At 57.7% G+C, this 57,671-nt stretch carries 47 protein-coding genes (2 of these 47 running past the window's edge); 20 read left to right on the top strand and 27 right to left on the bottom strand.

Annotation, left to right across the window (positions count from 1 at the left end; genetic code table 11):
• From AC0V6Q_RS00500 to AC0V6Q_RS00480, 5 genes are all read right to left on the bottom strand, one after another.
• Nucleotides 1–166, bottom strand: the start of a protein-coding gene (locus AC0V6Q_RS00500; RefSeq protein WP_486166490.1) for a crotonase/enoyl-CoA hydratase family protein. The gene continues 707 nt to the left of window position 1, outside the view; only the first 166 of its 873 coding nucleotides appear in the window; it begins with the start codon at nt 164–166; its stop codon lies beyond the left edge, outside the window.
• 211 nt (nt 167–377) lie between these two features.
• Entirely contained in the window at nt 378–2,567 is a 2,190-nt protein-coding gene (locus AC0V6Q_RS00495; protein ID WP_486166489.1) for a M3 family metallopeptidase, read from the bottom strand.
• Between the two features lie 254 nt (nt 2,568–2,821).
• Nucleotides 2,822–3,610, bottom strand: a complete 789-nt coding sequence (locus AC0V6Q_RS00490; RefSeq protein ID WP_486166488.1) for an energy transducer TonB — start codon at nt 3,608–3,610, stop codon at nt 2,822–2,824.
• Nucleotides 3,611–3,845: 235 nt separating this feature from the next.
• Complete coding sequence (locus tag AC0V6Q_RS00485; RefSeq protein WP_486166487.1) at nt 3,846–4,646, bottom strand: SDR family NAD(P)-dependent oxidoreductase; 801 nt, start codon at nt 4,644–4,646, stop codon at nt 3,846–3,848.
• 84 nt (nt 4,647–4,730) lie between these two features.
• Complete coding sequence (locus tag AC0V6Q_RS00480) at nt 4,731–5,903, bottom strand: acetyl-CoA C-acetyltransferase (protein ID WP_486166486.1); 1,173 nt, start codon at nt 5,901–5,903, stop codon at nt 4,731–4,733.
• Nucleotides 5,904–6,461: 558 nt separating this feature from the next.
• Here AC0V6Q_RS00480 and AC0V6Q_RS00475 point away from each other — a divergent pair.
• Nucleotides 6,462–9,488: a TonB-dependent receptor domain-containing protein gene (locus AC0V6Q_RS00475; RefSeq protein ID WP_486166485.1), complete on the top strand. Its 3,027-nt coding sequence runs from the start codon at nt 6,462–6,464 to the stop codon at nt 9,486–9,488.
• Nucleotides 9,489–9,903: 415 nt separating this feature from the next.
• Nucleotides 9,904–12,960, top strand: a complete 3,057-nt coding sequence (locus AC0V6Q_RS00470; RefSeq protein WP_486166484.1) for a TonB-dependent receptor domain-containing protein — start codon at nt 9,904–9,906, stop codon at nt 12,958–12,960.
• Between the two features lie 159 nt (nt 12,961–13,119).
• On the opposite strand, the gene clpB is transcribed toward AC0V6Q_RS00470, so the two are convergent.
• On the bottom strand, nt 13,120–15,699 hold the full coding sequence (gene clpB, locus AC0V6Q_RS00465; protein ID WP_486166483.1) for an ATP-dependent chaperone ClpB: 2,580 nt from the start codon (nt 15,697–15,699) through the stop codon (nt 13,120–13,122).
• Nucleotides 15,700–15,916: 217 nt separating this feature from the next.
• Between clpB and AC0V6Q_RS00460 the strand changes: the two genes are divergently transcribed.
• The 5 genes from AC0V6Q_RS00460 to AC0V6Q_RS00440 all read left to right on the top strand — a co-directional run bounded on the left by AC0V6Q_RS00460 (nt 15,917) and on the right by AC0V6Q_RS00440 (nt 23,695).
• A complete protein-coding gene (locus AC0V6Q_RS00460) occupies nt 15,917–18,130 on the top strand; it encodes a penicillin acylase family protein (protein WP_486166482.1) in 2,214 nt (737 codons plus the stop codon).
• 121 nt (nt 18,131–18,251) lie between these two features.
• Nucleotides 18,252–21,116 (top strand): M16 family metallopeptidase, encoded by a 2,865-nt coding sequence (locus AC0V6Q_RS00455; protein ID WP_486166481.1) that lies wholly within the window; start codon nt 18,252–18,254, stop codon nt 21,114–21,116.
• Between the two features lie 295 nt (nt 21,117–21,411).
• Nucleotides 21,412–21,711, top strand: coding sequence for a hypothetical protein (locus AC0V6Q_RS00450; RefSeq protein ID WP_486166480.1), 300 nt, complete (start codon nt 21,412–21,414; stop codon nt 21,709–21,711).
• Between the two features lie 137 nt (nt 21,712–21,848).
• Nucleotides 21,849–22,169, top strand: coding sequence for a hypothetical protein (locus AC0V6Q_RS00445; RefSeq protein ID WP_486166479.1), 321 nt, complete (start codon nt 21,849–21,851; stop codon nt 22,167–22,169).
• Nucleotides 22,166–23,695, top strand: a complete 1,530-nt coding sequence (locus tag AC0V6Q_RS00440) for a methyl-accepting chemotaxis protein (RefSeq protein ID WP_486166478.1) — start codon at nt 22,166–22,168, stop codon at nt 23,693–23,695. The genes AC0V6Q_RS00445 and AC0V6Q_RS00440 overlap by 4 nt, the downstream gene beginning before the upstream one ends.
• 24 nt (nt 23,696–23,719) lie before the next feature.
• On the opposite strand, the gene AC0V6Q_RS00435 is transcribed toward AC0V6Q_RS00440, so the two are convergent.
• From AC0V6Q_RS00435 to rpsU, 10 genes are all read right to left on the bottom strand, one after another.
• Nucleotides 23,720–24,634: an esterase-like activity of phytase family protein gene (locus tag AC0V6Q_RS00435; RefSeq protein WP_486166477.1), complete on the bottom strand. Its 915-nt coding sequence runs from the start codon at nt 24,632–24,634 to the stop codon at nt 23,720–23,722.
• Nucleotides 24,635–24,706: 72 nt separating this feature from the next.
• Nucleotides 24,707–26,206 (bottom strand): Asp-tRNA(Asn)/Glu-tRNA(Gln) amidotransferase subunit GatB, encoded by a 1,500-nt coding sequence (gatB, locus tag AC0V6Q_RS00430; RefSeq protein WP_486166476.1) that lies wholly within the window; start codon nt 26,204–26,206, stop codon nt 24,707–24,709.
• A complete protein-coding gene (locus tag AC0V6Q_RS00425) occupies nt 26,199–26,423 on the bottom strand; it encodes a hypothetical protein (protein WP_486166475.1) in 225 nt (74 codons plus the stop codon). The genes gatB and AC0V6Q_RS00425 overlap by 8 nt, the downstream gene beginning before the upstream one ends.
• On the bottom strand, nt 26,420–27,592 hold the full coding sequence (locus AC0V6Q_RS00420) for an acyltransferase family protein (protein ID WP_486166474.1): 1,173 nt from the start codon (nt 27,590–27,592) through the stop codon (nt 26,420–26,422). Before AC0V6Q_RS00420 ends, AC0V6Q_RS00425 begins: the two co-directional genes overlap by 4 nt.
• Nucleotides 27,589–27,963, bottom strand: a complete 375-nt coding sequence (locus tag AC0V6Q_RS00415) for a hypothetical protein (protein WP_486166473.1) — start codon at nt 27,961–27,963, stop codon at nt 27,589–27,591. The genes AC0V6Q_RS00420 and AC0V6Q_RS00415 overlap by 4 nt, the downstream gene beginning before the upstream one ends.
• On the bottom strand, nt 27,960–29,444 hold the full coding sequence (gene gatA / locus AC0V6Q_RS00410; RefSeq protein WP_486166472.1) for an Asp-tRNA(Asn)/Glu-tRNA(Gln) amidotransferase subunit GatA: 1,485 nt from the start codon (nt 29,442–29,444) through the stop codon (nt 27,960–27,962). The genes AC0V6Q_RS00415 and gatA overlap by 4 nt, the downstream gene beginning before the upstream one ends.
• Before the next feature lie 81 nt (nt 29,445–29,525).
• Entirely contained in the window at nt 29,526–29,828 is a 303-nt protein-coding gene (gene gatC / locus AC0V6Q_RS00405) for an Asp-tRNA(Asn)/Glu-tRNA(Gln) amidotransferase subunit GatC (RefSeq protein WP_486166471.1), read from the bottom strand.
• Nucleotides 29,829–29,910: 82 nt separating this feature from the next.
• A complete protein-coding gene (locus tag AC0V6Q_RS00400; RefSeq protein WP_486166470.1) occupies nt 29,911–31,644 on the bottom strand; it encodes a DUF4153 domain-containing protein in 1,734 nt (577 codons plus the stop codon).
• Between the two features lie 89 nt (nt 31,645–31,733).
• On the bottom strand, nt 31,734–32,318 hold the full coding sequence (locus tag AC0V6Q_RS00395) for an FKBP-type peptidyl-prolyl cis-trans isomerase (protein WP_486166469.1): 585 nt from the start codon (nt 32,316–32,318) through the stop codon (nt 31,734–31,736).
• 183 nt (nt 32,319–32,501) lie between these two features.
• The gene (gene rpsU, locus AC0V6Q_RS00390; RefSeq protein ID WP_006834591.1) at nt 32,502–32,708 is read right to left on the bottom strand and encodes a 30S ribosomal protein S21; all 207 of its coding nucleotides are present in this window, start codon (nt 32,706–32,708) and stop codon (nt 32,502–32,504) included.
• A gap of 226 nt (nt 32,709–32,934) precedes the next feature.
• Here rpsU and crcB point away from each other — a divergent pair, with 226 nt between their 5' ends.
• From crcB to AC0V6Q_RS00360, 6 genes are read left to right on the top strand one after another with little or no spacing between them, the layout of a single operon-like run.
• Nucleotides 32,935–33,351: a fluoride efflux transporter CrcB gene (gene crcB, locus AC0V6Q_RS00385; RefSeq protein WP_486166468.1), complete on the top strand. Its 417-nt coding sequence runs from the start codon at nt 32,935–32,937 to the stop codon at nt 33,349–33,351.
• Nucleotides 33,348–34,604, top strand: coding sequence for an RluA family pseudouridine synthase (locus tag AC0V6Q_RS00380; RefSeq protein ID WP_486166467.1), 1,257 nt, complete (start codon nt 33,348–33,350; stop codon nt 34,602–34,604). The genes crcB and AC0V6Q_RS00380 overlap by 4 nt, the downstream gene beginning before the upstream one ends.
• The gene (locus tag AC0V6Q_RS00375) at nt 34,604–35,191 is read left to right on the top strand and encodes an FMN-binding negative transcriptional regulator (protein WP_486166466.1); all 588 of its coding nucleotides are present in this window, start codon (nt 34,604–34,606) and stop codon (nt 35,189–35,191) included. Before AC0V6Q_RS00380 ends, AC0V6Q_RS00375 begins: the two co-directional genes overlap by 1 nt.
• Nucleotides 35,188–35,847 carry an HAD-IA family hydrolase gene (locus AC0V6Q_RS00370; RefSeq protein WP_486166465.1) on the top strand — a complete coding sequence of 220 codons (660 nt, stop codon included), beginning with the start codon at nt 35,188–35,190 and terminating at the stop codon, nt 35,845–35,847. The genes AC0V6Q_RS00375 and AC0V6Q_RS00370 overlap by 4 nt, the downstream gene beginning before the upstream one ends.
• The gene (locus AC0V6Q_RS00365) at nt 35,844–36,104 is read left to right on the top strand and encodes a hypothetical protein (RefSeq protein ID WP_486166464.1); all 261 of its coding nucleotides are present in this window, start codon (nt 35,844–35,846) and stop codon (nt 36,102–36,104) included. Before AC0V6Q_RS00370 ends, AC0V6Q_RS00365 begins: the two co-directional genes overlap by 4 nt.
• Nucleotides 36,101–36,796 (top strand): ATP12 family chaperone protein, encoded by a 696-nt coding sequence (locus AC0V6Q_RS00360; protein WP_486166463.1) that lies wholly within the window; start codon nt 36,101–36,103, stop codon nt 36,794–36,796. Before AC0V6Q_RS00365 ends, AC0V6Q_RS00360 begins: the two co-directional genes overlap by 4 nt.
• Before the next feature lie 6 nt (nt 36,797–36,802).
• On the opposite strand, the gene AC0V6Q_RS00355 is transcribed toward AC0V6Q_RS00360, so the two are convergent.
• Genes AC0V6Q_RS00355 through AC0V6Q_RS00340 form a run of 4 tightly spaced genes read right to left on the bottom strand, consistent with a single transcriptional unit; the run spans nt 36,803 to nt 40,367 of the window.
• Nucleotides 36,803–37,426 carry an ABC-type transport auxiliary lipoprotein family protein gene (locus AC0V6Q_RS00355; protein ID WP_486166462.1) on the bottom strand — a complete coding sequence of 208 codons (624 nt, stop codon included), beginning with the start codon at nt 37,424–37,426 and terminating at the stop codon, nt 36,803–36,805.
• Nucleotides 37,423–38,370: an MlaD family protein gene (locus tag AC0V6Q_RS00350; protein WP_486166461.1), complete on the bottom strand. Its 948-nt coding sequence runs from the start codon at nt 38,368–38,370 to the stop codon at nt 37,423–37,425. Before AC0V6Q_RS00350 ends, AC0V6Q_RS00355 begins: the two co-directional genes overlap by 4 nt.
• Nucleotides 38,371–38,405: 35 nt before the next feature.
• Nucleotides 38,406–39,251 (bottom strand): ABC transporter ATP-binding protein, encoded by an 846-nt coding sequence (locus AC0V6Q_RS00345; protein WP_486166460.1) that lies wholly within the window; start codon nt 39,249–39,251, stop codon nt 38,406–38,408.
• Nucleotides 39,252–39,254: 3 nt separating this feature from the next.
• Complete coding sequence (locus tag AC0V6Q_RS00340; RefSeq protein ID WP_486166459.1) at nt 39,255–40,367, bottom strand: MlaE family ABC transporter permease; 1,113 nt, start codon at nt 40,365–40,367, stop codon at nt 39,255–39,257.
• Between the two features lie 113 nt (nt 40,368–40,480).
• Here AC0V6Q_RS00340 and AC0V6Q_RS00335 point away from each other — a divergent pair, with 113 nt between their 5' ends.
• From AC0V6Q_RS00335 to AC0V6Q_RS00315, 5 genes are all read left to right on the top strand, one after another.
• On the top strand, nt 40,481–41,185 hold the full coding sequence (locus tag AC0V6Q_RS00335) for an enoyl-CoA hydratase/isomerase family protein (protein ID WP_486166458.1): 705 nt from the start codon (nt 40,481–40,483) through the stop codon (nt 41,183–41,185).
• A gap of 93 nt (nt 41,186–41,278) precedes the next feature.
• The gene (locus tag AC0V6Q_RS00330) at nt 41,279–44,014 is read left to right on the top strand and encodes a valine--tRNA ligase (RefSeq protein WP_486166457.1); all 2,736 of its coding nucleotides are present in this window, start codon (nt 41,279–41,281) and stop codon (nt 44,012–44,014) included.
• A 45-nt stretch (nt 44,015–44,059) separates the two neighbouring features.
• Complete coding sequence (locus tag AC0V6Q_RS00325) at nt 44,060–44,875, top strand: M90 family metallopeptidase (RefSeq protein WP_486166456.1); 816 nt, start codon at nt 44,060–44,062, stop codon at nt 44,873–44,875.
• A gap of 200 nt (nt 44,876–45,075) precedes the next feature.
• On the top strand, nt 45,076–45,825 hold the full coding sequence (locus AC0V6Q_RS00320; protein ID WP_486166455.1) for a 7-carboxy-7-deazaguanine synthase QueE: 750 nt from the start codon (nt 45,076–45,078) through the stop codon (nt 45,823–45,825).
• A gap of 26 nt (nt 45,826–45,851) precedes the next feature.
• Nucleotides 45,852–47,624 carry a toll/interleukin-1 receptor domain-containing protein gene (locus AC0V6Q_RS00315; protein WP_486166454.1) on the top strand — a complete coding sequence of 591 codons (1,773 nt, stop codon included), beginning with the start codon at nt 45,852–45,854 and terminating at the stop codon, nt 47,622–47,624.
• A gap of 38 nt (nt 47,625–47,662) precedes the next feature.
• Here AC0V6Q_RS00315 and AC0V6Q_RS00310 read toward each other — a convergent pair whose 3' ends face one another.
• The 5 genes from AC0V6Q_RS00310 to AC0V6Q_RS00290 form a co-directional block, all read right to left on the bottom strand.
• Nucleotides 47,663–49,342 (bottom strand): ATP-binding protein, encoded by a 1,680-nt coding sequence (locus tag AC0V6Q_RS00310; RefSeq protein ID WP_486166453.1) that lies wholly within the window; start codon nt 49,340–49,342, stop codon nt 47,663–47,665.
• Between the two features lie 163 nt (nt 49,343–49,505).
• Complete coding sequence (locus AC0V6Q_RS00305) at nt 49,506–50,219, bottom strand: TIGR02186 family protein (RefSeq protein ID WP_486169211.1); 714 nt, start codon at nt 50,217–50,219, stop codon at nt 49,506–49,508.
• Between the two features lie 59 nt (nt 50,220–50,278).
• Nucleotides 50,279–51,193, bottom strand: coding sequence for a sulfite exporter TauE/SafE family protein (locus AC0V6Q_RS00300; protein ID WP_486166452.1), 915 nt, complete (start codon nt 51,191–51,193; stop codon nt 50,279–50,281).
• Between the two features lie 79 nt (nt 51,194–51,272).
• Nucleotides 51,273–52,607 (bottom strand): hypothetical protein, encoded by a 1,335-nt coding sequence (locus tag AC0V6Q_RS00295; protein ID WP_486166451.1) that lies wholly within the window; start codon nt 52,605–52,607, stop codon nt 51,273–51,275.
• Nucleotides 52,604–54,106 carry a glycosyl transferase family protein gene (locus AC0V6Q_RS00290; RefSeq protein ID WP_486166450.1) on the bottom strand — a complete coding sequence of 501 codons (1,503 nt, stop codon included), beginning with the start codon at nt 54,104–54,106 and terminating at the stop codon, nt 52,604–52,606. The genes AC0V6Q_RS00295 and AC0V6Q_RS00290 overlap by 4 nt, the downstream gene beginning before the upstream one ends.
• 99 nt (nt 54,107–54,205) lie before the next feature.
• Between AC0V6Q_RS00290 and nhaA the strand changes: the two genes are divergently transcribed.
• Nucleotides 54,206–55,441, top strand: a complete 1,236-nt coding sequence (nhaA, locus tag AC0V6Q_RS00285; RefSeq protein ID WP_486166449.1) for a Na+/H+ antiporter NhaA — start codon at nt 54,206–54,208, stop codon at nt 55,439–55,441.
• 16 nt (nt 55,442–55,457) lie between these two features.
• On the opposite strand, the gene AC0V6Q_RS00280 is transcribed toward nhaA, so the two are convergent.
• Nucleotides 55,458–55,895, bottom strand: coding sequence for a VOC family protein (locus AC0V6Q_RS00280; protein WP_486166448.1), 438 nt, complete (start codon nt 55,893–55,895; stop codon nt 55,458–55,460).
• Nucleotides 55,896–56,073: 178 nt separating this feature from the next.
• Nucleotides 56,074–56,997 (bottom strand): TorF family putative porin, encoded by a 924-nt coding sequence (locus AC0V6Q_RS00275; RefSeq protein WP_486166447.1) that lies wholly within the window; start codon nt 56,995–56,997, stop codon nt 56,074–56,076.
• 372 nt (nt 56,998–57,369) lie between these two features.
• Between AC0V6Q_RS00275 and AC0V6Q_RS00270 the strand changes: the two genes are divergently transcribed.
• Nucleotides 57,370–57,671, top strand: partial view of a metallophosphoesterase family protein gene (locus AC0V6Q_RS00270; RefSeq protein WP_486166446.1) — the start only. Its footprint extends 505 nt past the window's final position; 302 of the gene's 807 nt are visible here — the first part of the coding sequence; the start codon lies at nt 57,370–57,372; its stop codon lies off the right edge, out of view.

Here is a 57,671-nt window from a genome sequence, read left to right as displayed (position 1 = left end):
TAAAGATCACCGCACGCACATCATCATCGGCATCAATGTCATCCATCGCTGCCATGATTTCTTCACCCATGGTGCGGGTGTAGGCGTTCATTTTCTCGGGCCGGTTCAGCGTAATTGTTGCGATGCCATCGGTCTTGTCGACCAGAATTTGCGTGTAATCCGTCATCAAAATCTCTCCTGTTTGGCACACTTGGCACACTGTTCAGGGGGAGAAAAGATTTGAGGCCGGGTGGAAGCGCAAAACTGGTAAAAAAGGTAAGGTAAAAGGCATCAGCATCGCGGCCGTCTTACCCCGGTCGGCACAATGTAGGACAGGCACAAAAAACCCCGCACCGTGAATGCCACGGGCGGGGTTTTTGATCGGTTGTGTAAGAGACTTAGGAGCCGCCCACCGCGCCTTCGCCGCTTGGCGCTTTGGCAGTGGCGTCACCGCCGCCTGTCAGGCCGAGCGCTTCGAGCATATATTTCACATCAGGCTTACGGCCTGCGAAATTCTGATACATTTCAAAGTAATCCATGGTCCCGCCGCGGCTGAGAACGGTCTTGCGATAGTGGTCGCCCGCCTCACGCGAGAGGCCGCCATTTTCGCGGAACCAGTTGCGGCTGTCGTGGTCGAGCATCTGCGTCCACAGATAGCTGTAATAACCAGCCGAATACCCCGCAGGTGATGAGAAGATGTGGTTGAAATAGGTGCTGCGATAACGCGGCGGCACCAGATCAATCTCTAGGCCCAGCTCTTCCAGCGATGAACGCTCAAACGCGGTCACTTTTTCTGGCGTATCGAGGGCTGCTGCCTCTTCTTTGGAAAGCGCCGCCCACTTCATGTCGAGAAGCGCGGATGTCACGACTTCGCCAAAGTCATAACCCTGGTTGAATTTGGACGCCGCTTCGATCTTCTCAACCATCTCGGTCGGGATGGTTTCGCCGGTTTCGTAATGCTTGGCGTAGTTTTGCAGCACTTCGGGCCATGTCATCCACATCTCGTGGACCTGGCTTGGATACTCCACAAAATCACGCGCGGTCGCGGTTCCTGAGAGTGTCTCGTACTTCTGATCGGCAAAGAAGCCGTGCAGCGCATGACCAAATTCGTGGAAGGTGGTGTTGACCCAGTCAAAGCTCACCAATTGAGGCTCACCCTCTGGCGCTTTGGGGATGTTGAGCACGTTGTAGATGACCGGCTTTGTGTCCCACATATAGCTTTGGTCGACAAAGTTGCTCATCCATGCACCGCCGCGTTTGGACGGGCGCTGGAACGGGTCAAAATAGAACAGGCCAAGCTCGCTGCCGTCGGCTTCGAACACGGTGTAGACCCACACGTCCTCGTGATAGACAGGCAGATCGGTGCGGCGTTCGAAGGTCAGGCCGTAAAGCTTTTCAGCCATGTAGAAGACGCCGTCTTCGAGCACTTTATCAAGGACGAAATATTCCATAACCGCGTCTTCATCGAGGTCGAACTGTTCGGCCTTGATCTGGTTGGCATAGCGGTACCAGTCCCACGGTTTCACTTCATAATCGCCGCCATCGGCTTTGATCGCTGCATTCAAGAGTTCTGCCTCGCGGCGCTGAGTTGCGGCGAGAGCAGGAACCATCTGCTCCATAAAGGAAAGCGCAGTCGCGGGCTTTTCGGCCATGCGGTCCCACATGGTGTAGGTCGCCCAGTCCGGCTTGCCGAAAATCCCTGCTTTTTCGGCGCGCAGTTCTGCGATGCGAGCGATCAGCTGTCGCGTATCGATGTCGGTGGTGCCGTTGGCGCGCAGGTAGCTTGCCTCAAACAGTTTTTGACGGCTCGCGCGGTTGTCCAGTGCCGGGATCAGCGGCTGCTGCGTCGTGTTTTGAAGGGCGATTGCATATTTGCCCTCCTGGCCAATGCTTGCCGCGAAATCGGCCGCTGAACGGATGTCACCTTCGGAAAGCCCGGCGAGTTCATCAGCGCTGTCAAAGATCACCGGTTGATCCGCCATCGCGCCGCGCGCTGCTTGCCCGAATTCGGTGGTCAGCTTGGAAAGCTGCGAGTTGATTTCCTTGACCTGCTCGACCTGCGCTTCGGTAAGAAGCGCGCCTGCCTGAACCATGCCATCATAGGTGCCTTCAAGCAGCTTGGTATCTTCGCGATCGAGGCCAAGAGACGCGCGCTTGTCGTACACGGCTTTGACGCGGGCGAACAGTTCCGGGTTCAGCGTGATGCTGTCACCGTGCGCGGTGAGCTTGGGGCTGATCTCGGTGTTGATCGCATCAAGGCGGTCATTGGTGTTGGTGCCGGTGAGCTGGAAGAACACACGCGCCACACGGCCAAGCATACGGCCCGATTTCTCAAGCGCGACGATGGTGTTTTCAAAGGTCGGCTCTGCCGGATTGTCGATGATCGCCTGCACTTCGGCAGCCTGGATCGCCATGCCCTGTTCAAACGACGGCACGTAATCGTCTTCGCTGATCTTGGTGAAATCAGGCGCCATGAATGGCAGCGTGCTGTCAGAGGCGAAATAGCCGGTGCCCTCAGGGATGGCAGCGGCAGGCGCAGAATGCGGAATGGGCTTCGCATCGGCGATTGTGGCGGTGTCAGCCGGCATCTTCTCCGGTCGTTGCACAAGCGGCAAGAGCAAGGGTGGATGCTGATAGGGCGAAAGAAGCGAGTTTGCGCGTCATTTGTGGACGACCTCTCTTGTGATTTGTCAGTAGGCACGCGGCCAAAGGTCCGCGCACTTTTTGGATGTGGGACTGTTAGAATGCTGTATTGCAGGACGCAACTTGAATGGAGGATTAGTGTTCAATCGGGGCCGATGAAACCGGATGGTGGCGCCAAAACCGTGACCGGGCCAATCTGTTAGCGGATGCGATAAGTTAACGTCGTGGTGTAGAATGACCGGATTGGTGCGCCTGTTGTATCCAATGCAGGTTCGAATTCTGCATATTCGTAGATTTCGCTACACGCTGTCGAATTCAGCTTATCTGTGGTGGTCAGACCGTTGAGGAAACACTCCTCAACCGCACCATTTTCATCAATAGTGATGCGCATCCGCAAAATCGCACTTTCCCCTGCACGTAGCGCTGCATCCGGATAGCGTTTTTGTATCCGCCCCGCGACGGAGGCGACATTCTTGAAAACGGGCCGCTTTGCGACAGTCATTTGCTTTTCAACATCAAAGCCCCATTGGCGCACCATATCACGCGTACATGTGTTGAGCGCTTCGAAGGCAGGCGCAAGCGGGCCCGTTTCAAATCGGACTTCACGCCTCCTTTGGGTCAAAGAGAGGTAATTTGCATCACTGCCAATATCGGTGTTGAGGCCGGGAATACCGGCCGCAATATCATCGCCTCCTTCGTCCTTGTCCCCTTGCTTCGGGGAACGCTCTCCTGCGACCACAATTCTGGCAGGCTCCGCCCCGAAAAAGACATTCGAGAAAATCAGCGCATGCCTCACATCGCCCAAATTGCCCTTAAGAGGTTCTCGGGTGCGCGGCTCGGCCTTGTCGGTAAAGCTAATGCTCGTCTCTTCGCTCCCCTTGAAACGTCGAAATGAAGAGCCTGCCGCAGTTATACCAGCGCCTCTGCTGGGAAAATGCTGATCCAGGATGAGGTAGTGTTTGTCGTCATCTGCCCCGAAACTGCGCACCAGGCGACATTTCGTTTCACCATAGTCGAGGTTCCAAGGCGAGCTTGGCTGTAGAGAAACGGGCGGTGTATCAGCATGCACAATCGTAGCGGGTCCGAGTGAAGCACTCGCCCACAGAACCGACCAAAAGACAACTCGCATACACGATTACCCCAAAGAGAAATGCCCGGCGACACAGTGTCACCGGGCATTCTTTATTTCAAGATACCGCGTTGCCGAAGCAACCGGACCGAGTTTAACGCGGGGCCATACGGATCGCGCCGTCGAGGCGTACGTCCTCGCCGTTGAAGTAGCCGCACTCGATCATGGTCATGGCAAGCTTGGCGTATTCTTCAGGCATGCCCAGACGCTTGGGGAATGGCACGGATGCGGCGAGCGCATCTTTCACCTTTTGCGGTGCTGCGTTCATCAGCGGGGTCTCGAAGATACCCGGAAGGATCGTGTTCACACGGATGCCTTCGCTCATCAGGTCGCGTGCGATTGGCAAGGTCATGCCAACAACGCCGCCTTTGGACGCAGAGTAAGCCGCCTGGCCCATCTGGCCATCTTCAGCGGCAACCGACGCGGTGTTCACAATCGCGCCGCGGTCGCCGTCTTCGGACAGCGGGTCGAGGGTGAGCATGCCAGCGGCCGACTTGGCTATGCAGCGGAAGGTGCCGACGAGGTTCACCTGAATGACGAAGTCGAACGCGGACAGCAGGAAGTGCTTGGTTTCGCCGGTAAGACCGCCGTTTTCGTCACGTACGCGGCTGGCGGTTTTCATGGCATTGCCGATGCCAGCGCAATTCACAAGGATACGCTCCTGACCGTGGGCTTCGCGGGCCTTGGCAAAGCCTGCATCAACTTCCTCTTCGCTGGTCACATTCACCTTGCAGAAAATGCCGCCGACTTCCGCAGCGATTGCTTCGCCTTTTTCTTCGTTCATGTCGAAGATCGCGACCTTTGCGCCTTTGGCAGCAAGCGCGCGCACGGTCGCGGCACCAAGGCCTGATGCGCCGCCGGTGACGACGGCTGGAGTGTTGGCTGAAACTTCCATTAGTTTTCCTCTCGTGGAGTTAATTTTCTGGGGGGTATTGGTTGTTCTTAAAGAGATTCGATGTGTTGAGTGTTTGAATACGCTCTAGAGCGATTCAATGATGGTGACATTGGCAACGCCGCCGCCTTCACACATCGTTTGAAGACCGTATTTCTTGCCGTGACGCTTAAGCGCATGGACGAGCGTCGCCATAAGCTTGGTGCCTGATGCGCCCAGCGGGTGGCCAAGCGCAATCGCGCCGCCGTGGACGTTCAGTTTCTCAGGGTCAGCGCCGGTGTGCTTGAGCCACGCCATTGGAACAGGGGCAAACGCCTCGTTCACTTCGTACAAGTCGATATCGTCGATCTTAAGGCCAGCTCGCTCCAGCGCCTTGTCGGTCGCGAACAGCGGCTCTTCAAGCATGATCACCGGATCGCCTGCTGTCACGGTCAGATTGTGAATGCGCGCCATTGGCGTGAGGTTGTGGGTTTTGAGAGCTTCCTCGCTCACCACCAGAACCGCAGAGGAACCATCGCAAATCTGGCTTGCGCTTGCTGCGGTCACCATGCCGTTGGGGTCGATCAGCTTGACGCCCGCGATGCCTTCAAGTGTTGCATCAAAGCGGATGCCTTCATCGACCGTGTGCATTTCGGTGCCCTCGGGCGTTTCGATTTCGACCGGCACGATTTCGTTCGCAAACGCGCCTGCCTCAACCGCGGCTTTCGCCTTCAAGTGGCTGTTATAGGAGAACGCATCGAGCTCTTCCTTGCTCATGCCATGCTTCTTGGCGATCATTTCAGCGCCTATGAACTGGCTGAACTGCACGCCGGGATACTTCGCCTTGACGCCGTCGGACATGTAATTGCCAAGACCCTCTTTCATGTGGAGTGTCATGTTGGAGCCCATCGGCACACGGGTCATGCTCTCAACGCCGCTAGCGATGACGACGTCCTGCGTGCCCGACATAACCGCTTGCGCTGCGAACTGGATTGCCTGCTGAGAAGAGCCGCACTGCCGGTCGATCGAAACCGCAGGGGTGGATTCGGGAAGCAGCTTGGAGGCAAGCACGCCCATGCGGCCAACCTGGCCTGCCTGCTCACCGGCCTGACTGACGCAGCCTGTGACCACATCATCAACGGCGCTCGGGTCAATTCCGCTGCGGCCAACAACGCCATCAAGGCTCTTGGCGAGGAGATCGACAGGGTGAACCCCTGCAAGACGGCCGCCCCGGCGGCCTCCAGCGGTGCGAACGGCATCGACGATATATGCGGTTGCCATGATCAGACTTTCCTTCCCGTTTACGTAAACGTTGCATTTTGCCACGCGTCTATTGCAGCGGGGCTTTCCGGAATCAAGCTGGCATAATGACAGGGGCGGCGCAAAAGCGGGAATTTGAGTGCCGAGCGGCCAGTGCCGGAGTTCGAGCCCAATTCTGGTACAAACGTCGGCTAACAGTGGCATTTATGCTTACCCATTCGTAAACGCCAAAATCGGCAGATTTGCAGCCTAACGCACGGGAAACTCAGCTCATCGTGCCTACGTAAAATCCTGTGTTGCAATCACGTTACACCGTTGTGTTTTGTTTTCATCACGCCGCCACATCCCTTTTCTTACTCGGGCATTTCAGCCACATCGCGGCACAGGGATGGAGATGTTGTGCGTGAGACAGCTTAGCTGTGAACGGGAAATCCGTCGCTCATGCATACGATCCGTCTTAAGAGAGACTGAGTATGCCTCAACCATCATTTCGGATGGGTCACATTCAGTCAGTGTTGGTTTGAACTTGAAGCTCGTTTTCGAGCGGACCTTCAGGCCGTCATTAGGGGTAATTATCCAATGAAAATATCATCACAACTACGCCTGAGTGCCGGCAGCTTTGCTGTTGGTCTTGCTCTGGCTGCTACTCCTGCGTTCGCGCAGGATGCTGATGTTACGACGAATGAAGCGGCGGAAGAAGAGGGTAACCAAATCCTCGTCACCGGTTCACGTCTTAACGTCAACCCGAACCTCACCTCGGTTAGCCCGGTTCTTGCTGTTGATGCAGAAGAAATCGCGGTTCGCGGTGTTGTCGACATCGAAGACTTGACCAACGCTCTGCCGCAGATTTCTGCTGCACAGACCGCTGACCAGTCGAACGGTGCAACCGGTACTTCGCAGCTCGACCTTCGCGGTCTTGGTGCCCAGCGTACCCTGACCCTCATCGACGGCCGTCGCCTTCCTTATGGTGACTCGGCTTCGATCGCCGTCAACCTCGACCTCGTCCCAACCCAGCTGGTTGAGCGCGTTGAAGTTCTGACCGGTGGTTCGTCTGCTGTTTACGGTTCTGACGCTGTTTCTGGTGTTGTGAACTTTGTTCTCAAAGACGACTTCGAAGGCGTTGCATTCGACGTACAGTACGGCTTTGCTCAAAGCAGCAACGGTCGTGAGATCTTCGAGCAGGTTCTGACCGCTGCACAGCAACCGATCCCCGGTTCTGTAACTGACGGCGAAGAAATCAGCGCATCTGTCACCTTTGGTGCCAACCTTGCTGATGGTCGCGGTAACGTAACCGGCTTCTTCGCTTACCAAAACCGTAACGAAATCAGCCAAGGCAACCGTACTGCTTCTGGTTGTGCGCTTGGTGCATCGACCGGCGCGTTCTCTGCAAACGGCTTTGGCTGTATCGGTTCATCGAACTTCCGTCGTTTCAACAACGTCGCGGACTTCGGCAACACCGACTTCTTCCTCAACGAAGATGGCACATTCACACCGTTCCAAGGTGGTCCGCCTGAGACGTTCAACTTTGGTCCGGATAACTTCTTCCAGCGTCCTTCAGAGCGTTTCCAGTTCTACACGAAAGCGACTTATGAAGTTGCTGACGGCCACGAACTGTTTGCTGACTTTGGTTACACCGAAACCGTATCCGATGCGCAAATCGCACCATCGGCTTCGTTCGGCTTCTTCCAACGTGACCTGAACTGCGGCAACCCGCTGCTTCAAGACCCGACCTTCCCAGGTGGTGAAACATTCGCAACCGCAGTGCTGCAGTGTACACCGCAGCAGATCGCTGACGACGAAATCATCAGCGGCATCACTGCAACCCACCGTCTTGTAGAAGGCAACCCACGTAGCTCACGTCTTGAAAACCGTGCGTTCCGTTTTGTCGGTGGTGCACGTGGTACGTTTGCTGAATTCTTCGATTACGAAGTGTTCGGTCAGTACTCGGCAACGCGCGATGAAGACACGTCAACCAACGACATCCTCATCGACAACCTTCGTCAGGCTACTTTGCTCACGACCGATGCGGACGGCAATGTCGTTTGTATCGACCCGTCAAACGGCTGTGTGCCTTTCAACATCTTCCAGCGTGGCCCTGGCGGCGAAAGCCTTGTCACACAGGAAGCTGCTGACTTTGTAACCGGCGTTGGCATCACCACTGGTGAAACCGAGCAACTGGTTCTGGGTGCGACTGTGCAAACAGACCTCAGCGAGTTCGGCATCCAGTCGCCATTCGCTGAAGATGCAGGCGTTGGTTTCCTCGTAGGTGTTGAATACCGCGAAGACACACTGGACGCATCACCTGACCAAATCAGTCAGCGTGCAGACGGCGGTTTCACCGGCGTTGGCGGCCCAACCCTTCCGGTTGCTGGTTCGGTTGAAGTGACCGAGTTCTTCGCAGAACTTCAGGTTCCACTGGTGACAAACCGTCCGTTCTTCGAAGAGCTCGTGTTCAGCACGCAGTATCGTTATTCCGATTACACGGTTGACGGTAACGGCACGCAGAACAGCTTCTCGACTGACACATATGGTTTCCAGCTTACCTGGGCACCAACGCAGGACCTCACGTTCCGCGGTCAGTTCCAGCGCGCAGTTCGTGCACCTAACGTGGTTGAGCTGTTCACCGGTCAAAGCACGGGTCTTCCTGACCTTGCCCAAGCTGGTGAAGACGTAAACGGCAACGGCATCTTCGATCCGTGCTCGGGTGCAGTTCCACTGCGTACCGCAGCAGAATGTGCCAACACCGGCGTGACCGCTGGTCAGTTCGGTTCCGTTCCAGACGTCATCTCCGGTCAGACCCAAGGTCTCTTCGGTGGTAACCCACAGCTGAACCCGGAAAGCTCTGACACGATCACCTTCGGTGCCGTGTTCCAGCCTTCCTTCCTGCCTGGCTTCAACGCCTCGGTCGACTACTTCGATATCTCTATCGATGACGCGATCGTTGCAGGTCTTGGTGCTCAAACCATTCTGGACAACTGTCTGGACACTGGTGAATCCGTGTTCTGTGACCTGATCCAGCGTGATGGTGCCGGTTCGCTTAACGCAAGTGGCCCTGGTATCGGCTTCACGCTGACCAACCTCAACGCTGCATCTATCGAAACCCGTGGTTTGGACTTCCAAGTCAACTACGATTACGATCTGGGTAGCGCTGGTTCGATCAACCTCAACTATGCATCGACTTACCTCTTCTCATCAGACTTCACGCCGTTCCTCGGCGCGAACACCGTTGAGTGTGAAGGTGAGTTTGCCGGTCAGTGCGGTCAACCAACCGCTCAGTACCGTCACCGTGCACTGGTCGGTTGGGAAACCCCGATCGAAGGTCTTACTGCCAACATCACTTGGCGCCACTTCGGCGGCGTCGACAATGACTCGGCATCGCCTTCACCGGTTGAGCTTTCGCTCGAAGCTGTGAACTACTTCGACCTTGCGGTCCGTTACGAAGTGTTCGACGGCATCGTCGCACGCGCTGGTGTTAACAACGTGTTCGAAGATAGCTTCCCAGTATCGATCTCGGCTGGCCCGGCTACCAACGGTAACGGCAACACCTACCCAGGTGTTTACGACACCGGTCGCTTCTTCTTCTTCGGCTTCAGCGCTGAACTCTAAAGAAAAGCAGACACTTAAAATTGAAGACGGCGGGCGTGAAAACGTCCGCCGTTTTTGTTTGCGCCCGCGAGATGGGGCAGCCGTTCAAAACATCGTGTCAAATTGCCTTTGAAAGCGGTTCTGAAGCACAGCCAAATCGTCTCAATTCAGCGCAAATCGCACTGTTGCATTCAAGATACACGTCTTTGCATTTATTGCGCGCGAGGCCGAGGCTCCTCTTCCAAATCCCTCATCATGGCTTAACCCACCGTTCAGGGACTGACTGGCTAGCCCGTGGCAGATGATTCTGCTTCGTTAGCAGTACGCCCGTCAGAGTGATCGGGGCGAAGTCATCCTCTTCGTAGTGACAAGCCTCGTTCTTTATCGTGCTGCACCACCCCCTGGTGGTGCAACTTTTTATGAGGGTAAGCACCACATGAGAACTTCATCTAAACTTCGTCTTAGCGCTGGTTCGCTGGCGGTCAGCGTTGCGCTGGCAGCAAGCCCTGCCTTCGCGCAAGACGCAGAGCAGGACCAAGAAGAAGCGACGGCTGAAGAAACCGTTGCGGAAGAACCGCAGGGTTCGATCGTTGTTTCCGGCACGCGTATTGCGCGTCCGAACCTCGATTCAACGGTTCCAATCACCACCGTTTCGGCCGACGAACTGCTTGAAAACAGCTCGGTCAGCCTCGGTGACGCGCTGAACGAACTGCCTTCGCTGCGTTCGACTTTCAGCCAGTCAAACTCAAACCGTTTCATCGGTACATCAGGTCTTAACCTGCTTGACCTTCGCGGCCTTGGCACGAACCGTACTCTGGTTCTGATCAACGGTCGTCGTCAGGTCGGCGCCCTTCCAGGCGACTTCCGTATCGATGTTAACACGATCCCGTTCGAGCTTCTCGAGCGTGTGGACGTGATCACCGGCGGTAACTCGGCGATTTACGGTTCGGAAGCTGTTGCTGGTGTTGTTAACTTCATCACCGCACGCGACTATGAAGGCATTTCGATCACCGGTCAGGCTTCTGTCACCGACTTTGGTGACCGTGGTCAGCAGTTCATCGCTGTAACCGCAGGTCAAAACTTCGCAGACGGCCGCGGTAACATCGCAGCGTCGGTTGAGTATTCGAACGCTGAAGCACTGTTCTTCACTGACCGTGACTCGCAAAGCGGCGCATTCAGCGGCCGTAGCCAGTTCAACCGTCAGTCGGCTGATCCAATCGGTCCGAATACCTTCGGTTTCTTCGATGGCGTTCGTAACGGTAACATCACCGACGGTACCCAGATTCTTGGCATCGGCTGTAACAACAGCACGCCTGAACTGACAGCAGCAACCTGCGCGTTCGACCGTGACGGCGCTGTGATCAACGCTGCTGGTGCACAGCAAGCCGCGATCTACGGCTTCCTTCCAAACGGCCGTCTCGCACTCAACCCGGTTGAGTTCGACTTCCGTCGCTTCGGCAGCAACAACACGATCGGTGGCTTCGGCTCAACCCTTCGTAACACCGGTCAGCTTGCACCGGGCCTTGATCGTTACACCGTTAACATCCTGGGCCGTTACGAAGTTTCTCCGGCTCTCGAATTCTTCTTCGAAGGTAAGTACAACAAGCTCGACGCTCTCCAAGAGGGTCAGCCTACGTTCCGCTTCTTCGACGAAGTCGTAACCTACGACAACGCGTTCCTTAACCCAGAAGACGCAGCGTTCATTCGTGACACGCTTCAGCCTGCCTTCACCGGCGGCACCGGCTTCTTCTACTCGCGTTTCAACGTCGACCTTGGCGGCCGTTCAGAAATCAACGAGCGTGAAACATATCGCCTTGTTGGTGGTATTCGCGGTAGCTTCAACGACGACTGGAGCTACGAGATCGCTGTGAACTACGGCCGTCTCGACACGTTCCTCACCAGCCGTAACCAAATCATCGAAGCGAACTTCAGCAATGCTGTTGATGCTCAATTCGACGGTGCAGGCAACATCGTTTGCGGGATCAACAACGATGCTGACACAACCAACGATGACCCAGCTTGTGTTCCAATCAACATCTTCGGTGTTGGTAGCCCAAGCCAGGCGGCAATCGACTACGTTGCATTCGACTCGACCCGTGACGAAAATGCCGAGCAATTCGTTGTTTCAGCATTCGTAAGCGGTGACAGCTCGCAGCTCTTCGAACTGCCAGGTGGACCAATCGGTTTCGCTGTTGGTGGTGAATATCGCCGTGAAACATCGTTCTCGGAATTCGATCCGTTGACACAGTCAGGCGCGACCTTCCTGAACGCAATTCCGACGTTCGATCCACCAGCATTCACTGAGACATCAGTATTCGGTGAAATCCGTATTCCAATCCTTGCCGACGTTCCGTTCTTCAACGAACTGACTGCAGAAGGTGCGGCTCGTTATTCGGATTACAACACAGAAGCCGGCGGCGTCTTCACCTGGAACGCAGGTGGTGTGTGGTCACCAATGGACGGTCTCCGCTTCCGCGGTAACTTCAGCCGTTCGATCCGTGTGCCAAACCCATCGGACCTGTTCTCACCACAGTCGCAGAACTTCGCGTTCATCGCCGACCCGTGTGACGTTCTGAACCTCCCACAGGGTAACTTCCCTGCAAACCGTCAAGCTAACTGTGCGACGCTTGGGCTGGGTGCGAACTTCGAGAACACGCCTGCCCGTACGCAGTCTCTGCCGTTCTTGACCGGTGGTAACCCGCTTCTTCTCGAAGAGGAATCAGACAGCTACACGATCGGTTTCGTGTTCGAACCAGAGTTCATCCCTGGCTTTGCCATCACGGCTGACTACTACAACATCGAGATCACTAACGTGATCGCGGCTGTGGGTGCTCAGGCTGTGTTGAACAACTGCTTCGATGCTCCAACGGACTCGTTCCCGAACAACAACTTCTGCCCTTCAATCAACCCACGTGACGCGGATGGTTTCTTCGCTGATCCGGTTCTGATCGGTGGTTCGTTCAACTTCGCGGCGCTGGAAACAGAAGGCATCGACTTTGACGTTCGCTACAACCGTACGTTCGACAACGACAGCCGTCTGAGCCTGCGTGCAATCGCGACCATGGTTCTGCGTAACGTTACCTTCCTCGACATTGCGAACCCGGACATTCCAAACCGTGTTCGCTCTGAGCTGGGTGACCCAAGCTTTGCGATGACTTTCTCGGCTAACTACGAGACCGGTGCATTGAACCTTGGTTATGACATGCGTCTGGTCGGTCGTCAGACCATCAACACATACGAATCAGAGTTCGAGTTCAACGGCAACCCGCCAACCAACCCGAACTCACGTGGTCAGGTCTTCTACAACGAAGTCTTCTACCACGACGTACGTGCAGAGTATGAAATCGACGAACGCTTCACGTTCTACGGTGGTGTAGATAACCTCACCAACGAACTGCCACCGCTCGGCCTTACAGGCGGCGGTGCTGGCTCGGGCATCTTCGATGTCTTCGGCCGTACATACTACGCTGGTTTCCGCATCGATCTTCCTTGATCGCTAGCGACAAACACAAAAAGAAGGGCCCCGGGAAACCGGGGCCCTTTTTTGTTGGGCGTTAGAATTGTGTGTGACGCCTGAGGCGGGGCTTGAGGCAGGGCTTGAGGTAGGGCCAGGAAGGGGAAACGTGCCCCTGCCCTTTGCTGGAGGTCGGACTTAAGAGACGACTTCCATCTTCAGCTCGCCATCACCTTCATCAACCTTGACCGTAACACCGTCAGAGACCTTGCCTTCGATCAACATCTCGGCCAGCGGATCCTGTAAATAGCGCTGAACCGCACGTTTGAGCGGCCTTGCGCCATAAACAGGGTCATAGCCCACCCGGCCAAGCCAGCGCAGCGCTGCATCGGTCAGATCGAGCATGATCTTGCGATCATTGAGCAGCTTTTGCACGCGCTTGACCTGGATTTCGACAATCGGCGCCATGTGTTCCATCGCCAGACGGTGGAACAGGATGATCTCATCCAGACGGTTGATGAACTCAGGGCGGAAGTGACCGCGCACCACATCCATCACCTTCTCCTCGACATCGGCAACTTTCCCGTCATCGGGAAGGTTCGCGAGATGTTGTGAGCCAAGGTTGGAGGTCAGAATGATCAGCGTGTTCGAGAAATCGACCTTGCGCCCCTGCCCATCGGTCAGATGCCCGTCATCGAGCACCTGCAGGAGCACGTTGAACACATCGGAGTGCGCTTTTTCAACCTCGTCGAACAGCACGACCTGATAAGGTCGCCTGCGCACCGCCTCGGTGAGCACCCCGCCCTCGTCATAGCCGACATAGCCCGGAGGCGCGCCGATCATGCGGGCAACCGAATGCTTCTCCATAAATTCCGACATATCGATGCGGACCATTGCCTGATCATCGTCAAACAGGAATTCAGCGAGCGCTTTGGTGAGCTCGGTTTTACCAACGCCGGTCGGGCCAAGGAACAAGAAGCTGCCCATCGGACGCCCCGGATCCTGCAAGCCAGCCCGCGCGCGGCGGACCGCCTTTGAAACAGACTCGATAGCCTGAGTCTGACCAATGACGCGTTTGCCGAGAATGGCCTCCATCTCGAGCAGCTTCTCACGCTCGCCTTCCATCATCTTGTCGATCGGAATGCCGGTCCAGCGGCTGACGACAGAGGCAATGTCCTCCTCGGTCACTTCCTCGCGCAGAAGAGCGTTTTCGGTGAGGTCTTCCGCCTCAGCGAGCTTCTTCTCAAGCGCGGGGATTGTACCATAGGAAAGCTCACCCGCCTTGGCGAGGTCGCCCGAGCGCTGGGCTTGTTCGAGTTCCAGACGCGCTGCATCCAGTTCCTCTTTAATCTTGCCCTCGGCTTCGATCTTGTCGCGCTCGTTCTGCCAGCGTGTGGTGAGTTCGGACAACTCCTGCTCAAGTTCTGCAAGCTCTTTCAGCAGGTTTTCGAGCCGCTCCTTGGAGGCGTTGTCATCCTCTTTGGCGAGCGCGCTTTCTTCGATTTTCAGCTGGATAATCCGCCGATCAAGTGTCTCGATTTCCTCAGGCTTGGACTCCACCTCCATGCGGATGCGCGAGGCGGCTTCGTCCATAAGGTCGATGGCTTTGTCGGGGAGAAAGCGGTTCTGGATATATCGGTCGGACAGTTTCGCCGAAGCAACAATGGCAGCGTCGGTGATGCGCACGCCGTGGTGCAGCTCGTACTTGTCCTTGATCCCGCGCAGAATCGAGACTGTGTCTTCGACCGTGGGCTCTTCGATATAGACGGGCTGGAACCGGCGTTGGAGCGCGGGGTCCTTCTCGACATACTTCTGATACTCGTCGAGCGTCGTTGCGCCGATACAGTGCAGTTCCCCGCGCGACAAAGCAGGTTTCAGCAAGTTCGAGGCATCCATCGAGCCTTCGCTCGCCCCTGCCCCGATCAGCGTGTGCATCTCGTCAATGAACAGGATGATATTGCCGTCTGCATGGCGTACTTCGTCAAGGATCGACTTCAAGCGCTCCTCAAACTCGCCGCGATATTTCGCGCCCGCAATAAGAGCGCCCATATCAAGGCTCATCAAGGTGCGGCCCTTCAGGCTGTCCGGCACATCGCCATTGGCGATCCGCAGCGCCAAGCCTTCCGCAATCGCGGTCTTACCTGTGCCAGGCTCCCCGATGATCGCCGGGTTGTTCTTGGTACGCCTTGCCAAAATCTGGATCGTGCGGCGGATTTCCTCGTCGCGCCCGATAACCGGATCAAGCTTACCATCACGCGCCGCCTTGGTCAGGTCGCGGGCAAATTTCTCCATCGCATCGTAAGTGCTCTCGGCGGTGGCGCTGTCGGCTTTCTTGCCGCCGCGAAGGTCTTCAATCGCTGCGTTGAGGCTTTGCGGAGTGACACTTGCCGCCTTCATCGCGTCGCGGGTGGCATCAGGGGCCAGCGCCAGCGCGGTGAGCAAGCGCTCAACTGTGACGTAGCTGTCACCCGCCTTTTCAGCCAGTTGCTCGGCACTGTCGAGCAAGCGAACGGTGTCATTGTCCAGGCCAGGCGTCGATTGCGCGCCGCTGCCGGTAACGGCGGGAATCTTGGAAAGTCCCAGATCAACCGCGCTAACGGCAAGGCCAGCCTCACCGCCCGCACGCTGGATCAGCCCTGCTGCCATGCCTTCCTCGTCTTCGAGGAGCGCCTTTAACAAGTGCAGCGGCGTGATCCGCTGATGGTTCATGCGGATCGCAACCGTTTGCGCAGACTGAAGAAAGCCCTTGGCGCGGTCGGTGAACTTGTCGAGATTCATGCCTGTTCCCTCATGTGATTGCCCGCTCAATGTAGTGTTGCAATATTGCCACACAAGACCCTTGGGCAATTTTTCTGCGATAGGTGTGTTACTTGAGTAGGTGGGTGACAAAATCGCGCATTGCAAGCCCCTATAACCCACCCGTTTCGCGCGCCGCTTGACCTTGATCAAAGAGGGCGCAATTGTCCTGCATGATGATTACGGGGAAAGTGCTTTAATGAAATGGATCAAGCGCGGCGCAATAGGTCTTTCCGGCCTGTTGCTGGTGACTTTCGTCTTTCTCGCGACATGGGAGCCATTCATGGCGCGCCAAAGCGCAGCGCCCGAATACCGCGAATACTCCGCAGAAATTGTGCGCAGCGAATACGGCGTGCCGATGATCTACGGCGATACTGATGCCGATGTCGCATTCGGCGTTGCGATCGCACATGCACAAGACGATTTCTTCACCATTCAAGATGTGATTGCCATGTCCAAAGGGCGGTATGGCGCCATCGCGGGCGAGGCCGGCGCGCAGGTCGATTTCCTGTACCACCTGCTGGACGCCGCCGAGATTGCAGAAGAGCAGTACCCCACTCTCCCCGCTGAAACGCGTGCGCTTTATGATGCCTATGCAGCTGGCCTGAACCAGTATGCGCAAGACAACCCTTCCGAGCTCAAGCTCGCCAATTTGTTTCCGGTGAACGGCAGCGATGTTGCCGCCGGATTTGTGCTGCGCCAGCCGCTTTTCTTCGGACTGGGCAATGTTGTCGGACAGCTTGCCTCGGGCGAGCCGCTGCGCCGTGAATTTGGCCCCGACATTCCCGGCTTTCCGCGCGACGACCAGATTGAGCCGGTGAGCGAAGACACAGCCCACCATTCGGACCCTGATCGCCCCATGGTTTTGCCCTTTGGCGAAGAAGCCGATCACCTTGGCTCGAATGCATGGGCGGTGGCTCCTGCGAAGACAGGCGGCCCGACAACGCTCATCTCCAACTCACACCAACCGCTTCGTGGCGGGGTCGCGTGGTATGAATTGGGCGTCCAATCGGGCGAAGGCTGGCACATGACCGGTCCCACATTTCCAGGCGTGCCCTTCCCCGTCATGGGGCATAACAAGGACCTCGGCTGGACCTACACGGTCAACCGGCCGGACCTGATCGACGTTTACGAGCTGGAAGTGGAAGATGGCCGTTACCGCGTGGACGGTGAATGGCGCGATCTGGAAGTCGAGAATGTGCTCCTTCCGGTTAAGCTTGGCCCGGTCACACTTCCGGTTATGCAAACGGTCTATCGCAGCGAACACGGGCCGGTGATCCGGAACGACAACGGATGGTTCGCGATCCGTTTCAGCCTGATGGAAAGCGTTGCCCAGATGGATGCATTCTACCGCCTAGGCAAGGCAGAGACGATGGAGCAATGGCTCGACATCTATCGCCGGGTGCACATCACGAACTTCAACGTTGTATACGCCGACAGGCAAGGCAATGTCGGCTATATTTACAATGCCGCATTCCCCGACAGGCCCTCGCTTGAAGAGACGCCGGCCAATTGGCGCGGGGTGCTTGATGGAACCCGCTCGGACCTGATCTGGGAAGGGACGGTGGACTTTGACGATATGCCAATGGTCATCAATCCACAAAGTGGCTGGGTCTACAATTCGAACAACGAGCCCTTCACCGCAGCGGGCGAAGGCAGCGATTTGTCGCCCGATGATTTCTCCCCCGTGCTCGGCATCGAGCGCAAGCAGACGAACCGCTCGTGGCGTGCCTACAAGCTGATGAGCGAAGCCGCGACGCTTGACCGGGATACCCTAGAGGCAATCAAATACGACACCGCTTACGAACGGCGCGGCTATCTGGCTTACATGTACGAGCAATTGGAGGGCCTTGAGGCAGACGGGAAGCTTGGCGAAGCGCGCGACCTGCTTCTTGCCTGGGATTTTACAGCCGACAACGAAGGGCCCGCGGATGCTCTGGCGCTCCTGATGATCCGTGATTTCATGTCTGCCGAATATCAGAACAAGGGCTCTTATCCCGATATCGGAGAGCATCTCCAAACGGCGGTCGACCATCTGATGGAGCATTTCGGGCGCATTGATCCGCCGATGAGCGAGCTTTTGCGCCTTCGGCAAGGCGATGTGGACCTGCCGCTTGATGGCGGTTCGGACACATTGCGCGCTTCGACCACATGGCGCGTGGACGATGACGGACGGCTCAGCCTCGTCCACGGGGACAGCTTTATCCAATGGGTCGAATGGCCAACCGATGGGGGAAAGGTGACCTCGCGCTCGATCCAGCCCTTTGGCTCAGCCACCACACGGCCCGATTCCAAGCATTTCACCGATCAAATGCAACTCTATGTCGATCACAAATTGAAGCCTGTACACTTCTTTGAAGAGGACGTACGAGCTAATGCAACAAGCTCCAAGGTAGTCACCAACGCCAAATAGAAGCGCGAATTGTACAGCTCGAATTGTACAGCGCAATTTGGCCTTGGTTCAGGCGGCTACCCCCTTGGCTTTGAGACAAGCCCAGAGTGAAAAGCACTGAGAGTATGAAGGGACTGAAAACATGAAAATCCGTCACGCCGCAGCAAGTCTTGCTGCGCTAAGCGTTGCTATTGCAACACCGCTCACACCGGCTCTTGCCGATGACCACGCCTCGGCTGCAACGCCTGCCAATGACCTGCAGGAACTGGTTGCGCAGGTGCAGGTTCCTTACGAGAAATTCGAGCTTGAAAACGGCCTTACCGTCGTCGTTCACGAAGACCGCAAAGCGCCGATCGTTGGCGTTGCCGTTTGGTACAATGTCGGCTCCAAGGACGAGCCAAAGGGCCTCACCGGCTTTGCCCACCTGTTTGAACACTTGATGTTCAACGGTTCGGAGAACGCGCCAAACGACTATTTCCAATACCTTCAGGAAATGGGCGCGACCGATTACAACGGCACCACCAATTTCGACCGCACCAATTACTTCCAAACGGTCCCTCGCCCCGCGCTCGAACGCGCGTTGTGGCTGGAAAGCGACCGCATGGGCTATCTGCTTGGCGCGGTCACACAAGGGAAACTCGACAACCAGATCGGCGTTGTCCAAAACGAGAAACGCCAAGGCGACAACCGTCCCGGCGGACTTGTATTCTATGAAATTCTCGAAACCATCTTCCCTGATGGCCACCCTTACCAGCACTCTGTCATCGGTTCGATGGAAGACATCGAAGCGGCAACGCTCGACGATGTGAAGAACTGGTTCCGCGACAAATACGGCCCCAACAACGCAACCCTCGTGCTGGCTGGCGATATTTCCGCCGATGAAGCGCGCCCGCTGGTTGAGAAGTGGTTTGGCCCAATTGCACGTGGTCCCGTCAACACACCGGCAGCCGCTGAAATTCCGACTCTCGAAGAGCCGGTGCGCAAGGTCATGCGTGACCAGGTCGCGGCAACCTCGATCAGCATGTATTGGCCCGCACCTGGCATTACGTCGGAAGACTTGGCGGCGCTCAACATGGGCACGCAAATCCTCGGCGGTCTGCTCTCAAGCCGTCTTGACCAAATCCTTGTTCGCGATGAACAGCTGGCGGTGAGCGTTTCAGCAGGCAACTTCGACTTCCAGCGCGTTGGTCTCATCAATGTGAGCGCGACTCTGAAAGACGGTGTCGATGCAGCCCAGCTCGAAGCGCGGCTTAAACAACTTGTCGACTGGTACATCGAAACCGGCCCGACACAGGCCGAGGTCGAGCGTGCAGCGACAAGCAATTTGGCTGGCACCATTCGCGGCCTTGAACAGGTCGGCGGGTTTGGCGGTAAGGCTGTGGCCCTGGCCCGCGGTGAAGTGCTCGCGGGCGATCCCGGCTTCGCGGTTAAGCAGCTCGAAGTGCTCGCCTCGATCACGCCTGAGACGATCAAATCGGCGATGCAGGAATGGATGACCAAACCTGCTTTCACTCTCGTGCTTGAGCCGGGTGAACGCGATGCAACCTATCAGGAAGCGTCCAGCGTGACCGCAGGCACTCCTGCAACAGAGCGTGACCGTGACAGCGACAAAGATGAAATCACCGTCTCGAAAGTGCGCCCTGCGCCAGAGATCGCATCGGTCCCGTCGCTCGACTTCCCTGATTTCGAACGCGCAACCCTCGCCAACGGTATGCAGGTCACTTACGCAAAGCGTGACGCGGTCCCTGCGACTTATGTGACGATGTCCTTCAATGCAGGCACCGCCTCGGACACCGCCGACAAGCGCGGCCTAGAAGGGCTTGCCCTTGGCCTGTTTGACGAAGGCACAGCCACACTGAGCAGCCAGCAGATCGCCGAAGAGCGCGAGAAGCTGGGTGTCACGATCAGCACTGGCGGCGGCGATGACCGATCAAGCTTCACGCTTTCGGCTCTGTCATCCAACCTTGCGCCATCGCTCAGCCTGTTTGGCGACATCATCCGCAATCCGGCGTTCAATGAAACCGATCTTGCCCGCGTAAAGGCTCAGACCATCACCGGTATTCGCCAGCAAATGCGCTCACCTCAAGGCATTGCCCGCCGCGCAATCGGTGTGGAGCTGTTTGGAGCGGAAAGCCCCTATGGCGGCGTTGAAACGATCGAGAGCGTCGAAGGTATCACCCGCGATGATCTGGTGGCGTTCAAGGACACATGGATCCGTCCGGACAATGGCGAGGTGTTTGTCATCTCCAGCCTGCCGCTCGACACCATTGTCGCCCAACTGAACGAAACCTTCGGCGACTGGGAAGCGCCTTCCGTGCCCAAGGGTGAGAAAGACTTCTCCACCATGCCTACCGAGGCAGAGGGCGGCCGCATTGTTCTCATCAACCGTCCAAACTCGCCGCAGAGCTTTATCTTTGGCGGGCAAATCACCCCGCTTGATGCAAGTGACCCTGCCTATGTGGACTTTGAGAACGCCAACAACTCGCTTGGCGGCAATTTCCTCGCACGTCTCAACATGAACCTTCGCGAGACGAAGGGTTGGAGCTACGGCATTCGCGGCGGGCCACAAGCGCGTGAGAACGCAGTGGTCTATGCCATTGGCGGCGGCGTTCAGGCGGACCGCACCGGCGATTCCATCGCAGAGATGATCCGCGAAACCGGGGAATTCCTGACCACAAACGGTGTGACCGAGGAAGAGCTTACCCGCAATGTTGCGAACTCTGTCGGGCTTTTGCCGGGCCGGTTCGAAACCTCGCGCGCGGTTCTTGGCGCGATGCAGGAGCTCGCACTCTACGGTCGTCCTGACAATTACTACGAAGAGCTGGTCGGCAAGTATGAAGCGCAGACCACGGACAGCCTCGATGCAGCGGCCCGGACTGCTCTTAACGTCGACGACTTCCTTTGGGTTGTCGTTGGCGATGCTGAGAAGGTTGCACCGCAGCTTGAACAGCTGGGCCTGCCTGTTGAAGTGCGCGAGATGGAAGGCGCTGAACAACAAGGCGGCTAATCGCCCTCACGCCTTACAGCGCAATCGCGATGGGAGGCAGAGAACTTGAAAAAAGCGGGCAGGGTCAATCATGGCCCTGCCCGTTTCTTTTGGGCCCGTTTCTTTTGGGCCCGTTTCTTTTGGGCCCGCTTTTATGCGCCCGCTTCTTTTTTCGCGCCGGTTGACGCTGCGTAAGGGATTGAATGCGTCTGTGCGACGTGTACAACTTCGCGCCAAGCCAATGGACCCGAAGCGGTCTTCGCGCTTCAAGACACAACAAGCGCCCCGTGGCGGGCGCACCTAAAGGAGACACGAGATGTCAGTAGCAGGTACTTACAACACCACCGTCAAAAGCCCGATGGGCGACCAAACCGGTACGCTCACCATCGTCGATAATGGCGATGGCACATTCAAAGGCAGCATGGCCGGCGGCATGGGTTCGATGGACATCGAAAGCGGTGACATTGCCGGCAACACGCTGAGCTGGAAAATGAACATGACCGTTCCAATGCCAATGACACTTGACTGCGAAGCAACCGTTGATGGCGACACCATCACCGGCAACGTGAACGCTGGCGCATTCGGCGCAATGCCGCTCACAGGTACGCGCGTCTAAAGCCGCAAGCTTACGCTGTACAAAAGCCCGTCCGAGCTTTGATGCCCGGGCGGGCTTTTTGTCGCCTCACTTGGCTACGCAATTGGCCATAATCAGCGATTGAGGCCCGCTTCAGACCATCAAACTATGTGGTCTGTATGCGCATCGCCACTGCCCTTCTTATCACCGTTCAAGGCGTGCTGACCGTAGCCAGCCTGACGCTTGCCGCATTGTACCCCTCAAACGGGAGCGCGGCGGTCCTGTTCGACTGGACAAACGCATCCCCCAATAGAGCGCTTTCATGGTCGGCCGACCATGGACTGCCTCTCGTCAGCTTTGCGCAAAACGGAACAGCGCCCGTTGTTGTCCTGACCAAGCAAGCCAGCGCGCTCGACGCCATCAAGGCAGGCTTCCTGCCCGTCACCGCACAGCCCGATCTGTGCCGTCCCGATCCAAACTTCGAAAAGGCCGTGTCATGAACGAGCTTGATTCCATCCGCCTGCGTGGCGTCCAATCACTAGCCGGTATCGGCTGTGTTCTGGGCTGCATCATTGTCGTCTGGTCTTTAGCGACCGGGCAAATCGTCTTCGGACTTTTGGGCGCTGTGATTACAATTGCGCCCCTGGCCTTCGCCATCCTCAAACGAAGCGACGCGACTGCCCGTATCATTGTGGGCCTTGCGACACCGGTTTATGCCGCCCTTTTTGTCGCCCTTAGCCGGGACACCGGCTGGACCATCGACATGCATATGACCTTCTTTGCGCTGCTGGCGGCCCTTGCTGTGCTGGCGGACTGGCGCCCCATTCTGGCGGCCACCCTGGTCACGGCCGCGCATCACCTTTTGCTGAACTTTGCAGCCCCGCTCTACGTCTTTCCCGACGGTTCGGACCTCGCCCGTGTTCTGCTTCACGCTGTGATCCTCCTGTGCGAAAGCGCCGCCCTGATGTTTCTGTGCCTCCAGCTTGAAACCATGATCAAACGCCAGGGGGAGGAACGGTCGGAGCGCGAGAAACTGGAAGAGGCTGCTGCTGCGGACAAGCGGCGGATCAACGAGGAGCAACAACTCGTCCTGCATCACCTCAGCACGCGTCTTTCAGCGCTGTCTTCAGGAGACACCTATTCACGGATCGAGGAGAAATTTCCTGCGAAATACGAACCCTTGCGCTTTGCCGTCAATGATACGTGCGAACAGTTGCAAAGCATATTCGGGAGCGTCAGTCTGACCGCTGATAGCGTCGTGGAGGGAGCAGGCGAGATGCGCGCTGCGTCCGAAGATCTGGGCATCAGAACAGCGCGCGATTCGGACATGCTGGAAGAGGTGTCCAACCTTTCATCCAAGCTGACAAACGAGCTTGGCAGCACCGCGAGGCTGTGTGAACAGACCAACGAAGTGACTATCGCGGTCAAAGGCAAAGCAGACAGCGGAAAGGACATGATCGTCACCGCATCGGATGCGATGAACCGGATCAAGAATTCGGCCAGTCAGATCCGCGATATTATCGACCTGATTGACGGCATCGCCTTCCAGACAAACTTGCTCGCACTCAACGCCGGCGTAGAGGCCGCGCGCGCAGGCGAAAGCGGAAAAGGCTTCTCCGTCGTCGCACACGAGGTCCGCGTTCTGGCCCAGCGCGCCACGGAATCCGCAACTTCGATCAAGGAATTGGTCGAACAATCCGTCCACGATGTCGATGAAGGCACGGTCCTTGTCGAGAATATGAGCGGGATCCTGAGCACGATCCTCGAGGAATTCGGTGCGGTGGACGCAAATGTCTCCGAAATCTCCCAGCGGGCGTCGGACAGCGCGGATCAATTTGGCGATGTCAGTGCAACGATCAATGATCTGAACCAGAGCATGCAGCAAAACGCAGCGATGGTGGAAGAAAGCAATGCCGCGATGCATCAGCTCAACTCGCATGCGGACACGATGCGCGAGACGGTTTCCCGCTTCGTTTCAAGTCAGGGGCAAACGCGCGGTGAGGAGGACCTACGTTCTGCTGCGTAACCGGGGGCCGCAAACCGGGCTGCGTCAGTTCGCGGGTTCGGCGAGCATTTCAAACTTCATCAGCAAAGTGCGCTGCGAGCCCGAGAAATTGTCATCGCTCACGATGTAGAGGAAGGTGCGGCCCTCTTCCTCGCGCACGGCTAGGCCTTCGAAATTGTCGACAGAAAGTGGGGGCATAATCACAAGAAGCTCGCGCCGCGCACCATCTGGAGAATAGGACACGATCGCCGCAGAATTGCCATTGGCAGGGTCGTAAGAACGGAAAAGAATGAGAGCCGTCCCGTCGCTGAGTGTATCGGCATCGGTCGGCACTGCGCCAAGTCTGCGCACTTTCTCAGGCGGATTTGCATTCAGAGGCTGAAGCTCGCCGCCATCGAAACTGACCATGCAATTGGGACGGTCGGGCGATGCCTCTTTTTCGGCGCAGGAAAGCTGTGTCGCAGCGCTGATAGCGAAAGCCTCAAGGCCCATGTTCTCTTCGAGCGGTCCCAACAAATCGACCACATCCACGTCAAGCCGCTGGGGCTCCTGATCGAGCTCTTGATAGACCAGAATTCGATGATCGCGTTCAAAACCAACCGCCCAGCCTTGATCCACGACCGAGGTCAGGCTTTCGCTGTCACCCTTTGCCTTGCCCGAAAGCGTCTCGCCGTCCTCCCCAAGAAGCGGCCCGCTCTTGATATCGGTGATCCCGGTGAGCTGATCCTCGCGTTCGTCAGGCGTAATCCAGACCCAGCGCGCATCATCGGTGATCGCAAGCAAGCGCCCGCTTTGCGCATCCCAGCGAAGCCCGGAGAGCCCGCCGATATTCTGACCCATGCGCGGGATGTCGAGGCCGCCAAGATATTTGAGGTCCCCCACCCTATCGAGCGAAGGGTCTTCCTCAGACAGAGGCACCTGCAACAGCTGTGTCCCGTCGCGCGCGAAGGGATCGTGCATGTAAATGTACCCGCCCGCCATCAGGGCCGCCAAGAGGAGCGGACCCCATAAAGCGAGCCTCAAGAGCATGGCTTAAGCAAGCTTATCCTTGAGGATCTGGTTCACAACCGCCGGGTTCGCTTTGCCCTGCATCGCTTTCATGGTTTGGCCCACAAAGAAGCCAAAGAGCTTGTCTTTGCCGCCTTTGTATTGCTCGACCTTGTCTTGGTTGTTCGCCAAGATGTCGTCGATGGCCGCCTCGATCGCGCCTGTGTCGGAGACCTGCTTAAGGCCCTCGGTATCGGCGATTTCATCGGGCTCGCGGCCCTGCCGAAGCACGATCTCGAAGATTTCCTTGGCTTGCGAACCGCTGATCTCGCCCTTGTCCTGCATCGCAAGAATTGCGGCCTGGCGTTCAGCGGTAGCGTGGGAGGCATCGGCCTCGTCACCCAGCGATTTGATCACGCCGGGCGCCACTGACAGCGCCCAGTTGGCAACTTGTGTCGCGACTTTTGCTTCGGGCTTTCCGAGAGCGCTCGCAGCGGCGGTGAGCAGCGTTTCAAACCGCGCAAAGGTCTCAACCTCATGGGTCAGCTCACGCGCATTGTACGGCGTCAGGCCCAGCTCGGTTTCATAGCGCACCCGCTTGGCATCGGGCAGTTCGGGAAGGCTAGCGCGGCATTCCTCGAGGAAGTCATCCTCCAGCACCACGGGAAGCAAATCGGGATCGGGGAAGTAGCGGTAATCATGCGCGTCTTCTTTTGAACGCATGGTGCGCGTGGTGCCAGTGGCGACGTCGAACAGGCGCGTTTCCTGATCCACCGTGCCTCCGCTTTCCAGCACATCAACCTGACGGTTCGCTTCATATTCAATCACTTGCATGACGAAGCGCACAGAGTTCACATTCTTTGTCTCGGTCCGTGTGCCAAGTTCAGTATCACCAACTTTGCGCACCGACACATTGACGTCGGCGCGCATGGAGCCTTCTTCCATATTGCCATCGCAAGAGCCGACGTAGCGCAGGATAGAGCGCAATTTGCGCACATACGCGCCCGCCTCTGCCGGTGATTGCATATCGGGGCGTGAGACGATCTCCATCAAGGCAACGCCCGAACGGTTGAGGTCGACATAGGACATGGTCGGGTGCTGATCGTGCATCAGCTTGCCCGCGTCCTGTTCGACGTGAATGCGCTCGATCCCGATCACCTTGTCTTCGGGAATGCCGTGTTTTTCGTCCGCCTCGATCAAAAGCTGCCCCTCGCCCACGATGGGGTGATAGAGCTGGCTGATCTGATAGCCTTGCGGCAAATCGGCATAGAAGTAATTCTTGCGGTCGAACCGGCTCCACGCGTTGATCTGCGCGTCAATGGCCATGCCGGTGCGCACCGCCTGACGGATGCATTCGCGGTTGGGCACGGGCAACATTCCGGGCATGGCCGCATCGACCAGAGACACCTGGGAATTGGGCTCTGCCCCGAATTCGGTGTTAGCGCCTGAAAACAGCTTGGACTTGGAAGTCACCTGCGCGTGGACTTCAAGGCCGATCACGACCTCCCATTCACCGGTTGCGCCTTGGATGCGGTAGTCACTCATTGCCACTTGCCTTATCTGGTTCGTCTTGTTCGATACGTTGTGCAGGGCGCGCTTGGCCCTGGTCTAGGGTGGTTTGGGTCTCACCCGAAATCATTTTCCCATCCGGTCCAAAGCGCGCCTCGCCGTGGTCGATCGTCTTGGACAGGAACATCACCACCCCGCCGATAAGGGCAAAGGCGATGAGGAAAATCATTATAAAGATCGCGGTGAAGGTCATTGCGCAGCCTCCAATGTGGGGGCGGTCCTGGGCGTTGCAAACATGCGCCGCGACAGATTGCGTCCGGGCTTTTCGATCAACGAGTAGCTGAGCCACGAGCCGAAGATCAAGATCGCCAGCATCGCCAGCGTCAGAAGGTCGCTTACCAATGGCGACGCCTCAAGCCGTGTGACACCCGCATCATTGACGCTGACCTCCACAATGCCGGTGACCTGCAGGACTTCTGACAAACGAGCATGAGCAAAGTTATGGATCATGTAGATCGAGTAACTGAACAGCCCGAGCATTTGGAACGGAGCCATCTCCAGCACCCGGCTGACCACGCCGCGCTGGCTGGCAAGGACGAAGATCATCGCCGAGAAGACGAGTGGCGCAACAAATGTCAGCGCACCTTCGGCAAAGCAGACATAGATCACGGTGCCCACCAAGAGCGCGATCTCCCAAGGTGTGCCGCCAAGCCCGCCAAAGCGGCGGTATGCGTGGTAGGTGAGAACACCACAGGCAAACCCGAAGACACAGCGCAAGAATCCGCCGTTAAAGGTGATGTGCAGATCGTCATTGGTGGATACGCAGAACGCAAGGCCGATGACGGCAAGAAGCCCTGTGACAACCAGCATCGCCCTCCCCCGCACGAGGAAAACGAGCGCGAACAGCAGGTAGGTCCACATCTCTGCGGCAATGCTCCACGCAGGCGTATTCCAGCCTGAACCGCCCGGAATGCCAAAGCTTTGTAACAGGAAGATGTTTTGCACCAAAGCGCCCAGATCGCGTGATCCAGTAAAGGGTTCGCGTGAGACGTAGCGCGCAATGGTATCGCCGCCAAATACGAGCAAGAGCTCAAGTGCGATAATGCCGAGCAGAACCGCGATATGCAGCGGAAAAATCCGGCCCATCCGAAGCGCCATAAAGCGGCCAACCGAGACCGCTCGTTCACCAAGCCGGACGCCGTAAGAATGGGCGATCACAAAGCCGGAGAGCACGAAGAAATAGTCAACAAACAGCCAACCGTTGCGAACCAGCATGAAGTTGGAAATCAGCCCGCTCGACTGAAAATGGTAAAGGACCACGATCACCGCACACACTCCGCGAAGCGCATCGAGCACATCGAAGCGCATACCGTCTATTGCCGGAGAGGCCGGAGCTGAGTGCGTGGCGGAGCCAGCGCTCATGCGGGTTCCTTGATGTCGAGAAGCTGCGCTTCCACCGCTTTCAATTCGGCACGCACGACATTGTCGAACTTGCGGGTACCGGTAATGGTTATCTCTTCGAGGAACAGCACGCTGAACGAGCGGTATTCGGGATAATTCGCTAGCTCGCGCACGGTGGCGGCGAAGAGCGGACCGTTGCGCACGGTCTGCGACTTGGGATCAAGCTGCGCGTGAAGTGATTGCAGAAGCGCGGCGTAAGCGAAGTAGCGCTTGTTCGGCTCTTCCACCCGCATCGCCTTGGCACGGTCGCGCAACGACAGCGCAAGCAGCCAGGCCGGGATCACAAAACCCACGGCAAGGACAATGATTATGGCCGTCTCGAACGGGGTCACCACCAACGCTCCGGTGCGTGGGTAAAGCCGGCGCGCTCTTGAATGGCAAGACCAGCGTTCAGAACGGTTTGCTCGTCAAACGCCTTGCCCACCAGTTGCAGGCCCAGCGGCAAGCCGTCGGGATTGAGGCCAGCCGGAACGCTCATGGCTGGCAAGCCCGCAAGCGAGGCGGGCACCGCAAACACGTCGTTCAGATACATCGTCAGCGGATCGTCATTGAGGCTGCCCAAGGGGAAGCTCGCTGTCGGCGTTGTGGGCGCAAGGATAAGGTCGCATTTCGCCCAGGCCTTCTCATAATCCTGAGACACCAGCGCGCGGACTTTTTGCGCCTGATTGTAATAGGCATCGTAGAAGCCAGCCGAGAGCACATAGGTGCCGATGAGAATGCGCCGCTTCACCTCATCGCCAAAGCCCGCCGCGCGGGTTTGCGCATACATATCCTGCAAGCCTGCCCCCTCGGGCAGATCGCGCAGACCATACCGCACGCCGTCATAGCGAGCGAGGTTCGAAGACGCCTCAGCAGGCGCGATGATGTAATAGGCGGGAAGCGCGTATTTCGTGTGGGGTAGCGAGATATCGACTATCTCGGCGCCTGCATCTTTCAGCCACGCCTTGCCCTGCTCCCATGAATCCATGATCGCCTGATCGGTGCCTTCCATGCGGTATTCGGTCGGAATGCCGACTTTCTTGCCGCTTAGGTCAGACGACAGGGCCGCTTCCCAATCGGGGACGTCCATCTGGAGACTGGTCGCATCCTTCGGATCGAACCCTGCCATCGCGCCCAGCATAATCGCGCAGTCTTCGACCGAGCGCGCCATGGGTCCTGCCTGGTCTAGCGAGCTTGCAAATGCCACCACGCCCCAGCGTGAGCAGCGGCCATAGGTTGGCTTGATCCCGCAAATGCCGGTGAAGGCGGCAGGCTGACGGATGGAGCCGCCGGTGTCAGTGCCGGTTGCCGCTGGCGCAATGCGCGCGGCCACAGCTGAAGACGATCCACCCGAAGAGCCACCCGGCGACATCGCGGCATTTCTGCCCTCTTTACGCCAAGGCGAGCTTACATTGCCGAAATACGACGTTTCGTTCGAGGAACCCATCGCAAACTGGTCAAGGTTGAGTTTGCCTAGCATCCCTGCGCCCGCATTCCACAGGTTCTGCGAAACGGTGCTTTCATACTGGGGCTTGAACCCTTCGAGGATGTGGCTGGCTGCCGTGGTCTGCACGTCGTGGGTTGCAAACAGGTCTTTCATGCCAATCGGCACGCCGCCCATGGCGCCCAAATCCTCGCCCGCCGCGCGCTTGGCGTCGGTCTTGTCCGCCGCGTCGAGCGCCGCTTCGGGGGTTGCCACGATAAAGGCGTTGAGAGCGGCCGCATCCGCAACAGCCGCGTTGAACTGCTCTGCAACTTCACGCGCGGTGAAATCGCCGGCAGCAACGCCGTCCCGGATTGCTTTTACGCCTAAGTTGGTAAGGTCTTCGCTCACAGTAATTCCGTTCGTCCTGAGACTGCCCGTGCCTGGTCATGCAAAGCTACGGGCGGTATTGGCTTAGAAGGCGCAGAGGCCCTATTCGATCACCTTGGGCACGCCGAAAAAGCCGTGCTCGGCAGCGGGGGCATTGGCGATCACATCGTCGCGTTTCCCGCCACCTGTCAGAGGGTCCGCATCCACCACATCATCGCGCAGGCGAAGCGTGTTGGGGATCACCGCCGACATGGGCTCCACGCCGGTCACGTCGACCTCGCCCAATTGTTCGACCCAGTCGAGGATATTGTTAAGCTCGGGCACCATCCGCTCAAGCTCTTCATCGCCCATCTTGATGCGCGCAAGGCCAGCGATTTTCGCCACGGTTTGTTTATCTACAGACATGCGCTCCGCTTAGCGCTGCAACCGAAGCGCTTCAAGCACGAGTTAGCGCCAGATGCTCAAGTTTTTTGCAGGTGCGAAAGCGTCATTCAAACGCTGCGCTTGCAGGCTTGCCGTCAATGTAGAGCTGCCGGCCTTCGAAGGGGCGCAGTTCAACGTTTGAATCGTCTTCAAATTTGGGCACATTGCGAGGGTTCTGCCTGCCCATTCGACCATGGCGAATATTCGCTTGCCCGACCTTTTTTGTGTTTTGGTCATAGATGAGGAAGTCAGGGTCATAATTCTCACCCAATAGCACCATGAACGGTGCTCCTCCAAGCTGCCCTAGCTCGACCACGCGGCATTTCTCGCGGCAACGATAGGAATTGTCTTGCAGGTAAGTGCGAACGGCCAAACGGACCGCATCATCTTCAACCTCAATCTGCGCCTTATTGATAGCTGCCGTGTTTTCAGCGCGTCTGGTTTCATAACGGCTTTCCGCATTCTGGACGGCAAGGGCAAGTTCCGCCACTTTCGCATCATCACTTTGGATCAAAGTCGCCAAAGCCTCGCGCCCGGCATCACCAAAGTCCCATCGAAGGGCACGGTAGTCGAATTCTTCCGCGGTCACATCGCCGGCGGCCAGCCGCGCCAATTGGTTCGACGCTGAAATCGCGCCAAAATTGAAAATCGGCATCGCCAGAAGAAGCGCGATCACCGCTGTCATGACGGCAAGATGAAGGTTCGATTGGCGCAAGAACCCGCGCCAGCCTTCGCGCCTCCCTCGAAGGGCAGAGACGAAATAGGCAACGCCATATGCCACAGCCACGGCAATCGCGATGAGCGCCCAAATCCGCTCCGGACTAAGCCCGTGCTGAGCAATCCGCGTGCCCATGGAAATCGCCGCCATGACAGAGAGGGGCAAAATGCCCAGCGCCAGGACAAATCCGGCGATGCGCAGCACCTGCGACTTGCTGGCGTCCTCATCGTCATCGCGCACCACCGCATTGGCAAGAACAAAGCACCCGACCGCCACCGAAAGAAGCAGCGGGGTTGCGCTCTTGGTGGCCTCCCACAAAACGTCTATCCCCGACACCAGCACGGCGAGCAAGAAGATAACCAGCGCTATCGCCAAAGGCACAGCGAGGATGGAAAGCACCAACAGGACGACGTTCTGCAATGTGCCGATGATCTTTAACTGGTTGCGCAAAACACCTAGAGCTGCACCAAAGGTCGCGCCCGAGAACATCCAGCCGAACGGCTCTTCATCCAAAAGGTCCTTCAAAAGGTCGATCTGAATGGCCGAAAACAGCTCCGCCAAAATCGCGATCAGAGCCCATGACAGGCCAACGAAGGCAAGCGCCCCTGCGCCGGTGATGGCATCGGTCCAGACGTGGAAATGGGTCGATTTATAACTGGTTTGCCAACGAAGCCGATGAAAGCCCGCTTGGAACAGCGGCAAAGACAAAAGGCTGGCCAGAACACCGGCGGCAACCCAGAACTCCTCGTCCGCATAGCCATCGCCAGCAGCCGTTGCGCGCCACGCGATCCCGGCCATGACCAGACCGACAATAACCGAAAAGATGATCGAGGGCTGCCAACGCTCTTTGCTGAGTGTGAAGGCCGCCGCGAGGGGTCCGAACACAGCGAAAGCCGCAAATGCCGCGCGCCAGGGCTCGTCCGGGCCGCCATCGGTGAAGATATGAACGAACAGCCCCGCCACCGCTAGAAGCGCCGCGAGAAGCCACGGCCGCTCGCGCCAGTCTTTCACGGCGTCCAGCTCGTGCCCAGCCAGCTCTGTTCCAGCCATCTCTTGCCCGGTGTTTTGATTATCGGCCATCGATCCCTCCTGTATGGCGAGGGATGATCTAGGCCAGTTGAACCTTCAATGAAAGCCGGACCGGTTTTATCAGCGGGTAACTGGCTGTTTTACTGGCCTTGCGGTGGACCACCTTGAGGCGCACCTTCGGGAGTGCCACCAGGGCCCGCTTGCTGCATAGCCTGCTGCAGGATCGACAGATTGCGGTCGAAAGTCTCGCGGTCCATGAAATCGATCACTTCAATCTCGAACACGAGATCGGCATTCGGCGGGATTGGCGCGCCTTGCGGTGGCTCTGCGCCGTAAGCCATGTCCGACGGGATGAAGAGCTCGTATTTGCCGCCCTTCTGCATCTGCTGAAGCCCTTGGTAGAAACCCGGGATCGTTGCGCCCTCTTCAATCGGGAACGGGCTGCCTTCGGGGAAGATGCCTTCAATCGGGAGCGGGATGTCCTGCGATTCGTCGAACACTTCACCGTTGGAGGCAAGCGAGCCCTTGTACTTCACAAAGACCATATCGCCCTCTTGCGGGGTTGCCCCCTCGCCAGCAACCAGCGTGTCGATGCTGAAACCCTTGGGAACAGCCGCCCATGCAAGGCCCGCGCCCAGCAGAATGGCGACAACAACACCCAACCAGATTTTGGTGAGCGAGCCCTTTGCGATGGGCTGAATTGGAACGCGCGTAACTTCAGTCATGTGAGATCCCGTCTTCTGTCCGCGGATTGCCTTTACAGTGGTCAAACCAAAAAGGGCGCGGAAGTAATCCGCGCCCTGATGGCGTATCACGGGGTGACTTTCAAGCGTTACTGACAAGAATCAGTGGGCGCGAAAACCCCGTTTGATCGCAAGCTGGCCACACCCGAAGGTGTGATCCAAACCTTACTTGATACCGTCGCGCTCCATGCGCTTACGCTCAAGCTTGCGAGCACGGCGAACGGCTGCTGCCTTTTCACGTGCACGCTTTTCGCTTGGCTTTTCATAGTGCCGACGCAATTTCATCTCGCGATACACACCTTCACGCTGCAGCTTCTTCTTGAGCGCGCGCAGGGCTTGATCGACATTGTTATCGCGAACCATGATTTGCATAAACGGCAACTACCTCATTTTCCAATACGCCTGAGCCCGCTGGTTTCATGCGGGAGTGCGCTATAAACTGACGCTAAAAATGGCGCGAATCCTTTAAGGTTCACGCAATCACAAGCGCCCCAATAGCGCCGCGCAGGCAAATTGGCAACCCAAAGTGCGAATTGCCATTATCTGCCATCACTGCGCTATGCATAAGGTAAGACCATCGCTAAAGCGCTTTTGCAATATGACAACGACCTCGCTTTCTCCTCTTATGGCATCCCTTTACGTCGCAGTTGGCGGCGGGGTTGGTGCTGTGCTGCGTTACCAATTGGGCCGCGCGGTGACGCATTTGGCAGGGCCCCAAACGGCATTCCCTTGGGCAACGCTGGCGATCAACGTCGCGGGTAGCCTTGCGATGGGCGTGCTGCTCGGCTGGCTTGCGCGCTCGTCTCTTGCCGTGCAGACGAATGAAACCTTGCGACTTGCCTTGGGAGTTGGCCTTTTGGGCGGCTTTACCACCTTCAGCGCCTTTAGCGCCGAAATGGTGACGCTGGTGCATCGCGGCTTTCTTCTTCAGGCGCTCGGCTATGGCAGCACATCGGTGATTGCCGGAATGGCCGCTTTCCTGATCGGCCTCGTAGGAGCACAGAGCGCGGCATGACTATTCCATCTGACAAGTCGGCTTCCGATAAACCAAAAGCACAAGTCCGCCAGTTCACCATCAATGATGATGACAGCAATATTCGCGTGGACCGCTGGTTTAAGCGCAATCTTCCCGAAATCCCGTTTGCAACCGTTTCGCGTTGGTCGCGCACGGGTCAAATCCGCGTCGATGGCGGGCGGGTAAAACCAGAGGATCGCTTGCAAACCGGCCAGGTCTTGCGTGTCCCACCTGGAGGCGAGGCCAAACACAAAGGGCCAAAATCGCGCCGTCCTTTGACCGAGGAAGAAATCTCGCAGGCCCGCGATATGGTCCTGCGCGAGACTCCATCAGCAATCGTTCTGAACAAGCCGCCCGGCCTTGCGACCCAAGGCGGCAGCAAGACGACAAAGCACGTCGACGGCCTGCTCGACGCATTTGTAGAGAGCGAAGATCAACCCCGCCCTCGCCTCGTTCACCGGCTGGATAAAGACACATCGGGCGTTCTGCTAATCGCGAAAACTCCGGGCAGCGCGGCCTCCTATTCCAAGCGGTTCTCCAGCCGCAGCGCGCGCAAGACCTATTGGGCGCTGGTTGTTGGCGTTCCTGAAGTTCGCGAAGGCACTATCGATGCGCCTCTCGCCAAACAGCCGGGCACCGGCGGCGAGAAAATGCACGTCGATGAAGAAAACGGAGCGATAGCGCGGACCCGTTACCGCGTGGTCGAACGCGCCGGATCGCGCGCATCATGGGTGGAGCTCGAACCGCTCACCGGCCGCACCCACCAATTGCGCGTTCACATGGCAGCGATCGGCCATCCGATTGTCGGCGATGGCAAATATGGCGGGCAAGACGCGTTTCTGACTGGCAGCATCAGCCGCAAGATGCACCTTCATGCGCGTCGCCTGATTATCGGCACACCCGAAGGCAGGGCGGCAAGCGAGACCGCCGCCAAAACGGGCGGCAGCAAGCTTGATGTGACCGCGCCTTTGCCTGAACATTTCGCGGCAAGCATGGAAGCGCTCGGCTTTGACGAGGGGCTGAGCGATGCCTCCCCCATCCGCGACGAAGCGCCTGAGCGCACGCCCGCCGAGAAAAAACAGGCCGCGCGCCGCCACGCAAAGCAATATCGCAAAGATCGACGCGGTGAACGCCGCGGGCGGACAACGTCGGCCCACACAGCCAAGAAACAGGCGAAAGCCACAGCCAAGTCGAAGGGCAAAGCTCCCAAGCGAACAGGAGCCAAGCCCGGTAAACCCAAGGGCAAGCGTTAGTGCATCCCAATCCTGCCTATCGACATGATGATGAGGCGCTGCTCGATAAACTGATCAGCGAGGTTGCGTTCGGCATGGTCTTTTTGACTACGCCCGATGGCCCGCGCGTTGCACATGTGCCGATGCTTTCCTATGGCAAGGACGATCTGCGCTTTCACCTTGCGCGCAGCAATGCGCTCACCCCGCATCTTGAGGGCGCACGCGCGCTCGTCACGATCAATGGCCCGGACGGCTATGTCTCCCCTCGCTGGTATGACAACCGCGATACGGTGCCCACGTGGGATTATGCCGCGCTTGAGCTTGAAGGAACGGTCGAGCGGCTTGATGACGAAGCGCTTGAGACACTGCTCCACGATGTGATCACCACTTTCGAGGGGCGTATTGAGGGCGAGCCATGGCTTGCCTCTGAATCGAGCGAAAAGGTTTGGGCAGGCCTTTTTAAAGGCATCGCGGGTTTCTCTCTCAAGATCGAAGAACAGCGCCCCACTTTCAAACTCAGCCAGAAGAAAAGCGATGCCGAACGCGCCCGCATTGCTGCCGGAGTAAAGCCGGAGCTTGCACGGTGGATGGGCGAGGTTCGCGCATGAGCAAGCTTGCCGTTTTTGATTGCGACGGGACGCTGGTCGATGGTCAGGCCGATGTGCTGTGGGCGATGAACCGCGCCTTTGAATTGTCCCGCATGCCTTTGCCAGACGCGGCGCAAGTGCGCCGTCTTGTGGGGCTCAGCCTGCCTGTCGCAATCCGCGAACTTGCACCCGAGGCCGAACATCACCAGCAGGTCGATATAACCGAAAACTACAAAACCGCCTTTCGCAACCGGCGCGAAGAGGGGCTTTTGCATGAGCCGCTTTACGACGGGATCGCAGACCTTCTGCGTGACCTTCACGCGCAAGGGTGGAGCCTTGCGGTGGCCACGGGCAAATCGGATCGCGGGCTTGCCGCCTGTCTGGCGGGGCACGGGCTGACCGACCTTTTCGTCTCGCTCCAAACCGCAGACCGCCACCCGTCCAAACCGCATCCTGCCATGCTCGAAGCAGCCTTGTTTGAAGCGGGCGCGCAAGCATCCGAAGCGGTGATGATCGGCGATACAAGCTTTGATATGCAAATGGCCTCTGCCGCACGGGTGCGCGCCATCGGGGTTTCCTGGGGCTATCACACGCCGGATGATCTGACCGCGACAGGCGCGGATTTCGTGGCGCATTCCATGGCCGATCTGCGCGAAGAACTGGAACGGTTTGCATGAGCCAAACGCCTGCCCCCACCCCTGAAGAAGCAACGGCCGCAAAGCGGTATATGGTAATGAACCTTGCGCGCCTTACGGCGATTGCCGACGTTTGCTTCGGAATTGCAATCACCGGCAAATTGATCGATCTGCCGTATTTTGTCGGCGTAGCGCTAGCAGTTGTCGGCCTTGTCGTTTTCTTCTTTGTCCCCCCGATTTTAGCCAAACGCTGGAAGGCGGGTGACGCTCTGAAGTCAGGTGACAGGGACGAGCAATGAAGCGGTTTTACAAAGAGGTATCGGTCCAGCAAGTCGAAGGCGGCTTTCAGGTCATGCTGGACACGCGCGCGATCAGAACGGTCGGCGGCGCGGCGCAGATCCTTCCTACACGGGCACTGGCCGATGCGCTTGCGGCGGAATGGGCCGGGCAAGGCGAAAAGATCGATGCAGCGACAATGCCGCTGCGCGATATGGCCGATTATGCCATCGACATGGTTGCTCCTGATCCTGCCGCTCTGATCGAAAAGGCAGTGACCTATGGCGATACCGACACGCTTCTATACCGCGCCGATCCCGATGAGCCGCTGTATTCGCGGCAACAAGAGGTTTGGGAGCCGATTGTGACCGCGATCGAGGCGCGGCTTGGCGTTCAATTTGTCCGTATCTCGGGCATCATGCATCGCCCGCAGTCGCCGGAAACCTTGGACAGATTGCGCGGGTGTCTGACCGGACAAAGCCCCTTTGCCCTCGCCGCGATTGAGGCGATGACCCACCTTGCAGCGTCCCTCATCACAGGTCTTGGCGCAAGCGAGCGTGAGGCGGACGCACTTGCCCTTTGGAATGCGGCAAATCTCGAAGAAGACTGGCAGATCGAACAATGGGGCCGCGATGAGGAGGCCGAAGAGCGCCGCGAAAAGCGGACACGCGATTTTCTAAAGGCGCGCGAATTCCTCGAATTGGCGGCGCACTAAACCCGTCTATTCAGCCGCGAGCACCCATGCGGCCACTTCCTTTGCCACCGTATTCGCCGCTGCATTGAGCGCAGGGCCAACATCGGCGGCCTCCGCCAAAACGCCTTCTTCACGCGCTTCGAAACGGCGCGACATGACACGGCCATCATCCATCGTGTGCACCGCTTCAAAACGGACAACCACAGACGAGGTCACTGGGTCATAGCCCATGTCGATCAATGTCCCGCGCAAGCTTTGCGTCGGGCGCAGCGGCGTGTCGGATGTATCAAGCACAAGCAGCGCCTGCGTATCCCCGGAAGCGGTGCGTAAGGTTTCTCCCAGCAGACTGCGGAAAAGGCGCGCGGGCTTTTGGATCCAGACCGCGTTTTGCAAATAGGCAACCTCGCTGTCCGAGACCGTGACAGGCACGCGCAAAACGTCGAGCTTTGCCGGGACTTCCGGGGTCAGAACCGCGATTGAGCCTGCGCTTCCCTCAACACCGGAAATGACACCGGAACCCACCGGCGCGCTTGCGCTCGGGGTTAGCGTGAGAAGGCTTTCGGGAGGCTCGCTCGCGCCGCCAAAGCTGACGCATCCTGAAAGGGCGAGGCTCGCGGCCATAAGCGCGGCGGCGCTATACTGTTTTATCATGGCTCATACTCCGGAAGAGGCCGTCCGCCGATGAGCGATCCTGCCCCTTCGGCCTCAAGCCGGTCGGTGATCGCACGCAAAGAGCGGCTGGTGGTGCGAAGGTCCTGTAAGGTCGCCTCCACCGTTGGCAATGTCGTTTCGCTCAGAGCTCGCGTGGCAGGCCGCGCGTCTTCGAGCATAGCGGAAAGCGAGGCCGCGGCTTCGTTGGCAGACGCCAGTGTCGCGCTCAATTCCTTGGCCAGCTGCGGGCCTTCCTGCCCCAAAAGCTCGTCCGTCGTCAGCGTGACTTTCTCAAAGGCATCAAGCGCTTCGCCCGCTTCCTTAATGGTCACCTGAAGCTCGGCCATTGTGCCTTCCAGTTGCGGCGCGGCATTAGCCAGTTCACGGGTCAGACGGTTGGAGTTTTCCAGAATCCCGGAAAGCTGCTCCTGATTGTCAGGTCCCAGAATGATGTTGAGCTGTTCGGTCAAGGTCGCAAGCCGTTCCAGCAGCAAAGGCGCGTTGGCGACAATCTCGCCAAATCCGCCGCGCCCTGGCGGGATAACCGGACGGCCTTCGGGACATGCTGTGGTTTCGCAAGTGATCTCGGGCGCTTCCTTGCGTGCGCCATCCAGAAGGATCGTTGAAACGCCGGTAAAGCTTGCCTGAATGGTTGCTTCTGTGCCGACCAGAATGGGCACTTCATCGCGCACCCTGATACGCACGCGCACAAATTCGGGGTCTTCGCTCGACAAGGCGATCTCGCGCACCTGACCCACCGGTACACCGGCGTATGACACCTGTGATCCATTGGCGAGACCGGCGACCGATTGCTTGTAAAAGATATCGTATTCGTTGGACGCGCCCTGGTTCAGGCGCGCTATCCAGATGATGAAGGCGGCCAGAGCAATCAACAGCCCCAGCGTAATCGCTCCTACCCAGAGATGATTGGCCCTAGTTTCCATAAGCTTTCCCTATGCGCGCAAAATCACGCCAGTGTCTAGACATTCGCACCACCTTCAGATCGCTCTTTATACGCCCCTTTTGCGGCCAAAGCAGAGCGTCCGCGAGGTCCGTTGAAGTATTCCTCGATCCACGGATGCTGCGTTTCGAGAAGCTCGGGGATGGTGCCCACAGCGATGACTTTCTTGTCCGCCAACACCGCCACACGGTCACAAATCTCGTACAAGGTGTCGAGGTCGTGGGTGATCAGGAACACGGTAAGGCCGAGCGTGTCCTTCAGATCGCGCGTCTGGCGATCAAAAGCGGCCGCGCCGATGGGGTCAAGCCCTGCGGTTGGTTCATCCAGGAACAGCAGTTCCGGGTCGAGCGCGAGCGCGCGCGCAAGCCCTGCCCGCTTCTTCATACCGCCCGATAACTCGCTTGGATATTTGAGCACCGCCTCTTCCGGCAGGCCAGAGAGCAGCACCTTGTAGCGCGCAATCTCGCGGCGCAATTTGGGGCTGATATCGGGGTAGAATTCCTTCAGGGGCACTTCGACATTCTCACCCACGGTAAGCGTCGAAAACAACGCGCCCCCCTGGAACAAAACGCCCCAGCGCCTGCGCACACCCACCCTTTGGTCAAGGTCTGTATCGGTAATCCTGCGGCCCAGCACATCGATATCGCCAGCGGTCGGTTGTTGAAGCCCGATGATCGAGCGCATCAGCACCGATTTGCCCGTACCAGATCCCCCGACAACGCCGATAATCTCCCCGCGCCGCACTTCAAGGTCGAGCCCGTCGTGCACCGTGAAGTCGCCAAAGCGGTTGACGAGCCCCTTCACCACTATGGGTGGTTCGGCACAAAAACGCTCATGCGGAGCTTCGGGTTCGGTGTAGGCCATCGCTTACCCCCAACCCACTTCGGTGAAGAACACTGCGAAGAACGCGTCTAGCACAATCACGGCAAAAATCGCAGAGACCACAGCCATAGTGGTGCGAAGGCCAACTTCCTCCGAATTCCCCTTCACCTGCATCCCGTGATAGCAGCCTGCAAGTGCCACGATAAGGCCGAACACCGGCGCTTTGACAAGGCCGACCCACACATCATGCAAGGGCACAACCTCTTGAATACGTTCAAGGAAGGTGAAGAACGGAATACCAAGCGAAACCTGTCCGATGACCGCCCCGCCGACAATACCCACAAGGCTTGCGTAGAAGCCCAGGAGCACCATCATAAAGGTACAGGCGATGATGCGCGGGATCACCAGCTGTTCAATCGGGGAGATGCCGATGGTGCGCATCGCGTCCACCTCTTCGGTCAGCTTCATCGTCCCGATTTGCGCGGCAAAGGCGCTGCCCGAACGGCCTGCAACCATGATCGCGGTCATAAGCACGCCAAGTTCGCGCAAGGTGATGCGGCCCACGAGGTTCACCGTCAGCGTCTCTGCGCCAAATTGCGACAATTGCACCGCGCCCTGCTGCGCGATGACAATGCCGATGAGAAAGCTCATCAGGCCAATGATGGGAAGCGCCGAGACCCCGACCATCTCCATCTGGCGCACGACCGCGCGAAACGGGATGCGCGACGGTCTTCGGACAAGAGTGGCAAAGCCTAAAAGGATCGCACCAAGGAAGCTGACGACGCCCATAACGCCGCCGCGCGCCTCGTAAACCTTGTGGCCCAAAAACAGTGGCACACGTTCCCACACCGGGATTTCAGGCGGGCACAATTCGCCGTCACCCACCGCAACTTCGACCGCCTGCAGCAGGTGCATTGCCTTATCGTTTGCGCCAACGATGGGGCATTCGTGTTTCGCAGCGAGGCTGGAGACGACCCACGCGCCGGTGGTGTCCATCTCATCGACGCCCGAAATGTCGATCTCGGCAAGATTGGCGTCCATCTGATCAATCTCGGTTTCGAACCGGCCGACAGAGGAAACCAGCATCTGACCGGCGAGCGCGAGCTTCGTGCCGCCTGCTGTGTTGTCTTCCAAAGAGTAAGTGACGGCCCCGAACATTGTGCGCCAAGATATGCGGGGAATTTGAACGCATCACAAGCTAACTCTTGAAGAGTTTTATAAATCGGGCACGTTGGGGATGAAAAAATGCAACATTTGCGGAGCGGTAAGGCATGGGTGAAAGTGATCGGTTTTTCCGCATAGAGAAGCATGACGAGCAACATGGCGAGAAACATGGCTCTACCTATCTCGTGACGCTGGACAATCCGCCTTACAATGCGGTTTTCACCGAATTGCTGGAGGCAGGCGCACAGCGTTTGGCGGCGCTGGGTAACGACCCCGGTACAGCGGCGATTGTGCTGACGGGAGCAGGTGACAATTTCACGCGCGGCATGGATGTGAAGATTGCGGCATCGCTTTCAGGCGAAGGGATTGCGCGTGCCAGAGCCGCGGTGAACACATTTTGCGCAGAGCTGCACCGCCTTCCGTGCGTGTTTGTATGTGCGCTTAACGGTCACACCATCGGTGCAGGAGGGATTGTCGCCCTTTGCGCAGACTGGGTAATCGCAGCGCAAGGCGACTATAAAATCGGCCTGCCCGAAGCGAAGGCCGGCCTTGCTTTTCCGCCTATTCCGCAGGCGATCATCGACCATTGGCTCGATCCGGTTTGGCGCAGGCGCCTTGCGCTGACATCACAATTGTTTGGCCCGGACGAAGCCATGGCAACCGGCATGGTGGACGAGGTCGTGCCCGCCGACGCCTTGATCGAAAGCGCCCTTGCCCGCGCTAAAAGCCTCGCCGCGCAGCCTGCGTTTCGCGATTGCAAGCGCCAATTGCGGGCCAAAGCCAATGCGGAGATCGACGCGCTTTTAGGGTGAAATTCCAAGAGTTGTTGCACTGCAACCAATGGCTTGGCATGGGGATGAAAACGGCGGGTGAACTGGCCCGTCAGCGTTAGCGAGCCAATAGCAATGTCCACACTGCCAACCACATTCAATCCAGCCGATATCGAAACGCGCTGGTACCAGCATTGGGAAGAAACCGGTGGTTTTCGCCCGGAACGCCCCGATGCGGAAGCCTTCACCATTGTGAACCCTCCGCCCAATGTGACCGGCTCGCTTCACATCGGCCACGCTCTCGACAATACGCTCCAGGACATCGTGATCCGGTATGAGCGGCTGCGCGGCAAGGATGCTTTGTGGGTCGTGGGCACCGACCACGCCGGGATCGCCACGCAAATGGTGGTCGAGCGGCAGATGGAAGCCAAACAGGACAAGCGCAGCAATTACAGCCGCGAAGAATTCGTCGACAAGGTGTGGGAGTGGAAGCACGAAAGCGGCGGCACCATCACCACGCAATTGCGGCGTCTGGGCTGCTCGATGGACTGGTCGCGCGAACAGTTCACGATGGACGAGCATTTCACCAAGGCCGTGCTCAAGACCTTTGTGAACCTCTACAACGATGGCCTCATCTACCGCGACAAGCGGCTGGTCAATTGGGACCCCAAGCTCAAAACCGCGATCAGCGACCTTGAGGTCGAGACGCAGACGATTGCGGGCGGGTTCTGGCATTTCAAATATCCGCTCGCGGATGGCGTGACGCTGGATGATGGTCGCGACTACATTGAAGTTGCGACCACGCGCCCTGAGACAATGCTCGCCGATATGGCGGTCGCGGTGCACCCCGATGATGAGCGCTACGCCAGCGTTGTGGGTAAGCATGTGGTGCTCCCCATAACCGGGCGGCGCATTCCGATTGTCGCTGATGAACACGCCGACCCCGAGCTTGGTTCTGGCGCGGTGAAGATCACGCCGGGGCACGATTTCAACGATTTTGACGTTGGCAAGCGCGCCGGGATCGAAGCGGGCGAGATGCTCAATATGCTTGATGGCAATGGCGATGTTTGCCAGACGGCTGATGGGCTGGTGCCAGACGAATTTATCGGCCTCCACCGTTTCCGCCGCGACAAAGTCGACGGTGCTCGCGAGGCTGTGGTGGAACGGCTCAAAGCCGACGGCTTCCTCATCCCGCATGTGTCGAAAAACAAGAAAGGCGAGGAGGTCATCTCCGACGCCGAACCACGCCAAATCGCAACGCCTTTTGGCGACCGCGGCGGGGTGGTGATTGAGCCTTGGCTCACCGACCAATGGTATGTCGATGCGGCAAAGCTCGCCGAGGCTCCGATCAAGCAGGTTCGCGATGGCACCATCGAAATCGTGCCCAAGTCTTGGGAGAAAACCTTCTTCAACTGGATGGAGAACATCCAGCCGTGGTGTGTCAGCCGCCAGCTGTGGTGGGGACACCGCATCCCAGCTTGGTTCGATGCCGATGGCGGCGTGTATGTCGCCATGTCCGAGGAAGAGGCACAGGCCAAAGCAGGCGAAGGCGTTGCTCTCACGCGCGACAACGACGTGCTCGACACATGGTTCTCTTCGGCCCTTTGGCCTTTTGCGACGCTGGGTTGGCCGGATGAAGGCCAGCCGCTGCTTGAAAAACACTTTCCCAATTCGCTGCTCATCTCCGGGTTCGATATCCTGTTCTTCTGGGATGCGCGGATGATGATGATGGGCAATTACAATATGGGCGAGGCCCCGTGGCCCAAGCTCTACCTCCACGGCCTTGTGCGCGCAGCAGACGGCGCGAAGATGTCCAAGTCCAAGGGCAATGTCGTCGATCCGCTGGGCCTTATCGACCAATACGGTGCAGACGCGCTGCGTTTCTTCATGGCCGCGATGGAAAGCCAGGGCCGCGACATCAAAATGGATGAACGCCGCGTCGAAGGATACCGCAACTTCGCCACAAAACTCTGGAACGCCACACGTTTCTGCCAATCCAACGGCATCGGCAAGTCCACCACGGTAAAGGCCCCGCAAGCGCGTTTGGCCGCCAACCAATGGATCATCGGAGAAGTCCAAGCTGTGTGCGCTGAGATCGAGAGCGCAATGGAAGACCTGCGCTTCGATGCCGCCGCCAATGCGATCTATCAGTTCACATGGTCCAAATTCTGCGACTGGTATCTGGAACTGATCAAGCCGGTGTTTGCGGAAGGGTCTGACCCAGAGGCCATGCCCGCCAAAGAAACTCGCGAAGTTGCCGGGTGGGCGCTCGACCAGATCTTGGTCATGCTCCACCCCTTCATGCCATTCATCACCGAAGAGCTTTGGCACGCGCAAGGGTCACGCTCTTACGACCTCATCACCGCCAAATGGCCTGACCCACGCGGGGAAACCTCCAAAGAGGCGACCGACGCGATCGATTGGGTGATCGACCTCACCACCAATGTGCGCAGCGCCAAAAACGAGCTTGGCATTTCGCCGGGTGCGAAACTCGCGGCATTCGTCCCGCAGGCTAGCGATCTTGCGAAAAGCACAATCGAGCGCAGCAGCGCCGCGATTGAGCGCCTCGCGCGCCTCACCCCGGTGGTTCAGGGCGAGGCACCCGATGGGCCTGCTATGCAAGTCACCGCTCTTGGCGATGTGTTTGTCATCCCACTTGAGGGCATCATCGACATAGACGCCGAGAAAGCGCGCCTCGAAAAGGCGCTCGCGGCCTCGCAAAGGGAAGCAAAATCGCTCGAAGGCAGGCTCTCCAACGCTAACTTCGTCGAACGCGCCAAGCCCGAAGCCGTGGAGAAGGCCAAGGCCGACTTCGCCCACCACCAAGGCGAGGTCGAGCGGCTGACAGCGGCATTGGAACGACTGGGCTAAGGCCACCCTCTACCAAAGCGGCAAAGGCGATCCTAGATTGGGATCATGTCGCCCTGGCTTATCCTTGCTATCCCGCTGCTTATCGCGGCCGCGCTCCTCTATCGCCATGTGGCGAAGCGCAAGAGGCGTGCGCAGCTTCTTGGCACCCCGCTGACGCCCGATCAGCGCCGCATTGTCGAACAGCTTGTCCCGCTGGTCACGCTTCTGCCCAAGGACTTGCGCGATGCCCACGAGGGGAAGATCAACCTGTTCCTCGATCAGGTCACTTTCCGGGGTAAGAACGGTATCGAAGTCACTGAAGCGATGGAGCTTTCTATCGCAGCGCAGGCCTGCCTGCTGATCGTAAACAGCGACCTTTGGTACGATACAATCCGCAATGTCCTGCTCTACCCCGCCGTGTTTGATACAGGGCGCGGGCGGCATGACGAGGGGCTCATTCACGAGCACCGCCACGGGACTCTTGGCGAAAGCTGGGACCGGGGGCCGGTGGTGCTTTCCTGGGACCACGCCCTTCATGGCGGGCTTCGCGCGCATGATGGCGAGAACGTCGTCATCCACGAATTCGCTCACCAATTGGACAGCTTGTCCGGCCACACCAACGGCATTCCTATCCTTCGCAAGGGCCAGGCCTATGCCGGGTGGGAGAAGGCGATGCTTGAGGCCTACAACGCCCATGTCACAAAGGTCGAGGCGGGCGAGCCGACCTTGATCGACCCCTATGGTGCCACAAACCACGAAGAGTTCTTTGCAGAAGGCATCGTCACCTTTTTCGAAAGGCCGCACGCGCTGCAAACGCACGAGCCCGCCCTCTACGCGCAGTTCTCGCAACTCCTCGCGCTTGATCCGGCGAAGTGGTCCTGAAGTGCAGACACAAATTCAGGCGATTTCCTACCGCGCCAAGGCGTGGCATAGGGGCGGAATGAACCGCACGCACGTCTCCACCCTCCAATCGCTTCAGTCGATTAAAACGCGACTTATTGATCGAACGGATTTTAGCCCCTGGACAGTGTGTCAAGTGTGTCAAAATTGCCTGAAAAATGTTGAAATACGGGGACTTGCTCGTGGCTGACCTTGTTCTTGCAACGGATGATGCGGGCGGCGCGGAAATCTTCGCATCGCTTCAGGGCGAAGGGCCCAGCATGGGCAAACCTGTCGCCTTTATCCGCCTGTCGCGCTGCAATCTTGCCTGCACATGGTGCGACACGGCCTACACCTGGCGTTTTGCCAATGAACAAGGCGGCGATAACCGTCCTCACCGCGACAATGTCCATTATGATCGCAGCGCCAATCAGGTGAAGCTCTCTCCCGAGAAGGCCGCGGCAAAGGTCGCGGCTTTGGGGCAAAAGCGACTGGTCATCACCGGCGGCGAACCCTTGATGCAGTGCGGGCCGCTCGCCGATATGCTGGCCATCTTGCCCGACATCGAAGTCGAGATCGAAACCAACGGCACTGTGCGTCCATCCGCGCACGTCGATATCCGGGTCGATCAATACAACGTCAGCCCCAAGCTTTCCCATTCGGGCAATACGGCCAAGCTTGCGCTGATCCCTGAACGACTCGACTTTTATGCAAGCGATCCAAGGGCCTTCTTCAAATTTGTTGTGGCCAAACCGGAAGACGTGAAGGAAGTCGATGCGCTGCAACGCGATTATCGCATCCCTAAAGATCGCCTCTTCCTGATGGCAGAAGGCACTGATTCCAATACCTTAAGGGAGAGGCAGATGTGGCTTTCTACACTGTGTCTCGACAAGGGATATCGTATGTCGGACCGGATGCATATCCATCTTTACGGCGACACGAGAGCGACTTAGGATGGAGTTCTCGGGGGGTAAAGCAATTGGATATTTTCATTTCCTATTCACGGCGGGACCGTGAACGTGTGAATTTCATGGCCAAGGCGCTGGAAGCCGAAGGCTATTCGGTCTGGTGGGACCGCGATCTTCGCGCTGGCGAAGAATTCGACAATGTGATCGACAAGCACATCAAGGAATCCACAGCGATTGTGGTGGTGTGGTCAAACACTTCGATCAAAAGCAATTGGGTCAAGGAAGAGGCCGAAGACGGCGTTGTCGACAACAAGCTCGTCCCTGCGCTTATCGACGAGGTCGTAATCCCGCGCGGGTTCAGGCGCATTCAGGCCGCTGAATTGCAGGATTCGAGCGCTGATCCCACCAAGAGCAGGAACTGGCCTGTCTTCCTTGAGAGTATCCGAACAATCGCGGGCCAAGGTCAGGGCGCCGATGCGGGCGCAGCCGAAATGGCGGCCTTTGGCCTTTCAACCTCTGACCAAGGGCAAGACGCACCTCTTGCCACAAACACGGATGACGTGCCCTTCTGGAAACGCCCGATTGGCATGGTCGCTGCGGGATTGGTGGCGCTCATCGCCGGCCTTCTTGCGATCCAGTTGATCGGATTTGGCGGCGGTGACAGTGGGCGGCTCGCAGGCGTTCCCGAAGACAAGGCGATTGTCCTTGGCATCTATCCCAATGAAAGCTTTGGCATTCAACAAAGCAACGGGCTGAAGGCATCGCTCGAAGGGTTTCCCGCCTTGATGGTGCAAGACCTTGAGGCCCCGATTGATGCGATGAAAGGCCGCGAAGCGCCCGAGGTTATCGACGACCTTCGAGCGTTTCTGGAAGAACGCAATGTTGTTGCGATCATCGGTCCATCCATCACCGAATTCACCCCTCAGGTCCTGAAAGTGATCGAAGAAAGCGGACAGCGTCCCGCCATCGTTCTGACTACCGCAGGAAGCCGCGTCGATCTGGGTTGGCATGACAGTGATTTGCCGATTTTCCGCGTGGGTTCGGGCGTGGATGAACGCGCAGCGCAGTTCAAGGTTCTTGCCGAACGCGCGATTGCGCAAGGGATCGGCATCACCTTTATGGTTGAAACCGTCGAGGGCAGTGATGAAGATACCCAAACCTATGGCGAGCTTTTCTTCAAACGTGTGTCGGAAGAATTGGGCGATACTAGGCTTGCAAACTGGCAGGCCGATGGTCGGGTAGAAACGCGCAATTTCACCCGCGGGGCGGTTAATGACGCTTTCTCGACGCCAGAGGGTCAGGCGATCCTTGATCAGAACAGGCTGATCGTGATCATGGGGTTGAGCGGGGATTTCAAAGACCTCGCCCGAAGCCAGTTCCGCGCAGATCAACCGACGCGCAAGGCCATCCTCGCCAGCTGGAACAACAGCCACCATGTCCAGGCCTTGACCGAAATGACGGCGCTGCAAACCAACCGTTTGATCGACATGACCGATGTCTTTGAAAGCGCTGGCTTCACTGGCGAAAAGCCCGAAGAGATCACCCAGTTTGAAAGCCTGTTCGGCCCGATCTCGCCGCGCTGGCGGCTTGAAGCGGTTGCGTTTGATTTAGGCGTAATCGTCAAACAGGCGGCAAGCGAGATCGAAGGGGAAATCACGGCAGACGCTCTGGTTGCGATCCTGCGTTCGCGCAGCTTCAATGGCGTTACCGGGCGGATCTTCTTCAATTCGACCGGGCAGAACACCGGCGATGCAGGCGGCCTGCAACGCTTCTATAATGTCAGCTATGATCCGAGCAGTGAGGCGTGGCGAGAGGTCGGAAACCTCGGGGCATTGATGCGGTAGAGCAAGCCCGTCCTACTGCTCCTCGACTATCCCTGAGCCTAACCTTGCGAGCGCCAGCGCAGGACGGTGCGTTCGACCAGTTCCTCTTCGCCGCCGCCCTGGTTCCACAGCTCGCTAAAGCTGGGGTCTTCGGAAGCGGGGCGCTTGTGCTCTTCGAGGGTGTCGAAGTTCACACGGATGGGGATAGCAACACCCTCGCCGCAAACGATGCACTCGCGGTTACGAAGCGCCGGAATGGAATTGAGGAACCCGCGCGAACCCTCGGGCATGGCCGAGCGCACAAACGCCTGGTCGCGGTCGTTGTTCAAACGCATCGAGATGATCGTGCCGCACTGTGAAAGGACACCTTCGGCAAGGTCGGAAGGACGCTGAGTGATGAGGCCAAGGCTAATGCCGTATTTACGACCCTCTTTCGCGATCCGGCTGAGGATTGAGCCAACCGAGGAGCCGTCTGAGTTGGCTTCATTGGGGACGTAGCGGTGGGCCTCTTCGCAAACGAGCAGAATGGGACGGGTGTTCTCTTCCCTTCCCCAAATCGCAAAGTCGAACACGAGACGCGAAAGCACCGCGACAACCGTGGAGGTGATATCGGAAGGCACGCCCGACACATCGATGATCGAAATCGGCTTACCCTCACCCGGCATGCGGAAAACCTTCGAGATGAAGTGGGTCATGGTGTCACCGACCAGCATGCCTGAGAACATGAATTGATAACGCGGATCGGCTTTGAGCTCGTCAAGCTTACCCTTGATCCGCATGTACGGCGCAGAGGAGGTCGCCTTGTCGAGCTTACCCATCTCGTCCTGGATCTTGGTTGAAAGGTCCGACAGGAGATAGGGAATGGGCGAATCCACCGTGATCTTACCCATGGATTCAGCCAGGCGGTTCTTGCTGCGCGCATGCAGAAGGCACTTGGCAAGAATGTCCATATCAACCTGACGTTCATTGCCGTCGCTGGTGAGGAGCACTTCGCAATGCTCTTCGAAATTCATCAGCCAGTATGGCATCTGAAGGTTGGATACGTCGAGGATCTTACCCGTCTGACGGAAAGCTGCAGAATATTCGCCGTGGGGGTCAATCATCACGATGTGACCTTCGGGCGCATGCTCGCAAATCCGGTGCAGGATCAATGCTGCGCTTGTCGATTTACCGGTACCCGTCGATCCCAACAGCGCAAAGTGCTTGCCTAGCATCGCGTCGATGTAAAGGCCCGCCCGAATATCCTTGGTCGGGAACACGGTTCCAATGGTGACATTGGCCCGGCCATCGCTGGCGTAAATCTGTTCGAGGTCTTTAGTGGTGGCAGGGTAAACCATCGCGCCTGGCACAGGGTAACGCGTCACACCGCGCTTAAAGCCGTGAATACGCCCGGTGAGCTTCTCTTCAGAGCCCTCACCCAGAAAGTCGATATGCGCGATGATCCCATTTTCAGCGCGCCGGTCCTTGCGTTGGTCACGCACGTTGGCAAGAAGCCAAGCATCACCAACCCGGATCTTGATCTGGCTTCCCACTTGGCCTGCCAAGGAGATTGAGCGATCGTCATCTTCCATGCACTCGTTAAGGCGCTGGAGATCGAGAGCGATTTGCGAACCTGCACCCGAGATTTCGAGGACAACACCAATCGGCAATCGGCCGTTATCTTGAGATGCACCCTCTCCCTCACGCGGTTGCTGCGCTTGGCCCTGTGCCTCAAAATTGTGATTACCCATCGCGTTCATGCGCGTATCCTTAGTCTTAGCCCAAGCACCGCACTCTGTATTGGGCGCCCATATGCTTGGTGGTCTGAACCTAAGGATCACAATGCCCGAACGGAGTTAAAATCGCGTCAACGCCCGCGCCTCTACCGGGCGGGTCAATTCAGCAAACACAGGCGCTTGGCGCCTAAAGTTTGGAGAAAGTCTGTCCTGCGATCCAGCCCATGCCCAGCGATAGAGCAATCGCCCCAAGACCATAGAATAATGACCATTCCTGAGAGGCGAAGACCACGGTGCCTTCGAGGCCCACTTTCACCACTTCGATATCCGCGGTCGCACTAGCCAAAACGCGGCCATTGGCGATCGCAAAGGTCTCTGCGGTGTATTGGCCGGTGGTCACATTGGAGGGAAGAGCGATGCGGGCCTGATAGAGGACACCTTCGCTGATCCGGACGCCTTGTGGGTCCTGCTTATACAGGCCCAATCGCTCACGCATTTCGACAAGGCCGCTTGCGTATCGGGCCTGCTCTTCAGGCTCGATTTGCCCGGAAGGGCTAAGCTGAATGAACTCGGTGCCCAGCTCATAGATCGCAGCGGTCCTCGGATCGACAATATCCGAAATCGGGTTTGAGGATGCCACGGCAAAAAATGACGGGGCCGAGCGAAAATCACTCGCGCCTGCATTCATCCAGATGCCCGCAATGCGTTCTTTCTCTCGCAGACGAATGGGTTCTGCAGGTCCTTTCAGAACCACCGCAATATCATAATCGGTCGTGTTGCCGGGGCCACGGGGATCGATAACCGCGCCATAAAGAAGCAGGTCAGCGCCGGTAAACCCTTGGCGAACTTCGATCCGCGATTGGCTGACTTCCGGTACAAGAATGGGCTCTGCCTGGCCCATCAAAAAGGGCGCTGCAAAGAGCAAGGCGACCGCCGAAAGAAAGGACCGGGCGCGGGATGTCATAGTGGGCTGACCGTGTATACTTCGTCAGGCTGCACGCCCAGACCATAGAGCATCCGCAACGCAACCGCGATCACAATTGCGGCGAGGACAAAGCGCAAGATTTCAGGCCGGGCCTTAAGCGCAATCTGCGTACCGAACTGTGCTCCCATGACGGAACCGAGGAGAAGCAACCCGGCAAGAATAATGTCGACAGCCTTGGTCGTAAGCGCATGGGTCATGGTCGTGACCATCGTCACAAACAGGATTTGAAACAGCGATGTGCCCACCACCACATTGCCGCTCATCCCCAGAATGTAGAGCATGGCGGGCACCAGAATAAAGCCGCCGCCAACACCCATCAGCATGGTCAGCACACCGACAATGACGCCCAGGACCAGCGGGGCAATCGGCGAGATATAAAGACCAGAGGCATAAAACCGCGTCCGAAACGGAAGCCCCGCCACAAGGGGGTGGTGACGCCTCTTTCGCGGCGCCGCGTCTTTCTGGTCCTTGGACGCAGACATCGCCTCGAACGCCTCGCGCATCATGAGGGTGCCGATCGAGCCCAGCATCACGACGTAAAGCATGTTGATGACCACATCGATTTGTCCAAGCGCTTGAAGCAGTCTGAACAAAGCAGCGCCAAACAGAGCGCCAATGACACCTCCGCCGACCATGACCATCCCCATTCGGTAGTCGACACCCTTGCGCCTTCCATGCGCGATCACGCCGGAGACGCTGGCGCCGGTGACCTGTGTCGCAGCCGATGCGGCGGCAACTGTCGGGGGGATGCCGTAAAAGATCAGCAGTGGCGTTGTGAGGAAACCGCCTCCGACGCCGAAAAGCCCGGACAAAATACCCGTCAGGAATCCCAAAAACACGATGAACAGGCCGTTCACCGAAAGATTCGCAATGGGCAGGTACACATCCATGATCAATCGACTAGCCCAGCGGGCATTGCGTGGGAAGGAGCGTTTATCCCCTAACCCCACAGATGTGAGAATTGATGGCTTAGAAGCGGGTCGAAACCGTCGCGGCAACGCCTGAATCGGGTTCAGCGTCACCGGCGACCTGTTCGCGGTAGTCAACCGAGACCCGCGCGGGCAATTTGCCAATATCGACGTCAAACCGCAGGGTTGGACCGATATCAACGCGGCGCGCATCCTTTTGCGCCCCGCCCCACACTCCGGCACCAAGGCTCACCCTTGCCAAGGGCGAACCCGATTTGCCCAATCGGATAAGCTCGCGTGTGATCGCCGCTTGCCCGTCGACAAAGTAGGTATCGGCATTGCCCCCGACATATCCGCCAGCGCCATAGGCTTCGAGCGAGAGGCCAAGCGGCAATTTTTGAGGCAAAAGCTCTGTTGCGACATAGGCGGCAGGACGAAGGTTCGTCTGCGCGCTCACGCCCTCATCGGAAATCGCAGGATTACGGGTCGCGCGAAGCTCGCCATAGGCACGCACAGCGATATTGCCGAGTGGCAGCGCCGATACGCCTGCTGCGAGTTCTGTTTCGCCGCCATTGACCAGCGCGTGATAAGCGCGGGCATAGACACGCGGATCATGACTGGATGAAGGCCGCGCACGCCATTGCAAATTCGCGGCAAGCTGGCTTGCGCCATAAATAGGACGCCGCCCTTGGGGGATCGTAAGCGCGCCTGAGCCCTGCCGGGAAAAGCCATAGACATCCAGCATCCAGCGATCATTTGTGCTCTGGTTCGCATAGGCTGCCTGCGCGGGGAATGGCGCCGGGGCTGCTTCATTGGCTGCTCGCCGGCCTCCACCTTGCCCCTGAGCCGCATTTCCATAGCGCGAGGCATTCAAACGCCAATCCAATGGCAAAGGCCGCTGGTCCGGAAACTGCCCCCTCGGATCAAGGCGAGGTGCGAGCGGGAATGCGGCGACTCTTGGCGGATAAGGCATTGGTTGACGATACGCCCCTGCGAATTGCCGATAGGGCCCTACTGCTCCCGCTGAGCCGCCTGCGCCCGGCCCATAGATCTGCGGCATCGGCCCCGTATAGCCTGGCGGGTAGGCATAATATCCAGGCGGAGGGTAAGGCGCGTGGACGTAACCGCCGGGTATCATCACGGGCTGAAATTGCGGGTATTGCCGAAACTGCGGATACGCAATCGAGTGGGGCGCAGGTATTGTTTCCAACGCCGCTCGCCTCGGCAAATCCTCTTGGCTGCTACCCGATGCATCCGCCATGTTCTCCGAATTCGCCACCGCGTATGAAAGCGGCCCGTCCCAAGTGGCCGCTCGCAAGCAAACCCATGCACCAAGCAATATGGCGAGCATCGCCAGCGGGGTCCCGCGCTTGCCGATGGTCTTGCCCGCCTTCATCTTCGCGCTCCATAAGCAGCGCGCGATGCGCGTTGGCGATAGGAGGTTGTGGCTGCTTGGCCGTAGCCTTCGGCCGGATAATCTGACGGCGGCTCACCCGCCACTTTTTGTTCAAGGCTAAAGCCGGCTTTGGCAGGGTGGCGATTGTGGGCCGTCTTGTCCCAGACAATACCGCGTCCGAAAAATGTGCGCCAATAGGCAAAGATGGCGCGCCATCCCGCCATAATGGCAATGATATTGGTCATCGGCAGCCGGAGCACAGCGAAAACGCCCTCTGCAACTCCGTAATTGCGGGCGGTGAAAAGAAAGCGCCAGGCAATTCGCCAAGCCAGGAAACACAGATTGGCAGTGATCAAGGCAAACATCAGCGGCGAAACCACCAATGTCGGATACATGCCAAAAGCGCTTGCGACCGAAGTGACGAGGGTTAGCGCCAATAGGATATAGCCAAGCGCCAGAACCAGCGCGGTAAAGGGCCCGCGTCTGTCGCGTGCGCGCATCCACGTTTCAGCCGCACCCCCGCTCCAACCGGTCCGGTCCCAGCCTTGAAGCGCGATCCCGTGGACCCAGCGCGTCTTCTGGCGGACGATCTCGCTAAGCTTGGAGGGAAAATAGGCGCGCGTTGCGATCAGTTGATCATCTTCGCCCCTTGCCCTCACAAAACGGCACCGCCCGCCCTGCTCTGCGATTGCGAGGCCAAGTTCATAGTCTTCGGTAAGCGATGCCGGATCAAACGGCACCCCTTCCTTGCTCGCGTCTGCAAGTTGTTCAAGCGCGCCGCGCTCCATCGCGCATCCCACACCGGCGGCGGGCAATGCAGCGCCAACCGCGCTTCGCACAACCATCGCCTTGCCATGGGCTTCTGCAAATTCTTCACAATAATGGCTTCCGAGCCAGTCGCGCCCTGCTTGCGGCAAAGGTTCAACCGGTAATTGAGCAAAATCAGCACCATCATTGATAGCCAAATCCAACAGGCCGAGCCCGGCCGGATCCACCATATCCTCTGCATCGTGAAACAGGACGCAGGAGACGCGCTTGGAGGAACGGCGTTCATCATCGCTCATCGCTTCGTAAAGTCGATTGAGACAATCCGCCTTTGTGCTTGGGCCATCGCGGTCGTGAATAACCACCCGAAGCCGCAGGTCACCTTGAGCGGCAAAAACCGCGGCCTCCAGGGTCGCCGGGTCATTCCGGTATACGCCGATATACAGTCTGAGGTTATCCTGAGGCCAGACACTCAGCAAATGGCGGATCGTATCTGATATGACTTCCGATTCCTGCCAGGCAGGAACAAAAACAGCCACAGGGTTGTCGAGAAGTTTGGATTGGAGTTGACCACGATCCACCTTTGGGGTGCTTGCCCGTCCGGTCACTTTAAGCCATAGCCACGCCAAATCGACAGCGAAGTCATCGATGGCACCTATAAGAAAGAATACTCCTGCGAACAGAAGCATTTCATACTGTATCAGAGCCAAAAATTGCCAAATATCAGATACCATACAATTCAAGGCCCCCGATCTCCTTGAACTACCAATTGATTAACACTGCACTAAAGACATAGCAACCATGTCAAATACATCCAAATTGGACTTAGATTAATGCCCGACAATATTTCTAATACTACCAGTCCATTACGCCGAGTTTTCGCACCTGTTCGCGCTCTATTTGTGGGCGATGCATCAGCTGGAATATTGTTAATTATGGTTGCAGCAGCTGCAATGCTTGCGGCCAACTCTGCTTTTGCTGATGAGTATAGGGAACTTTTTTACGGTAAGCTTGCTTGGACCCCGATCGCAAAACTGAAAGATCTTCATTACTGGATCAATGATGGTCTAATGGCAGTCTTCTTCTTCGTCGTTGGACTTGAAGTAAAACGCCATATGATCGCAGGCTCGCTGGCGGATCCCGCAGCGCGGCGGCTCCCGATGCTTGCTGCTTTTGCCGGCATGGTTGCCCCCGCGATCGTTTACATCAGCGTCTCTGGTGGTGGTCAGTTTACGAGCGGTTGGGCAATTCCGGCAGCGACCGACATCGCTTTTGCAATGGGTGTGCTTGGCCTTTTGGGAAGCCGCGTGCCTGCGTCCTTGCGCCTGTTTCTTCTGACCGTTGCGATTGTCGATGATATTGGCGCGGTGCTTGTAATTGCTGTCTTCTACACCCCGAACATTTACCTCGAATGGCTGTTGGCCGCGACCGGCGTTTTGGCTGCGATGATTGCGCTGAACCGGTTCAAGGTGTCGGTCTTCTGGCCTTACATCCTGCTTGCTGTGGTCCTTTGGTACTGCGTTTTGAATACCGGCGTCCACGCAACGATTGCAGGGGTAGTAGCCGCGCTTACCATCCCGCTGAAGCGCCGCGATGGTAACTCGATGCTCGAAAAACTCGAGCACGGCCTTGCCCCGTGGAGCGCCTATCTTGTCGTGCCGGTCTTCGGCTTCGCGAATGCGGGCGTCTCTCTTCAGGGTTTGGGGCTTGGCGCTTTGCTCGATCCGCTCCCTGTTGCGATTGCCGCCGGCCTTGTGGTGGGCAAGCAAGTCGGGATTTTCACCACTGTCTGGATTGCGGACAAATCCGGCTTTGCGCCGCGCCCTGCCAATGCAAGCTGGGCAGAAATCTGGGGTATTTCGATCCTTTGCGGGATCGGCTTCACGATGAGCCTGTTCATCGGCGGCCTTGCCTTCCCGGATCAACCCGCATTGATCGAAGAAGCCAAGATCGGCATCCTCACCGGCTCTGCGATTTCAGCTGTGCTGGGCTTCATCGTATTGCGGCTGACCACGAAGCATACGCCGGAGGAATGCGACGATCAGGGCCCGCAACCAAGCGAAGCCTAAAATCGCGGCGCAGGCGTTACCAGCTTCCGGTGTTTTCCATACTGGCCCACGGTTCCCTGGGTTCCAGATTGCCTTCTTGCAGCAACTCGATCGAGATGCCGTCGGGTGATTTGACAAAAGCCATATGACCGTCGCGCGGCGGGCGGTGGATGGTGTGGCCTGCCTGCGCCAACTTTGCGCATGTTTCATAGATGTCATCCACCCTGTAGGCGAGATGGCCAAAATTGCGTCCGCCGTCGTATGTTTCGGGTTCGCTGCCATCTTCGGGTGGCCAGTTATAGGTCAGCTCGACCTCCGCCACGCCTTCCTGCCCCGGCGAGGCAAGGAAGATGAGCGTGAAGCGGCCTGCCTCCACATCAAATCGCCGCACCTCTTTCAATCCGATGAGTTCGAAGAAAGCAACTGTCGCGTCAGGATCGGTAACACGGATCATGGAGTGCAGATACTTGACCATTTTCACTTTCCCTTCGAGCGCCCGTCATGCGCTCAACCGTTTCAATATCACCCCTATCAACACAGCCCCTATCAACACAGGCCCTATCAATACAGGTAAGGAAAAGGGCGCAAGACCTTTCAGCCTCACGCCCTTCGTTCCTCCCGCTTAGCCGCGGGCTATATTTGCTGCGACGAGCTTAGAAGCTCGCTGAAAGAGTTGCGACAAATGCGTCGCCGGTAAAGACCAGGTCACCATCAGGCTGGATCAAGTCGTTTGCGGCATCGCCTTCAACGCCAATGTAGGCAGCGCTGAGGGTGAAGGTATCGCTGAGCGCGTAATCTGCGCTGACCGACCAGTCCCATGCCTTGCTGTCATTGGTGAAGGTCAGGAAGCCGTCAGTGTAACCGATGTGGCCGTTCAATGTGACCGGCGTGTCCGGAATTCCGACGCTCACATCTGTGTAGAGATAGAGGTTATCCGTGCTGCCGAGGGAGCTTTGGTCAGGCGCATAAGCAACGCCCGGTGTGACCGAAAGAGAGGCGATCGAGAAGCTCAGTGAACCATAGAATTCGATGTAATCGGTGTCGCCCGATGCAAAAGGCGCATCCGGATACAAGTAGTAGATGACACCGACATCAGCCGATACAGCGTCGGAGAGACCACCGCTCCAACCGCCGTAAAGGTCGACTTCGGTCGAGCCATAGCCGACGGTTTGCTCGTCGATGTTTGACGCCCAGGTACCGACATACAGACCGGACGAATGGCTGACATCAAACCCACCTTGAACAGCGAATTCACCGTCCGACAGGTTGACACCGCGGAACCGGTACTCGGTCGCGAAAGCAACATTCGCGGAGAATGTGAATCCGCTCTCACCAGCCATTTTGCTGGAGGAGGCCTCGTCAATCGGTTGAATCGCGGGAGCTGTCGTTTTGTGAGCAGCGGTTGAAAGTCCTTCGCCGGCTTCAAGTGCTGCGGACGCAGCGACAAGTTCGGGCGTGACGGTTGCCAAATCGCCGGCTGCGCCAGCGGAATCATTTTCGGCAAGAGCTGGAGCTGCTGTAAGAAACAGACCAACGGAGAGGGTTGCGGCCGAAAGGCCGCGGATGGACGTGAGCATTACAACTTCCTTTGTAATTGTTGCTTCGTCCCACCTGCACGGTCGCCGGCTGCTATTTTTTAAATGCAGTCTCATCCGAACGCGACACAATCGTGCACACTCATGCTGCATAGCACAAGAGAAATTGCGCAAACTGGTGATAGCTTGTCAAAATCATAGTGGAATGTGGAGTTTGTGCACCAGTTAGTGGCTCTGTGGCACCGCAAACATACTCAACCATGTGCGGTTAAGTTGCTGTTGAGCGCGACCTCGCCTAAATAAGAGGTACGCCAGTGAACCCAAAGTTTTCGATCAAAAGACCAACCAAGACCGCCCCCCTAGCTCCGCTTCCATTCATCCACGCCCGTCAAAAAAGGGCAATAAGTCAAAGATATGTTCGACGCGATCCGCTCCATTTTCAAACCTCGCCCTGCCGCGCCGATGCCTTCGGTGCCAGAGGGTGAACGCTATTATCTGATCGGCGACATTCATGGTCGCCTTGATCTGTTTGAAGCGATGGTTGCAGCGATTGAAGACGACGATGCGTCGCGCGGCAGTGCAGACACGCAGGTCATATTGCTGGGCGATCTTGTTGACCGCGGCCCGGACAGCGCAGGTGTGGTAGCGCTTGCCCGCAACTGGCAGAGCCAACGCAAAGTGCGCGTACTTGCAGGCAATCACGAGCAGATGATGCT

The organism is Erythrobacter sp. S227 (genome assembly GCF_057364925.1).
The sequence above is the reverse complement of the archived record's forward strand: the minus strand, read 5'-3'. Positions and strand labels throughout refer to the sequence as shown.

Excerpts from the sequence above, each read along its gene's own strand:
- rpsU (WP_006834591.1), bottom strand. The coding sequence starts at position 32,708 with ATGCAAATCATGGTTCGCGATAACAATGTCGATCAAGCCCTGCGCGCG.
- AC0V6Q_RS00300 (WP_486166452.1), bottom strand. The coding sequence starts at position 51,193 with ATGGATGTGTACCTGCCCATTGCGAATCTTTCGGTGAACGGCCTGTTC.
- AC0V6Q_RS00400 (WP_486166470.1), bottom strand. The coding sequence starts at position 31,644 with ATGGCCGATAATCAAAACACCGGGCAAGAGATGGCTGGAACAGAGCTG.
- AC0V6Q_RS00350 (WP_486166461.1), bottom strand. The coding sequence starts at position 38,370 with ATGGAAACTAGGGCCAATCATCTCTGGGTAGGAGCGATTACGCTGGGG.
- AC0V6Q_RS00475 (WP_486166485.1), top strand. The coding sequence starts at position 6,462 with ATGAAAATATCATCACAACTACGCCTGAGTGCCGGCAGCTTTGCTGTT.
- AC0V6Q_RS00450 (WP_486166480.1), top strand. The coding sequence starts at position 21,412 with ATGTCAGTAGCAGGTACTTACAACACCACCGTCAAAAGCCCGATGGGC.
- AC0V6Q_RS00455 (WP_486166481.1), top strand. The coding sequence starts at position 18,252 with ATGAAAATCCGTCACGCCGCAGCAAGTCTTGCTGCGCTAAGCGTTGCT.
- AC0V6Q_RS00295 (WP_486166451.1), bottom strand. The coding sequence starts at position 52,607 with ATGAAGGCGGGCAAGACCATCGGCAAGCGCGGGACCCCGCTGGCGATG.
- AC0V6Q_RS00305 (WP_486169211.1), bottom strand. The coding sequence starts at position 50,219 with ATGGGCCAGGCAGAGCCCATTCTTGTACCGGAAGTCAGCCAATCGCGG.
- AC0V6Q_RS00395 (WP_486166469.1), bottom strand. The coding sequence starts at position 32,318 with ATGACTGAAGTTACGCGCGTTCCAATTCAGCCCATCGCAAAGGGCTCG.
- gatB (WP_486166476.1), bottom strand. The coding sequence starts at position 26,206 with ATGAGTGACTACCGCATCCAAGGCGCAACCGGTGAATGGGAGGTCGTG.
- AC0V6Q_RS00495 (WP_486166489.1), bottom strand. The coding sequence starts at position 2,567 with ATGCCGGCTGACACCGCCACAATCGCCGATGCGAAGCCCATTCCGCAT.
- AC0V6Q_RS00470 (WP_486166484.1), top strand. The coding sequence starts at position 9,904 with ATGAGAACTTCATCTAAACTTCGTCTTAGCGCTGGTTCGCTGGCGGTC.
- AC0V6Q_RS00360 (WP_486166463.1), top strand. The coding sequence starts at position 36,101 with ATGAAGCGGTTTTACAAAGAGGTATCGGTCCAGCAAGTCGAAGGCGGC.
- AC0V6Q_RS00330 (WP_486166457.1), top strand. The coding sequence starts at position 41,279 with ATGTCCACACTGCCAACCACATTCAATCCAGCCGATATCGAAACGCGC.
- AC0V6Q_RS00485 (WP_486166487.1), bottom strand. The coding sequence starts at position 4,646 with ATGGAAGTTTCAGCCAACACTCCAGCCGTCGTCACCGGCGGCGCATCA.
- AC0V6Q_RS00460 (WP_486166482.1), top strand. The coding sequence starts at position 15,917 with ATGAAATGGATCAAGCGCGGCGCAATAGGTCTTTCCGGCCTGTTGCTG.
- crcB (WP_486166468.1), top strand. The coding sequence starts at position 32,935 with ATGACAACGACCTCGCTTTCTCCTCTTATGGCATCCCTTTACGTCGCA.
- AC0V6Q_RS00420 (WP_486166474.1), bottom strand. The coding sequence starts at position 27,592 with ATGAGCGCTGGCTCCGCCACGCACTCAGCTCCGGCCTCTCCGGCAATA.
- AC0V6Q_RS00370 (WP_486166465.1), top strand. The coding sequence starts at position 35,188 with ATGAGCAAGCTTGCCGTTTTTGATTGCGACGGGACGCTGGTCGATGGT.
- AC0V6Q_RS00310 (WP_486166453.1), bottom strand. The coding sequence starts at position 49,342 with ATGAACGCGATGGGTAATCACAATTTTGAGGCACAGGGCCAAGCGCAG.
- AC0V6Q_RS00355 (WP_486166462.1), bottom strand. The coding sequence starts at position 37,426 with ATGATAAAACAGTATAGCGCCGCCGCGCTTATGGCCGCGAGCCTCGCC.
- AC0V6Q_RS00435 (WP_486166477.1), bottom strand. The coding sequence starts at position 24,634 with ATGCACGATCCCTTCGCGCGCGACGGGACACAGCTGTTGCAGGTGCCT.
- nhaA (WP_486166449.1), top strand. The coding sequence starts at position 54,206 with ATGCCCGACAATATTTCTAATACTACCAGTCCATTACGCCGAGTTTTC.
- AC0V6Q_RS00480 (WP_486166486.1), bottom strand. The coding sequence starts at position 5,903 with ATGGCAACCGCATATATCGTCGATGCCGTTCGCACCGCTGGAGGCCGC.
- AC0V6Q_RS00275 (WP_486166447.1), bottom strand. The coding sequence starts at position 56,997 with ATGCTCACGTCCATCCGCGGCCTTTCGGCCGCAACCCTCTCCGTTGGT.
- AC0V6Q_RS00340 (WP_486166459.1), bottom strand. The coding sequence starts at position 40,367 with ATGTTCGGGGCCGTCACTTACTCTTTGGAAGACAACACAGCAGGCGGC.
- AC0V6Q_RS00345 (WP_486166460.1), bottom strand. The coding sequence starts at position 39,251 with ATGGCCTACACCGAACCCGAAGCTCCGCATGAGCGTTTTTGTGCCGAA.
- AC0V6Q_RS00365 (WP_486166464.1), top strand. The coding sequence starts at position 35,844 with ATGAGCCAAACGCCTGCCCCCACCCCTGAAGAAGCAACGGCCGCAAAG.
- AC0V6Q_RS00325 (WP_486166456.1), top strand. The coding sequence starts at position 44,060 with ATGTCGCCCTGGCTTATCCTTGCTATCCCGCTGCTTATCGCGGCCGCG.
- AC0V6Q_RS00335 (WP_486166458.1), top strand. The coding sequence starts at position 40,481 with ATGGGTGAAAGTGATCGGTTTTTCCGCATAGAGAAGCATGACGAGCAA.
- gatC (WP_486166471.1), bottom strand. The coding sequence starts at position 29,828 with ATGTCTGTAGATAAACAAACCGTGGCGAAAATCGCTGGCCTTGCGCGC.
- AC0V6Q_RS00440 (WP_486166478.1), top strand. The coding sequence starts at position 22,166 with ATGAACGAGCTTGATTCCATCCGCCTGCGTGGCGTCCAATCACTAGCC.
- clpB (WP_486166483.1), bottom strand. The coding sequence starts at position 15,699 with ATGAATCTCGACAAGTTCACCGACCGCGCCAAGGGCTTTCTTCAGTCT.
- AC0V6Q_RS00290 (WP_486166450.1), bottom strand. The coding sequence starts at position 54,106 with ATGGTATCTGATATTTGGCAATTTTTGGCTCTGATACAGTATGAAATG.
- AC0V6Q_RS00280 (WP_486166448.1), bottom strand. The coding sequence starts at position 55,895 with ATGGTCAAGTATCTGCACTCCATGATCCGTGTTACCGATCCTGACGCG.
- AC0V6Q_RS00380 (WP_486166467.1), top strand. The coding sequence starts at position 33,348 with ATGACTATTCCATCTGACAAGTCGGCTTCCGATAAACCAAAAGCACAA.
- AC0V6Q_RS00445 (WP_486166479.1), top strand. The coding sequence starts at position 21,849 with ATGCGCATCGCCACTGCCCTTCTTATCACCGTTCAAGGCGTGCTGACC.
- AC0V6Q_RS00425 (WP_486166475.1), bottom strand. The coding sequence starts at position 26,423 with ATGACCTTCACCGCGATCTTTATAATGATTTTCCTCATCGCCTTTGCC.